This window comes from Citrobacter sp. TBCP-5362, assembly GCF_005406305.1.
In the GTDB taxonomy this organism is placed as follows: domain Bacteria; phylum Pseudomonadota; class Gammaproteobacteria; order Enterobacterales; family Enterobacteriaceae; genus Citrobacter_B; species Citrobacter_B koseri.
Genome location: NZ_CP040234.1, coordinates 747,677 through 805,133, shown reverse-complemented (window position 1 = coordinate 805,133; position 57,457 = coordinate 747,677). Strand labels below are relative to the sequence as shown.

Sequence of the window (57,457 nt, the reverse complement as noted above, 5' to 3'; positions counted from 1 at the left end):
TATTCCGCGTTCTCTTTCACTCGTTTGAAATTCACGTCCATCTGCGGATACGGGAAGCTGATGCCTGCGGCATCGAACTCACGTTTAATGCGTTCCAGCACATCCCAGTAAACATTTTGCAGATCGCCGCTTTTACTCCATGCGCGCACCACGAAATTAATGGAGGAGGAGCCCAGCTCATTCAGGCGCACCGTCATTTCACGGTCTTTCAGAATACGCTCGTCGGACTGGATAATATCGGTCAGGATTTTTTTCACCTGGTCGATATCAGAGTCATACGCCACGCCAATGATAAATTCGTTACGACGCACCGGTTCGCGGGAAAAGTTAATGATATTTCCGGCAATAATCTTGCCATTCGGGATCACCACAATTTTGCCGTCCACGGTACGCATGGTGGTCGAAAAAATTTGTACGTTCAGTACCGTACCCGCGACGCCGCCGAGATCGACATATTCTCCCGCGCGGAAAGGACGGAACATCACCAGCAGTACGCCTGCCGCGAGGTTAGACAAAGAGCCTTGTAAGGCCAGACCGACCGCTAAACCAGCGGCACCCAACACAGCGATAACGGAAGCCGTTTGTACGCCAACGCGCCCCAGCGCGGCAATCAGCGTAAAGGCAATAATGCCGTAACGCACCAGCGCAGACAGGAAGTCAGCCACGGTCGCATCAATATGGCGCGCCAGCATCAGGCGATTAACGGTATTGGAAACAATACGCGCCACGATCATCCCGATGATGATGATAGCGATAGCCGCAACGATGTTAACCGCATAACTTAGCAGCAGCTCCTGGTTGCGCACCAGCCAGGTGCCCGCACCATTTATGCTGTCGACAACATTCAAATCTTCCATTCAATATTCCTTGGTCATATCAAAAAAACGCAAATGAGATCATTCTCACGAAAACGACCTTTTAAAGGTAAACAAAAACAGTCGAATATGCCATTTTTCAACATGATCCCATCAAGGAAACGCGCAGCGTTAATACTCCGCAGGTCGATCGACCATTCTGATAAATCCGCTCACTAATGCACTCTTCTGCTTAAAGACGTCGGCGATTTCACTCACCACTTTTCCGCTGCCCGCATTCTTCCAGGCGATAGAAAGCGGCGAAGGCTGGCGTGGATTGACCACTGAGCGGGCAACCAGCGCCCCGGACTCGACATACGGACGGCACAATCGCTCCGGTAAAAAACCGACGCCGAGGCCGCTTAAATGGCAGGCCAGCTTGGTGCTGAGATCAGGAACCTTGATCTCCTTTTGTCCGCTCAGCAACCAGGCAACACGGCGCGTCAGCGTTCGCGAAGTATCTTCAATATTAATGGCGGGGTAACGGCGCAGCATATCGTCAGACAATACCGGCGCAGAATGGCTCGCCAAAGGATGACTCTGCGCCACCACAAACTGCCAGCTGATATCCCCCAGCGGCAGCAGAGAGATGTTATTGGAGAGCGACTCCGAGCCCGTTACGCCAATCGCTAACTGGAAGTCGTCATACAAAAGCGAATCCCACACGCCCATGTAGACCTGACGGGAAATTTGAAAACGGGTAAACGGAAACTGTTGATGTAACCACGTCAGTAAGTCCGCCGTGGTCTGCGGCTGATACAGCAGGTTATTGATAACGATATTCACCTGCCGCTCAACGCCTGCGTTGATCTGCTGAAGCTCGTCCGGCATTGCATCCAGCCAGTTAAGCCACTGGCGGCAATGCTCAAGCAGGTGCTGCCCGGCAAGAGTCAGGCTGACCGATCGGGTCGTACGTAAAAAAAGCTGCGTTCCCACCTGCTCCTCCAGCGTTTTTATGCGATAGCTGATCGCCGCTGGCGTTTTATGTAGCGAGCTGGCCGCGCGGGAAAAGCTCTCCGTCTCCGCAACCCGAATAAATGTGCGTATTGTTTCCTGATCGAGCATGCCTTCCCCTTGAGTCGACCATCTGTAACCACCGTTGCGCTATTGCTATCCCCAGTAATGTATCGGCGCCTGAAGTGTGTCCAACCGCGAGCAAACGCTGAATCGCGGGCTGCGGGTCGCGCTCTGACTGTAAACGACGCATCACCTTCAGCACCGGTATTGAAAACTCCCCCATTCTGGCGCTGTTCAGATAACTGCAACTTACCGATGTTGTAAGTTGCGCAAGCTGATCCGCCGGAGGTAAGAAATGCCCCAGCCGCGCAGAAAACCCGGCGGCATACAGCACGGCAAGCATACCCGTCAGCATATCATCGCCGCTGGGCGTCAGCCCTGGCCCGCACCCGATAAGCCAGCGCCAGTCCGGCATCATGCCATGATGCCAGCATGCAAGCTGCTTAATTATTTCAGGATAGTGCGGCATAGCCGTCAGCGGTTGATTTAACGCCCCGGAGAAGCCGCTGCGTTGCGTACAGAATGAGAGATCGACAGGAGCGACAGCAGCAGAACTCAGCGACACACGAAGTATGCGACGAGGGTCAAGCATTATGCCCTGCCCCCACAGGGTGTTCCCCTGTTTGATAAGTCGTTCAACATGGGACACGCGGGAAAACTGCGCAGTGCTCAGTAACACGCCCGTCGGCCCCATTCCTTTCCCATAGCGAAACAGCGTCAACAGCTCGCCACCGGAATGGCAAAAGTTAATCGCCTGCGAGAAGCGGCTGTGTAACGACCACTCACCATCGGGAAGTCGATAAAGTCCGGCACAGGCCAGGGGATTGATAATGCTCATCGGTACACTCCAGTATGCCGGATGGCGGCGTAAACGCCTTTACAGCATTGCCAGACCGTAGGCCCGGTAAGCGTAGCGCCACCGGGCAAAGCGATTACGCCGTGATGTGATGCAACTCCGCCAGCGCTTCCAGCGCTTTTTCAAAGCAAAGCAGCGGAGCGCGTACGGTTCCCGCCCCCACCTGCCCAATTCCCGCTTCCCGATGGGCAATACCGGTATTAATCAGCGGCGTGATCCCCGTTTCAACAACGCGGCGAATATCCAGCCCCAGGCAGGCACCCCTGAAATCCCAGGACGGAATCTGGAACAGCGGATTGCTGGACAGATAGATTTCAGCCATCTCTTCCGACGTTTCCAGCGCCGCCCCCATACCACCTGCGCCGACAAAACGCGTTACGCCAGGCGCGGCAATCATTGCCGCGCCGCCGATCCCCAACGTTTCCGTGATGGCGCTGTCGCCAATATCCGGGTTCGCATCGGCCTGGCTGTAACCGGTAAAAAACAGCCCCTGCGGCGTATTCACCGGCGCGGTAAACCAACGGTCGCCGGTGCCGCTTACGCGAATACCAAAGTCGCGACCGTTACGCGTCATGGCCGTAACGACCGATCCGGCTTTAATTTCCGCCGCCGCATCCATCACCGCTTTACTGTAAGCCATCGCCAGGTTGAGGAAGAACTGGTCGGTGACACTGAGGAATTGCAGCACGTCAATGATTTCAGCCTTCGGACGATCCAGTCCGGCGATCACTGGCGACAACGTGCGCAGCAGCAAAGAAGAGGCGGCAATATTACGCTGGTGGAACTCATCCCCCATAGTGATCGCCTGCGCCATCAGCGCCGTCAGATCGACGCCGTTTTCCATCCGCGAGAGCGCTTCCTGCAACACCGGCGCCAGCACATCACGCATCCAGCGCAGGCGTTTCTGGACGTCATCGCCGTAAGCGCCGAAACGCATCACTTTGCCGATCCCTTCATTAAGGTTGCAGCAGGACAAGTTGCCATGCACCACGTCACGTACCACCAGCACCGGCATACTGGCGGAGGTGATACCGCCCATCGGCCCCACCGCGCCCACATGATGACAAGGAATAAACGCCACCTCACCTTGTTCCAGCATGCGTACGGCCTCTTCCTCGCTGGCCGCCCAGCCTTCAAACAGCGACGCGCCGATACAGGCACCGCGCATCGGGCCGGTCATCTCTTCCCAGGCGATCGGCGGGCCGGCGTGCAGTAATTTACGTCCAGACGCTAATTCGGCCACCGCGTCTTTCGCCGGGCGTACCGCAACCCAATGTGGGCGCGCGGCTTTGATTCGTTCAATAATGGCTTCGTTGGCCTGTGCAATAGATGAATACATATCCATACCTCTGAACTTAATGTAACTGTTTGAGTAGACTGGCGAGACGGGCGTTGCCACCGGCAACGGGCGCCCACTGATAATGCACAACCGGCGTACCGCTGCTTTGCAGATCCAGCGCGAAGCTGCGCAACCCGGCGTTGATGACCTGCACGCCATCAAGAAGCGCGCTATGTGCTTGCGGTATGCCGCGCTCCTGATGGCGTGTAAGACTGATGGCGAGCAGGACGGCTTCTTCCAGCGTTTCCACCACCGCAATCCCGGCCTCGCGAAGTTTTTCCGCCTGCCCGCTGCGCCCCTGCGGGTCGACATCAGTACCGGTCAGGGTGGCAATCACCACCAGCGGCGCGGCGCGTTTGGCGCGCACTTGCTCTATCGCCTCGACGACCGCTCCCGCCGGGTCGGCACAAGCGCCATAGCCCAGCACCACATCCAGCAGCAGCACGCCCACTGCCGGCATTGCGGTCAGTTTTTCAATTTCAATACTGCGGGTAGTTGGATCAATCATCGGATGAGGTCTGCCCAGGGTGTAACTGTCATCACCAAGGTCGACAATGCGATGGCCGTCAGCCTCCAGCATCACGCCCTGGTCGTGGCTTTCGCTGACGGGGACGCCCAGCCCGGCGGAGAGCAGCATGGCGGCTTCGGCTGCCAGCGTGCCCCCGGCGTACAGGCCATAAATACCTTTCCCTGTCACTTCCGGCTGAATCCGTCGCTGTTGCGCCACGCGCATCAGCAGCACCGCCAGCTGGGCGGCATCCGACAAGGAGTTCGCCAGCCAGACGTTACCTTCACGGCGCTGTTCCGGTTGACGCCCGAGGAACAACGCGACCACCGGTTTCCCCACATTTTGCATGGCCGCAATGATGCGGGTTCGCACCTGCGGCGACGGCGGTTTGGAGACAAAAGCAATCACCCGCGTGGCGTCATCCGCGGCCAGCATGTCGAGCGCGGTCAGCGCGCTGATGCCGCCCACTTCCGCGCTCAGGTCGCGCCCGCCCAGACCTATCGCATGGCTGATTCCCTGCTGATGCAGCGCAATCTGCGACGTCACTTCCTGAATCCCCGTCCCCGATGCGCCAATTACGCCAATCCCGCCTTCAGGCAGTACGTTGGCAAACGCCAGCGGACTTCCGGCAATCATCGCCGTGCCGCAGTCAGGCCCCATCACAATCAGCCCCCGCTCGCGCGCCATTGTTTTCAGCTCGACCTCCTGTTCCAGCGGCACATTATCGGAAAACAGCATCACGTTTTTATTCGCCAGCAGCCCCTCTCTGGCAACCGATGCGGCATATTCCCCGGCAACGGAAACTAACAGCAGATTGGCCTGGGGTAATTTTTGACATGCGCTCTCCCAGCGGCGCGCTTTGATCAACTGGTGCGCGCTGCCCGAGGCATTCGTCATCGCATTCAGTTCTTTCTCCAGTTGCTCACGAATCAAATCCAGAATGCCGGGCTGTTCGCCTTCGGTTCGCACCGCCACGCAAATATCGTTTGGCGTGGCATCGGCAAAATCGTCATGCCAGAACCCGGTTGAATCCAGCATCGACTTATTCGCTGGCGTGCCCATCATCACCGAGACCTGATCAACTTCCGGGCGTTCACTGAGTTTTCGGGAAATAATCATCAGGCTGACGGAGTCCTGAAAACTTCCCTTTTTAATAAAGGCGTAAATCATTACCGCTACCTCTTTATGTGCGTTTTTCTTTTAAAAACAACATGGCGAATAAACCGACAGCCAGCAGCGCGGCTGAAACATAGAAACTGGAAGCCAGACTTCCGGTGATATCACGCGCTGCGCCTGCAATAATGGGTGCCAGAATGGATGAACTCATGCCGATAAAATTAAATAAGCCAAATGCCGTGCTGTAATTATTTTCATCGACGCTATCCGCCACCAGAGCGACCAGTACCGGGTCCAGCGCCAGTTTCCCGACAAGGCCATAAACGCACAGAGCGATAATGACGCCGGTCATATTTGGCATCCAGATAATTGACAGCATGCTGAGAATGGCAACGGGCACCAGGAACATAATTAATGGTTTACGCTTACCCAGTTTGTCAGACAAGCTGGAGAATAACAGCGCGCCAGGAATTGAAATCCATGCCACCAGCGAAGAAATAAATCCGGTTTCACTGCCCGCGATGCCACGTTCACTTTGCAGATAATAGGGAAGCCAGGTCAGAATAACGAAGAAACCAAACAGGCTACAGAACACCATAATATAGGTGATAATTAAATTACGGTTTTTCAGAAGGTCGCTGAAATTCCCTTTTTTTACCGGCTTGCCATCGGCTTCGGCCGTGCGCTTCTTCTCTTTCACAAACAACCAGATCGCAATCCCAACCAGCACGGAGGGGATCGCCATCGCGTAAAATGGCATACGCCATGAATACCCCTGGTCGTACACCAGCCAACTGGAGGTCATCAGGCCCAGCGCAATACCAAAGGCCATCCCGCTATTGATGATTGCGCTGCCCAGCGAGCGGTATTTTTTGGGGATCTGCTCGGAAGACAAGCCATACTGCGGGCCATAGTAAGTCCCTTCCCCCGCTCCCGTAACCACGCGGGCAAACAGCAGCGTATACCAGCTTTTCGCCCAACCGGTGACGGCGGTGAATACGCCAAAAAGAATAAACCCCGGCACCAGCACTTTCTTTTTGCCAATCTTATCGCCCAGAATGCCTGCAGGAACCTGAAGCAAAGCATAAGAAAAATAGAAAACTGAATTAAGAATACCTAATTGCGTACCACTTAAGCCAAATTCTTTTTCCAGCTCTCCCATTACCGGATTGAGTATCGTGCGGTCAGCGTACATAAAAATCCACCCTAACCAGAACAGGAAAACGGTGACCCACCAGGCCGGTATTCCTCTTTTATTCGTGACCTCAGTCACTTCATATGATCCAGACATAAGCAATCTCCCGGTAATATTTACCGCTGAACACCTCATGCTATCTGACATGATACGTGAGGTTTGATGTTTTAACTGAAGCTACCTTATCGGGGGAAAAATCCATTTCATTTGAACAAAATCACACAAAATCCATTGTTATAAATTCCTGGGAACTGACCGCTGCATTATTAAAAAAAGTCTAATAATCATTTTTAAAACAATTTAAATAAAAGAGATAAAAACGCTAAGGATTAGCGAGATATTTTTGTGGGTAAATGAGCTGTCGGTTACATCACATTATGAAAATAACAAAACGATATTTTTACCGCGAGATATTTCGCACAATGAGGTCATCATGAAAAAGAAAATCGTCATTGCCCTTGGCGGCAATGCGTTATTACAGCGCGGAGAAATTCTTAGCGCGGAAAATCAGCAGCGTAGCATTCAGGTATTCGCCAGAATGGCATCCGTACTGGCCCGGGATTATCAACTGGTGATTGTTCACGGCAACGGCCCGCAGGTGGGTCTGCTGGCGTTACAGAATGCGGCCTGTACAGACTCCCCCGCCTGGCCGCTGGATATTCTGGTCGCCGAAAGCCAGGGAATGATCGGTTTTGCTATCGCTCAGGAACTGGCGTCATGTACCGGCGGCGCGCCTGTCACAACGCTGATGACCCGCGTGGCGGTCGATCCGCGGGATGACGCCTTTGCAACGCCCGGCAAGTATATCGGCCCGGTATATCAACCAGCGCAGCAGGCGGAGCTGGAAGCGCGCTACGGCTGGCTGATGAAAGCCGATGGCAACTATATTCGTCGGGTTGTTCCCTCTCCGACGCCATTAAAAATTCTCGACAGTGACGCAATACAAACGTTGATAGATGCCGGACATACGGTAATTTGCTGCGGTGGCGGCGGCATTCCGGTTATCGCACAAGACGAGGGATACCAGGGAGTCGAAGCGGTCATTGATAAAGATTTAACGGCCTCGGTGCTGGCGCAGTCTCTCCACGCCGATCATCTGTTGATCCTGACGGATGCGGACGCTGTGTATGAGAACTGGGGAACGCCACAGGCGCGCGCGCTGCGCCATGCAACGGTAGAAGAACTGGCGCCGTTTGCCGCCCCCGATGGTGCGATGGGCCCCAAAGCCGCAGCGGTGATGCAGTTTGTTAAACAGACCGGGAACACTGCGTTTATCGGCGCGCTAAAAGATGCGCCACAGATTCTGGCGGGGGAAAAAGGCACCTGTGTGACGCGGTAAACCTCTTTTTGCCGGATGGCGACTACGATTGGCAACCATGCTTCCCGTAGGCCGGATAAGACGCTTTCGCGTCGCCATCCGGCAAAAAAAAATGGCTTCCCGAAGGAAGCCATTTTTACAATCAGCAGGCTGAATTACAGAACGTCAATCGCGTTCAGTTCTTTGAAAGCCTGTTCCAGACGCGCGATCATGGAAGTCTGGCCGGCACGCAGCCATACGCGCGGATCGTAGTATTTCTTGTTCGGCTGATCTTCGCCTTTCGGGTTGCCCAGCTGACCCTGAAGATACGCTTCGTTATCTTTGTAATACTTCAGAACACCTTCCCAGGTCGCCCATTGGGTATCGGTATCGATGTTCATTTTGATTACGCCGTAGCTTACGGAGTCTTTGATTTCCTGAGCGGTAGAACCGGAACCACCGTGGAATACGAAGTTCAGGCTATTGTGCGGCAGGTTGTGTTTCTTAGAAACATATTCCTGAGAGTCGCGCAGGATGGTCGGGGTCAGAACCACGTTACCCGGTTTGTAAACACCGTGTACGTTACCGAAGGAAGCCGCGATGGTGAAACGCGGGCTGATTTTGCTCAGCTCAGTGTACGCGTAATCAACGTCTTCCGGCTGGGTGTACAGTGCAGAAGCGTCCATGTGGCTGTTGTCCACGCCGTCTTCTTCACCACCGGTGCAACCCAGTTCGATTTCCAGAGTCATGCCCATTTTGGCCATGCGCGCCAGGTATTTGGAGCAGATTTCGATGTTCTCTTCCAGAGACTCTTCAGACAGGTCGATCATGTGAGAAGAGAACAGCGGCTTACCGGTCGCAGCGAAATGTTTTTCACCCGCGTCCAGCAGACCGTCGATCCACGGCAGCAGTTTCTTCGCGCAGTGGTCGGTGTGCAGAATTACCGGAACACCGTAGTGTTCAGCCATCTGGTGAACGTGATGCGCGCCAGAGATAGCGCCCAGGATTGCCGAGCCCTGAGGAACGTCGGTTTTCACGCCTTTACCCGCGATAAAGGAAGCGCCACCGTTGGAGAACTGGACGATGACCGGCGCTTTAACTTTCGCAGCGGTTTCCAGAACGGCGTTGATGGAATCGGTGCCCACGCAGTTAACTGCTGGCAGAGCAAAGTTGTTTTCTTTTGCTACCTGGAACACTTTCTGTACGTCATCACCAGTAATTACGCCTGGTTTTACGAAATCAAAAATTTTAGACATGTTTCGTTGTCCTGTATCGTCGGGCCTTAGAAAAAACACGGGCCGCCCTGAATGTCAGCACGGCAATAAATCAACGGGCAGGAATCCCTGCCCGTAACGATTACTTCTTAGCGCGCTCTTCGAGCATTGCTACTGCTGGCAGCACTTTGCCTTCCACGAATTCGAGGAATGCGCCACCGCCAGTGGAGATGTAGGAGATTTTGTCAGCAATGCCGAACAGGTCGATTGCCGCCAGAGTGTCGCCGCCGCCTGCGATAGAGAACGCTTCGCTGTCTGCGATCGCGTTGGCAACAATTTCGGTGCCTTTACGGAAGTTCGGGAATTCGAACACGCCAACCGGGCCGTTCCACAGAATGGTTTTCGCATTCTTCAGGATGTCAGCCAGTTTCTCAGCGGAAGTATCGCCCAGGTCCAGAATCTGCTCGTCGTCTTTGATGTCGTTAACAGATTTCAGGGTCGCGGTAGCGGTTTCGGAGAACTCGGTTGCTACGCGTACGTCAGTTGGAACCGGGATATCACAGGTGGTCAGCAGGCGTTTCGCTTCGTCAACCAGGTCAGCTTCGTACAGGGATTTGCCCACATTGTGGCCCTGAGCGGCAACGAAGGTGTTTGCGATGCCGCCGCCAACGATCAGCTGGTCAGCGATTTTGGACAGGGAGTCCAGAACGGTCAGTTTGGTAGACACTTTAGAACCGCCAACGATAGCCACCATCGGGCGAGCCGGTTCTTTCAGCGCTTTACCCAGCGCATCCAGTTCTGCCGCCAGCAGCGGACCTGCGCAAGCGACATCGGCGAATTTACCGATACCGTGGGTAGAAGCCTGAGCGCGGTGCGCGGTACCGAAAGCGTCCATCACGAATACGTCGCACAGCGCAGCGTATTTCTTAGACAGGGCTTCGTCGTCTTTCTTCTCGCCTTTGTTAAAGCGAACGTTTTCCAGAACCACCAGTTCACCAGCAGCCACTTCAACGCCGTCCAGGTAATCTTTTACCAGGCGAACCGGATTGGACAGTTTGTCTTTCAGGTAGTTAACAACCGGCAGCAGAGAGAATTCTTCGTTGTACTCGCCTTCGGTAGGACGACCCAGGTGGGAAGTAACCATCACTTTCGCACCCTGTTTCAGGGCCAGTTCGATGGTCGGCAGGGAAGCACGAATACGCGCGTCGCTGGTTACTTTCCCTTCTTTAACTGGAACGTTCAGATCCGCACGGATAAAAACACGTTTACCAGCAAGATCCAGATCGGTCATCTTAATTACAGACATGGTGAATCCTCTCATTGATTCATAAAGTTTTGCAGACGTCATGCGCTTCATCCTTTTGAAGGATTTTGCGCATGGAATGTCCTACTTGAAACCAACTGCGGCCATCGCTAACGTCGTGTCGAGCATTCGGTTAGCAAAGCCCCATTCATTATCGCACCAGACCAATGTCTTGATCAGGTGGGCGCCACTGACCCGGGTCTGGGTGCCATCAACGATGGCGCTATGCGGGTCGTGGTTGAAATCTATCGAGACCAACGGCAATTCCGTATAGTCAACTATACCATGAAATGCCCCATGTGCTGCTTTTTGCAGCAACTGGTTGACTTCATTGGCTTTTACCGGCTTTTTCACCGTCACGCTTAAGTCGATCGCCGTCACATTTATGGTCGGTACGCGTACCGCAATCGCCTCAAAACGGTCGTTGAACTGCGGGAAAATTCGCGTAATGCCCGCCGCCAGTTTGGTATCAACCGGAATAATCGACTGGCTGGCGGCGCGGGTGCGTCGCAGATCGGAATGGTACGCGTCGATCACCTGCTGATCGTGCATGGCGGAGTGGATCGTCGTGACGGTTCCCGACTCAATGCCGTATGCATCATCTAACAATTTAATGACGGGGATGATGCAATTCGTGGTACAGGACGCATTCGATACGATGCGGTGTTCCGCACGCAATTGCTCCTGGTTCACGCCAAACACGACGGTGGCGTCAAGATCGTGGCTGCCGGGATGTGAAAAGAGCACTTTTTTCGCGCCAGCGGCAAGATGCGCCTCGCCGTGTTCACGATTACCGTACACGCCCGTGCAATCCAGCACGACATCAATACTCAGTTCGCGCCAGGGCAGCGCATCCAGCGTTCGCTCGTGCAAAATGCGAATCGTGTCGTCACCGACGATGAGCTGCTCGCGCTCCTGGCGAACATCCCATGCAAAACGTCCATGGCTGGTGTCATATTTCAACAAATGCGCCATGCCCGCAGCATCCGCAAGTTCGTTGATTGCCACCACGCTGATTTCCGCCCGGCGTCCTGATTCATACAAAGCACGAACCACGTTACGCCCGATGCGACCAAAGCCATTAATCGCTACGCGTACGGTCATAGGTCTCCTGCAAGGCTATCCCGATTCAGATGAGGCTGACAGAGTAATCCAGCAAATCGTCGAGGAAAACCTTACCTGTCGCAAACTGCGACTGATTGATTATTTGTCGAACATTTAATCGACTGAAACGCTTCAGCTAGAATAAGCGAAACGAGGAATAAAAGGAATGATTGTCCAGTCAAAGAAGCCAGTTATCTGACCTGCATCACACTTTCATCCCCTCTAGCGCCCAATTTATTCCATATTCCAGAATGGCGAATAAGCGTAGCAATATCTTTTCGTTGCCGCGTCACAAATCCTGATTTATATCAGGAAGTACGTGAGCCAGCGTCTATATTATCAGCGCTACGTCCGAGTCTCGGAGTCCCCAAACCATGACAATGCCGCCAGTTCCCTCATCTGCCGCACGCTTTTATGCGCTGCGCCTGCTTCCCGGCCAGGAAGTTTTTTCACAACTACACGCGTTCGTCCAACAGCACCAACTGCGCGCCGCGTGGATAGCCGGGTGTACCGGCAGCCTGACTGACGTCGCGCTGCGATTCGCCGGGCAAGAGGAAACCACCCTGCTCACCGGAACGTATGAGGTCATCTCCCTGAACGGCACGCTGGAACTCACTGGCGAACACCTTCATCTCTCTGTTTCCGACCCAAAAGGCGCAATGCTGGGCGGCCATATGATGGCAGGCTGTACCGTTCGCACCACGCTTGAGCTGGTCATCGGAGAGCTTAACGCGCTGGCGTTTAGCCGCCAGCCCTGCGCTGTTTCCGGTTATGAAGAACTGGTTATCTCACCCCGTTAACGTTTCACTCAGTAAGAGGTTTTCTATGGCGCGTCGCCAGTTTTCCAGCCAGTCCCTGGCTTTGATCGTGATTGCTATCGCCATCAATATGATCGGCGGACAGCTCATCAGCATGTTGAAGTTACCGGTTTTCCTCGACTCCATCGGGACGTTGATCAGCGCCGTCCTGCTCGGCCCGATAGTCGGCATGTTAACCGGGTTGCTCACCAATGTACTCTGGGGATTATTAACCGATCCCATCGCCGCCGCCTTTGCGCCGGTCGCGATGGTGATTGGCCTGGTCGCCGGTTGGCTGGCGCGTGCCGGATGGTTTCGCACCCTGCCAAAAGTGGTGGCCAGCGGCGTGGTGATTACGCTGGCGGTCACAGTTGTCGCCGTGCCGCTGCGAACCACGCTGTTTGGCGGTGTGACCGGAAGCGGCGCCGACCTGTTTGTCGCCTGGATGCACTCTGTCGGTCAGAACCTGGTGGAGTCCGTTGCGATTACCGTCCTGGGGGCGAATCTGGTCGATAAAATCCTGACCGCGATTATCGTCTGGGTGCTGTTGCGCCAGTTGCCATTACGCACCACGCGCCATTTCCCAACGATGTCGCCCGTGCGCTAATGCACCCTTTTACCTCGTTAACGCTCTGGGCGCTGGCCGCCTGCACCACGCTGCTGCTTCCTGCCGGCATGGCGCTCACGCTGTACAGCGCGGCGACGTTTCTCTGTTTACTGGGGATAAGCGCCACGCGCCCGCGGGCGAAATATGTCGCGTGGCTGATGTTTTCTCTGGGGTTCGGCCTATGGCTGGTACACGGAGGCTGGCTGACCGAGTGGATCAGCGGCCAGCCGCGCGATCCGCAACGCTGGCAACACGCCGTCACGCTCTGGCTACGGATTCTGGCGATAGTCTCCACCTCACAGTTGTGGATGCAGTACGTGCCGGTTCGCCAGTTTATTCGCGCCCTGTTCGCCTCACGCCTGCCGCCGGGCATCGCCTACCTGTTTGCCGGCCCACTACTGGTTGTCGAACAGCTAAAACGCCAGCTGTCGATCATTCATGAAGCCCAGCGCGCCCGCGGCGTGCCGCTGGACGAACGTTGGTATCAGCGACTTCGCGCCATGCCTGCGCTTATCGTTCCGTTAACGCACAATGCGCTCAACGATCTGGCGGTTCGCGGCGCGGCATTGGATATGCGGGCGTTTCGTTTACATCGCCGTCGCACCACATTGTGGGCGCCGGAGGACAGCGCCCGGCAACGGGTCGCACGCTACAGCATGATACTGGCGATGCTGGTCGAAACCGGAGTGTGGATATGGTTACGCTAGAGCAGTTCCGTTATCACCCGACACATGCGACGCGCGCCCCGCTGTGCTTCGATTTTCATTATGACACGCCCGGTATCGTGGCGATTTTTGGCAATAACGGCAGCGGAAAAAGTACGCTGGCGCAGTTAATGGCGGGCTGGTTTCCCGATTTTCTTCCCGGCACGATCGACGGAAAAGGCGAACTGTTATGCACGCCCATAGGGCAGCGCTCCCTGGCGGAACACGCGCAAACCATCCAGCTTGTCCAGCAGTCGCCCTGGCTGCAACTTTCCGGCTGTACCTTCAGCGTGGAGGAAGAGATCGCGTTCGGCCCGGAAAACCTTGCGCTCAGAGAAGCGGAGATCCTGCGTCGCGTTGATGCCGCGCTCTCGCTGACGGAATGCCAGCCATTGCGCCATCGCCACCCGGGTACGCTTTCCGGCGGGGAAACCCAGCGCGTGGTGATTGCCAGCGCACTCGCTATGCAGCCGAAACTGTTGATTCTTGATGAAGCGTTCAGCCGTTTAACGGCTCAGGCCACGGCGCTGCTGCTGGCGCGTTTACAGGACTGGGCGCATACGCAACAGGCGTTAATCATTCTTTTTGAGCGTGACCCCGCCCCCTTTCTCGCCTATTGCGATCGCACATGGCAGTTGCACAACGAAGGATTATCTTTACGATGCTGACGCTAGAACAGGTGACTTTTCGCTGGCCGGGCGCCGCTACTCCCTGCCTTCACGATATCTCACTGACGCTGAACGCAGGGGAATGGCTGGCGCTGACCGGTGATAACGGCGCGGGGAAATCGACGCTTCTGCGCATCATGGCTGGCTTACTCACTCCGTCATCCGGCGACGTGCTGCTTCAGGGAACGCCGATTGCGCAACGCAAAAACCGCGAACGCGCGCAGATTCTCGGCGTGCTGTTTCAGGAAGCGGAAAACCAGCTTTTTCACAGTAATGTCGCCGAAGAGGTCGCTTTTGGCTTGCGGCTACAAAAGTTGCCGCCGACCGAAATTGCGCAACGCACCGCTACGGCGCTGAAATTATGCGCTCTGGAAGAGGTCGCGGATATGCATCCGTTAGATCTTCATACGGCGCAACGCCGTATGGTCGCCGTTGCCAGTCTTGACGTCATGAGACCAGCAATTCTGATGCTTGATGAACCCAGCCGGGATTTTGACGCCCACTGGCTGGCAATCTTTGAAAACTGGCTCGCGGTTTGCCGACAACGGGGAACCAGCGTGGTGGCGATCAGTCATGACGCCGCCTTTACGCAGCGCCATTTTTCCAGGGTGGTTCGTCTGCATAACGGGGCCATTACTGAGGCTCGTCAGGCAACGCCTGCGCAAGACGATACTCACCCTTTGCCGTCATCTCTAACGTAAGACTCGCAGGTAAGCTGTTTTCCAGCACCCGACAAACGTTAGGCCCGTCGGTACGGTCAAAAAATATCTGCGCCTGCTCTTCGCTCAGCCCTCCTGCCTGTTTACGTGCGATTAAACGGCCGCGCAGCACATCGGCAGGCGCGCGGATAAACAGTGAATAATCGCAATACTGCCGTAGCTCGCGCCAGGACGGCGCGTTATACAACAGCCAGTTTCCTTCAATAATAACGACAGGCGCCGTCACCTGAATGGCATTTTCGACAGGGTCATGCAGCTGGCGATCATATTGAGGCCAGGTTGCATTCTGCTCATGGAGCTGACGTAAATTACTCGCCAGTTTTTCAACGTTAAAGGTTTCAGGCGCACCTTTAGCGGCGCGCAGTTCATGCTCATCCAGCCAGCGATTATAATGATGGAAGCCATCCATCGGCAGCGTCTGGATCGTCGGTAATTCTGGATCGTTACGCGACAGATATTCCCAGAAGGTGGTGAGCGTTGACTTTCCTGTTCCTGGCGGAGCACTCAGAAAAATAACGGTGCGGCGCTCAGGTGTTTTCGCGTTTAATGTTGCCAGATGCCGTAACAGCGGTTTATGGACATTTTCTACTTCATCGTCATCATACCAGGCGTCGGTCATCAGCCCATTAATCTGGAGCGATATTTTCACGGTGTTAGTTCCCTTAATATCGTCGTTACCGCTAAAGCCAGCCCGGTTTTGATCATGGTGACAAAACGTATTTCTGAATAGATAGCGAAATCTGCAAACTTCATTGATTTCAACGAATTGTAGAGTGTGGCATTCGTCGTTATGCTATTGACGTTACTCATAAAATCCCAGGTGATATCATCAGAAAAACGGGGGATTTCACGCTGTTCACGTAAATACTGATAAAACTGAGAGAAGTGAATCACATCGGCATACAGCCATTTATCCATTTTTCCCAACGCATAAATCAAACGTATTGCCACATCAATGTCATCAAGCGGGCCGCTTTGAGCCAGTAACGGCTTCACTGCATATTCGACGATTTCTTCATCGTTATTGACGAATAATGACGGCAGAAAATTTTTGATGGCCTGCAACAGGATGTCATTTGCGGTTGCCATAAACGAAAGTAAATTATCCTGAGCGTCCAGTTGCTCAAGTACATCATCTTCTGTCAACGTCGTCATGCGTTTCTCGATAAATCACCAGCAATGCAGAGAGTCTATTATATTACACGTTCGATCGATGCCGCCGATCAGTAATGTTTGCGTACTGACGCCATTTTCCGTTTTCTGCACGCCATGTAACAGATCGCCTCCCGTTACGCCCGTTGCTGAAAACAGAATATCCTGGCTTCCCACGAGTTCATCCAGCGTATAAACCCGGTTCACCGCGACACCCATTTGCTTACAGCGACGTAACTCATCGTTCGCGATCAATCGGTGTTCCGCCGTTTCACCTTTCGCCTGACAAAAGTCAATCAACTCAGCCTGCATATCACCATCAAGCGCCTTCACGGCGCAGGCTGATATCACCCCTTCCGGCGCGCCGCCAATAGCGTACATCACATCGAACGGATGATGTTGCTGGCAGGTTAATACGCTGGCGGCGACATCACCATCCGGCAAAGCAAACACCTTAACGCCAAGCTGCGCGGCCTGCTGAATAACCGCCTGATGGCGCGGTTTATCCAGCGTCGCCATACGCAACGACGTGAGCGGCTTATTCAGCGCAGCGGCAATATTACGCAGGTTCTCTTCCAGCGATAACGCGAGGTTAATCGCCCCCTTCGCCTGACGGTTAACCACCAGTTTGCGCATATACATGTCAGGCGCATGCAGCAGGCTCCCCTGCGGCGCCAGCGCCATCACGGACAACGCATTATTCTGCCCCATCGCCACCATGCGCGTTCCCTCAATCGGGTCGACGGCGATATCCACGCTCGGCCCTGTCCCGGTTCCGACCTCCTCACCGATATACAACATCGGCGCATGGTCGATTTCGCCTTCGCCGATAACAATTTTGCCCCGCATGGCGACTTCATTTAATGACTGACGCATGGCTGTCACCGCCAGTCCATCGATTTTGTTTTTATCGCCGCATCCGGTTTGCGGCCAGGCAGCAAGCGCTGCCTGTTCCGTAATCCGAAAAAGCGGCCACGCCAGAGACATCATGCCGCCGCCTCCCCAATATCTACGCCAAACTGCGCCAGCAAATATCTCTCCGCGTTTTCATTCCAGATGCCGTGCGTCTCTTCAACCAGACGCGCCAGCGCTTTGAATAACGGGTCGGTTTTTCCTTTTTCGGCAAAATCGGCGATAGCGGTCAGCGGCATGGTCACGCCGTTATAAATGAGTTTTTTCCCGCCCGGAATATTGGGCAGGTTAAGCACCGTTTCCGGGACGGCATCCAGCCCGCCAATGTGCGTTACCATAAATGAAGGCTGTAGTTGCCCTGTGGCGCTCAACGCAATGGCCTCTTTCATGTCATCGGTCGAACCACCGGACGTTCCCACAACATGGGTACTGTTGTAATGCACGTTGTAGAAGTTAAACGGAACCTTAAAATCTTTATCCGTTGGGCCCGCGAAAAAGTTCAGACAACCGTCTTCAGCCAGCAGTGTATCGGCCATTTCCACCACCGCCGGGACGGCGGCGTAAACGAAAACGTCATCGAAACCCGCATCTTCCGTTAGCGCACGCAGTTTTGCCGTCGGGTTTTCCATGCCGCAGGTATTCACATAAACAAGCTCAATCCCCTTCGCCGCCGCCAGCTCGACCGGCAGCAGTTTTTTCGCTTGTGACAGACGGGCTTCATCAATATCGACCACCACCACTCGCGAAGGCTGGATACCACCGTTGATGGCATAATCAATGGCGCCGATCCCCATCGGCCCGGCACACGCCAGAAGCGCAATATTACCGCCGGGTTTCACCCCCATACGGTGCTCATAAACATAAGGCGTCGTGTGGTAGTTCGCATTGTATGCGCCGATAATACAGCACATGGGTTCTGCCAGTGACGCCGCCGCGAAATAGGAGCCGTGATACGGTAAAACACAGCCGAGGTTAATTGCCAGCTCAGGAATAATCATATACGTCGCATTGCCGCCAAAATATTCATAGCTATATCCCGCTGAATATCCGCTGGGCAACCCCATCGCCGGTTGCAACACAAAGCGTTGTCCCTTTTTATATTTATCGGTCAGGTTTTTCCCCACTTCAACAATAATACCTGCGCACTCATGACCAGTAATAACCGGGTGATTCTCTAAGTCATCAGGCACACGTTTATGCCCGCTACCTAACGTGGCGGCTTTCCATGTCGATAAACACACGCTGTCTGATATTACACTCACTAACAGTTCATTATCTGTAATTTCAGGCAATTCAAACTCGCGGATGCGAACATCCTGCTTACCATAAATAGCAGCTACTTTGGTCTTCATAGTTACTCCGAAAAATTGATGATGCTAATCCGCGATGAGTTTTTTAAATAATTCATCCAGCAGTGGGTCACCGATGTAATTTTTAATTAACACCGTGGGCTTATTACTCACACGCTTAACGCGGCCCTCAAGGCTGGCATGCGTCACGATAATATCGGCGTCATCAGGAACATTTTCGATAGCATGATGAGCCACCGCAATCACCAGACCGGCTTTCTCCAGACGCTTACGGAATGTCGTTGCCCCCATCGCGCTGGAACCCATTCCGGCATCGCAGACAAAAGCGATACGTTTAATATTCTTATAAGAAAATGCGCCTTCCTGTTTCATTGCTTTCACGGCTTTCGCAGACTCTGCGAAATGGTCTTCTTCATTCTCCGTTTCAACGCTCTTTTCCATTTTCAGGATGATCGAAGTCACGATGAAGGTCACCAGCGTTCCCGCCGTTACACCCGCGATCGTAGCCAGGAAAGATCCTTTCGGCGTCAGCGCAAGGTACGCGAAAATCGAACCCGGACTTGGGCCTGCAACCAGTCCGCCGCCTAACAGATTAAATACCCAGGTTCCCGTCATCCCGCCAGCGATCATCGCAATCAGCGTTAACGGTTTCATCAATACATACGGGAAGTACAGCTCGTGAATCCCCCCCAGGAAGTGGATGATCATCGCTCCCGGCGCGGACTTTTTGCTCATACCACGGCCAAAGAAGGTAAAGCCCAGCAGCAGCCCTAATCCCGGGCCAGGGTTAGAGGCCACCATGAAGAAAATCGATTTCCCCGTCTCCGACGCCTGTTGCATCCCCAACGGGTAATAGACGCCCTGATCAATCGCGTTATTCAGAAAGAGAATTTTCGCGGGTTCGTTAATAAGCGACAGCAGCGGCAGATAACCGGCATGCACCAGCGATTCAATACACTCTTTCACAAAATTATTCGCGATGAGCACTGCCGGGCCAATCACCTCAAACCCCAGCAGGCACAGGAGCATCCCGGCAATCCCCAGAGAGAAGTTATTAATCACCATCTCAAAGCCAGCGGGAATACGCTTGTCCAGCAGTCGGTCGATATGTTTAATCACCAGCCCACCAAGTGGCCCCATGATCATTGAGCCGAGGAACATAGGAATATCCGCGCCGATAATGACGCCAATCGTACCAATTCCCCCCATCACCGCGCCTCGTTTCCCGCCCACCAGATGGCCGCCAGTAGAACCGATCATTACTGGCAGCAAATAGGTGATCATAGGGCCAACTATTTTGGCGAAATGTTCATTCGGTAGCCAACCGGTTGGAATAAATAAGGCAGTAATAAACCCCCAGGCAATAAATGCGCCGATATTGGGAATGACCATTGCAGTCAAAAAGCCCCCAAAAGCCTGGACCTTTGCACGAGCAGACTTGTGTTCCATAATAATATCCTGTAGAGGAGAAATTAATTATGCGCGAGCAATAATATCCGCTAGCTGTTTTTCAGATGTCGCTGTTAACAACTCAGTAAGAATTTCATCTTCACATAATAATTCACTTAACGCCTGAATAGCGCCAATGTGAGAGTCCGCATCTGCGGCGGATAGACCGATTAATAGTTTGATCGAATCATCTTCTGTAAACTTCACTTCTTGCCGGAGGAGTGTTAACGACATCCCCGTTTTTAAAGCACCACATTCAGGACGCGCATGCGGCATTGCGACGCCTGGCGCCAGAATATAATAAGGTCCATTGGTTAATGTGGACTCTTTAATGGCCTGAATATACCGTGAGTTAACATAGTCATGAGAAAGCAGAGAGGACATGGAAAAATCAATTGCTTCGCGCCAGTCAGTCGCTGCATTTTTTATTGCTATTGACGATTCAGGGAAATAATCAATCAGCCGCATAAATTATCCTTATTTATATAGGGTACTGCTTATCGTTAAAAACAAAATACTCGCGCGGCAAAGCGAAATCAATCGAGGGGAAAAATGCGAAGAAGGAGAAAGTGTTTTTTTAGAACTCAATAAAAACAGACAGTTAAAAACATAAAAATAAAAAGCAACTGTATTTATGTGCCATTTATCACAATTACATAAAATCACTAAATATCAAATATGTGAATTAGATCATATATAGCCACTTGTCTGAACGAAATTATTTATAATCCATTTATAAAAAACGGGCCGCCTGAGCGACCCGTTCGGAGTTGTATCGTGATTACAGCAGTTCTTTTGCTTTCGCGACAACGTTATCAACGGTAAAGCCGAACTCTTCGAACAGCAGCTCAGCAGGCGCAGACTCACCGAAGGTGGTCATGCCGACGATAGCGCCATTCAGGCCCACGTATTTGAACCAGTAGTCAGCGATACCCGCTTCCACTGCCACGCGAGCGGAAACCGCTTTCGGCAGTACGGCTTCACGGTAAGCGGCATCCTGCTTGTCGAACGCGTCGGTAGACGGCATGGAGACCACGCGCGCTTTCACGCCTTCGGCAGACAGTTTGTCCCATGCGGCAACGGCCAGCTCAACCTCAGAACCGGTTGCGATGAAGATCAGTTCCGGCTGACCGGCGCAATCTTTCAGCACATAACCACCGCGCGCGATGTTCGCCAGCTGCTCTTCGGTACGTTCCTGCTGCGCCAGATTCTGACGGGAGAGGATCAGCGCGGTCGGGCCGTCCTGACGCTCAACGCCGTATTTCCACGCCACTGCGGATTCAACCTGGTCACACGGACGCCAGGTGCTCATGTTCGGCGTTACGCGCAGAGAAGCCACCTGCTCTACCGGCTGGTGAGTCGGGCCATCTTCGCCCAGACCGATGGAGTCGTGGGTGTAGACCATCACCTGACGCTGTTTCATCAGCGCAGCCATACGCACCGCGTTACGGGCATATTCCACGAACATCAGGAAGGTAGAGGTGTACGGCAGGAAACCACCGTGCAGGGAGATACCGTTAGCGATGGCGGTCATACCGAACTCGCGCACGCCGTAATGGATGTAGTTACCCGCAGCATCTTCGTTGATGGCTTTAGAACCCGACCACAGGGTCAGGTTGCTTGGCGCCAGGTCAGCGGAACCGCCGAGGAACTCAGGCAGCAGCGGCCCAAACGCTTCAATCGCATTCTGAGACGCTTTACGGCTGGCGATTTTCGCCGGATTAGCCTGCAACTTAGCGATAAATTCATTCGCTTTCGCATCGAAGTCAGACGGCATTTCGCCTTTCATACGACGGGTAAATTCAGCGGCTTCCTGCGGGAAGGCTTTTGCATAGGCGGCGAATTTCTCATTCCAGGCCGCTTCTTTTGCCTGACCGGCTTCTTTCGCATCCCACTGCGCATAGATTTCAGACGGGATTTCGAACGGCGCGTATTTCCAGCCCAGCTGTTCGCGGGTCAGTGCGATTTCAGCATCGCCCAGCGGCGCGCCGTGAGAATCGTGCGTACCCGCTTTGTTCGGGGAACCGAAACCGATGATGGTTTTGCACATCAGCAGGGACGGTTTGTCAATAACGGCGCGCGCTTCTTCAACCGCGCGTTTAATCGCTTCAGCATCGTGACCGTCGATACCGCGCACAACGTGCCAGCCGTAGGCTTCGAAACGTTTAGCGGTGTCATCAGTGAACCAGCCTTCAACGTGGCCATCGATAGAGATACCGTTGTCATCGTAGAACGCGATCAGTTTGCCCAGCTTCAGCGTTCCTGCCAGAGAGCAGACTTCATGGGAAATACCTTCCATCATGCAGCCATCGCCCATGAAGGCATAGGTGAAGTGATCCACGATATCGTGGCCTGGACGGTTGAACTGCGCCGCCAGTGTTTTTTCCGCAATCGCCATACCGACCGCGTTCGCAATCCCCTGGCCCAGCGGGCCGGTGGTGGTTTCAACACCTGCGGTGTAACCCACTTCCGGGTGGCCCGGCGTTTTGGAGTGCAGCTGACGGAAGTTTTGCAGCTCAGACATCGGCAGGTCATAGCCGGTGAGGTGCAGCAGGCTGTAGATCAGCATGGAGCCGTGGCCGTTAGACAGCACGAAGCGGTCACGGTCAGCCCAGGAAGGGTTCTGCGGGTTGTGGTTCAGGAAATCACGCCACAGGACTTCGGCAATGTCAGCCATACCCATAGGGGCACCCGGGTGACCGGATTTGGCTTTCTGTACTGCGTCCATGCTCAGCGCACGAATAGCATTGGCAAGCTCTTTACGTGAGGACATTTTGACTCCAGATCGGATGATGAAGGCCATGCCCTTAACGACTTGACGACAGCGCGTTTTGGGCTACGCCGGAAAAAAGTGCCAACAATGTAACCCAAGCCGCGAGCCATGTACATGGAGCATCCTTTCGCCGCTTCAGAAATCTCCGGATCGTGTTCGCATGTTGCGCAATCTGCTCACCCCCTTGTCGTTCTTTTCTTTATACTTAGCGTGGCGCTGGTTCATCGACACAAGGCGCACTTTTAGAACAATCCTGATTTCGTGCGGAAGAGAAAACATGAAAATTCGCGCTTTACTGCTTGCTATGAGCATGGCGACGGTTCTGACCGGTTGCCAGAATATGGACTCCAATGGACTGCTCGCTTCAGGTGCAGGCGCTTTTCAGGCTTACAGCCTCAGTGATGAGCAAGTAAAAGCGCTCAGCGACCAGGCATGTACGGAAATGGACAGCAAGGCGACGATCGCCCCGGCCAGCAGCGAATACGCGAAGCGACTGACCAAAATCGCCTCTGCGCTCGGCGACAATATCAACGGCCAGCCGGTGAATTACAAAGTCTATGTGGCGAAAGACGTTAACGCGTTTGCAATGGCGAACGGCTGTATCCGCGTCTATAGCGGCCTGATGGACATCATGACCGATAACGAAGTGGAGGCGGTCATCGGCCACGAAATGGGACACGTTGCGCTCGGCCATGTGAAGAAAGGGATGCAGGTTGCGCTGGGGACTAACGCGGTTCGCGCCGCAGCCGCTTCCGCTGGCGGTATTGTCGGCAGTCTGTCGCAGTCACAGTTGGGCGATCTTGGCGAGAAACTGGTGAACTCACAGTTCTCCCAGCGCCAGGAGTCCGAAGCGGATGATTACTCCTATGACTTGTTGCGCAAACGCGGCATCAGTCCGGCCGGTCTGGCAACCAGCTTTGAGAAACTGGCGAAGCTGGAAGCGGGACGTCAAAGCTCCATGTTTGACGATCACCCGGCCTCCGCCGAACGCGCCCAGCATATTCGCGACCGAATGGCGGCAGACGGTATTAAATAAAAACGAGAGCAACATGTAGCTCTTGTTAGCTGTTCCGTTCGCCTTATGTTCGTTACCTGTCTGAAACCATAGCATTTGCGAACGTGTTAAGGAGGCTCGTCGCCGCCTCCCTTGCACGTTCACGAGTACTGAGTTTTCAGAGGAATGTTGAACATCAGGTGAACGGAAACAATCTTCCTGGCTAAATATTCTCCCGGCAGACAGAATAGCGCTCAAATGGTAATTACCCCATTCTTATAGCGCATAAATTGATAACTTAAGCGCACAGAACGTTAAATATCAGAATATAAACAGTAGCGATATATTCGACGTTTTATTCTCTGATAGAGGATTATTTTAGTATTTATATTCCCCGGCATGTTTTATCACTTCTTTTAACGCCACAGACAAAATATAAAATAGTCCAGTCCCGATATGACCGGCACGCCAACGGCTGTAAGCCTTTGTCACAAAATGTTTGCAATCAATAATTATTCAGGTAACTATCCGTAACGCAGCAATTCAATTTGATATTATCCATAAAGAGAAGTTCCCTCAGTGAAAAAAGAAATATCGTTAATCGCATTAAGTTTATTCGCCGCATTGCCTGCCATTGCCAGCCAACAATCCGACAGCCAGGGTTTTGTTAATGACAGCCATTTAAATCTCTTTTTACGTAACGCCTGGATTAACCGCGACTATCAGGGCGGCGTACAGGACAAAGCCGAATGGGGCCAGGGCATTGTCGCCACCTTTGAATCTGGCTATACCGAAGGTTTGATCGGCTTTGGCGTTGACGGTATTGCGCAGTATGGCGTGCGTCTGGACGGCGGCCGTGGCCGCAGTGGCGCAGGCGGTATCGACTTCTTCAAACAAGACAGCGACGGCCGCGCGAAATCCGATCTGGCAAAATTTGGCGCAACCGCCAAAATGCGCATCTCCAACACCGTCCTGAGCTACGGCAACCAGCGTCCGCAGCTCCCGATCGTCTACGCCGACGATTCCCGTCTGCTGTTTGAAAGCTTCACCGGCACCATGTTGACCTCCAGAGAGATCGACGGTCTGGAAATTAATGCCGGTTATTTCACCGACGAGCAGCGCAAAAGCGACGACCGCCACAACAGCGGCCTGAAAAGCCTCTCTTTCGGCGGCGCGAGCTACCAGTTTAACGATCAGTTCAGCGGCGCCCTGTATGCCTCGCACGTCGAAGATGTGCTGAACAAACAGTATCTGGGACTGAACTTCAAACAGCCTTTCAGCACCGGACAGCAGCTGGTGCTGGACTTTAACGGCTACAACTCACGTCTGGATTCCGGTTACGCCGATAGCCTGAATACTGGCCGCAGCAACAGCATCTGGAGCCTGGCGGCAAGTTATATCTGGGATATTCATACCTTTAAAGTGGCGTATCAGCAAAGCAGCGGCAGCACCGGTTATCACTACGGCAGCTATCGCGATCAGGGCGGCGTCGGCGATGGCGGCAACACCATCTGGCTGGCGAACTCTTACTGGTCTGATTTTAACGGTGAAAACGAACGTTCCTGGCAGGCGTCATATGGACTGGATTTTGCCGGTCTCGGTTTACCGGGGCTGAGCTGGACAACCGCTTATGTTCGCGGCGATAACATCAAAACATCGGCAACCAGCAACGGCAAAGAGCACGAGTGGTTCAACCAGGTGCAATACCAGGTTCAGGACGGCATGGCAAAAGACCTGAAACTGAAGCTGCGCTATTCCGTATTACGCGTGTCCAGCAACGCCAGCGACTATAACGTTAGCGGCAACGAGATTCGCGCTTACGTGGAATATCCGTTTAACATCTTTTAAGTTAAACCCCCTCTCCTGATGACGGAGAGGGGGAAGCACTTATTCGCCTTTTTTCGCCGCCTGAATGTAGAGCATTTCCAGCGCCAGGGTCGCCGCAGCCAGCGCGGTGATTTCGGACTGGTCATAAGCCGGAGCCACTTCCACCACGTCCATCCCAACAATGTTCAGATCTTTCAGACCGCGCACCAGTTTAATGGCGCGATCGGAAGTCAGGCCGCCGATCACCGGTGTCCCTGTGCCCGGTGCGAACGCCGGGTCCAGACAGTCGATATCAAAGGTCAGGTAGACCGGCATATCGCCAACGATCTGATTAACCTGCGCGATGATATCATCCACGCCGCGATCGTTCACCTGGCAGGCATCCAGCACGGTGAAACCGTTGTCTTTATCAAATTCAGTACGAATACCAATCTGCACGGAGTGGTTCGGGTCAATCAACCCCTCTTTCGGCGCAGTGTAGAACATGGTGCCGTGGTCAAACTCGCAGCCGTTCGCGTAGGTGTCGGTATGCGCGTCAAAATGCACCAGCGCCATTTTGCCAAAGTGCTTTGCATGAGCGCGCAGCAGCGGCAGGGTCACGAAGTGGTCGCCGCCGAAGGAGAGCATACGTTTACCGGCTGACAACAGTTTCTCCGCATGCGCCTGCAATTTTTCACTCATCTCGCGCGCGTCGCCAAACGCATAGACCAGGTCACCGCAGTCCACAACGTTCAGACGCTCGCGCATGTCGAAGTTCCACGGGAAGCGGTTGTGCTCCCAGGCCAGGTTAGTGGAAACCTGACGGATTGCCGCCGGGCCGTGGCGGCCGCCCGCACGACCGGAAGTCGCCATATCAAACGGTACGCCGGTGATAACCCAGTCGGCGTCGCTGTCATAAGGCTGGAAATTCAGCGGCAGACGCAGAAAGCCGAAGGCGTTGGAAACCAGGGAGTTATCGTACTGATGACCTAAAGTGCTCATGTCCTGACCTCTTTTAAAGTCGATACATTAAAAACAGATGAAAAAAAATCCCCTCCGCGTCGTTAAACCCGACGAGGAAGGGATTGATTCGTAAATCGCTTATTGGGGCGAATTATCGCCGTTAATTCATACGGGTTCAAGTGAGTATAGCATTCTGCCGGATGGCGGCTTCGCCGTATCCGGCCTACATTCGTAGGCCCGGTAAGCGCAGCGCCACCGGGCATCAGCGGCTACTCGTCTTCCAGGTAAGTGTACCCGTACAGCCCCGTCTCAAACTCTTCGAGGAACTGCTGTTGCAGCGCATCGTCCAGACCGGTCTGTTTCACCTGATCGCGGAAGTGGGTCAGCAGCGTGTTCGGATCGAGCTGTACGTATTGCAGCATATCCGCCACGGTGTCCCCTTCGTCAGACAGCTCAACTTCCACGCTGCCATCCGGGAAGACAAACACGTCAACCGCTTCGGTGTCGCCAAACAGGTTGTGCATATTGCCAAGGATCTCCTGATAGGCGCCGACCATAAAGAAACCGAGCATCGGCGGGTTCTCTGGATCGTACTCCGGCATCGGCATAGTGGTGGCGATGCCGTCACCGTCGATGTAGTGATCGATCGCGCCATCGGAATCACAGGTGATGTCCAGCAGCACCGCGCGGCGCTCAGGCACCTGATCCAGCCCTTCCAGCGGCAGCACCGGGAACAGTTGATCGATACCCCACGCATCCGGCATTGACTGGAACAGCGAGAAGTTGACGTACATTTTGTCCGCCATACGCTCCTGCAACTCATCGATGATCGGACGATGCGCACGGTTCTGCGGGTCCAGCTGTTTCTGTACTTCGTGGCACATGCTCAGGTAAAGCTGTTCCGCCCAGGCGCGTTCCTGCAAACTGAACGTCCCGGAAGAGTAGCCAATGTGAATGTCGTGCAGATCCATCTGGCTGTCGTGCAGCCATTCACGCAGCGAGCGACGGGTGCCCGGCTCGTGCATCTCCTGCCAGGTTTCCCACATGCTCTGCAACGCGCGCGGCGCGTCGTCGGCAGGCGCGGTAGGCACGGTATATTCGTTACGCTCCACGCCGATAATGTTCGATACCAGCACGGTATGGTGCGCAGTTACCGCACGGCCAGACTCGGTGATCACCGTTGGGTGCGGCAGACCGTGTTCTTCACACGCATCGCCAATCGCCCAGATGATGTTGTTAGCGTATTCGTTCAGGCCGTAGTTAACGGAGCAATCAGACTGCGAGCGGGTTCCTTCGTAATCCACGCCCAGACCGCCGCCAACGTCGAAACACTGAATGTTGACGCCCAGCTTATGCAATTCAACGTAGAAACGGGCGGATTCGCGCACGCCGGTGGCAATGTCGCGGATATTCGCCATCTGCGAGCCGAGGTGGAAGTGCAGCAGTTGCAGGCTGTCCAGTCGCCCGGCTTCACGCAGGGTTTCAACCAGTTGCAGCACCTGCGTCGCCGCCAGGCCGAATTTGGATTTTTCGCCGCCGGAAGACTGCCATTTACCGGAACCCTGCGAGGCCAGACGCGCACGTACGCCCAGGCGCGGGATCACGTTCAGACGCTCGGCTTCATCCAGCACGATCGCGATTTCCGACATCTTCTCGATGACCAGGTAGACCTTGTGGCCCATCTTTTCGCCAATCAGCGCCAGACGGATGTATTCACGGTCTTTGTAGCCGTTACAGACGATCACGCTGCGGGTCATTCCGGCGTGCGCCAGAACCGCCATCAACTCCGCCTTCGAACCGGCTTCCAGCCCCAGCGGTTCGCCGGAGTGAATCAGCGATTCGATCACCCGACGGTGTTGGTTGACCTTGATCGGATAAACGAGGAAGTAGTCGCCGTTATAACCGTAGGATTCACGCGCGCGTTTAAACGCCGCGTTAATGGAGCGCAGACGGTGTTGCAGGATCTGCGGGAAGCAGAACAACGCAGGCAGACGCTGGCCTTGCGCTTCGCGAGCTTTCACCAGTTTGGCGAGATCGACGCGCGCCTGAGGTACGTCAGGGTCCGGGCACACGCTGATGTGTCCCAGTTCGTTGACGTCGTAGTAGTTATTGCCCCACCAGGCAATATTGTAAGTACGCAGCATCTTGCTGGCTTCCTGGGAGCTCATTGCAACCTCCTGCATGGAGCGTAGTACACCCTGTTCGCCTGCTGACGAAGGCGAACCCATAGACATGTCGTCAGACATAGCGAACCTCAAATTTTATTAACAAGTGTAAAACAGTTGACTACTATCGCAATCCGTAGACGCGATAACAACCCATAAACAGACGTATTTTCCAGCAGATAGTGCTGACGCTCCGCCTGCGCGACCGGTTTCTTTTTCATATCATTGTAAAACACGTAACCGAACTTAAGTATGACGGTTCGGCGAAACCACGAGAAAACTCTTGTTTCAACAAGAGCGCCCTTGTTCAGTCTTCCGTTACCGACCGGCTCTGGAGTCCTGAGAAGCGCCGAGATGGGTATAACATCGGCAGGTATGCAAAGCAGAGATGCAGATTGCGGGGGACATGCGCGCACCAGAACGGTGCGACAGATTCAGCAGAATACAACGGTTCATTATCTCGTATCACCTCCACGGCCGCCCCGTAAGACAAGCCTCTAAGCCAAAGCAACGTTTTAGCCCGGCTGGAAGTGGCGACACGAGGAATCCGTCGTGTGCTTTTTAGTATGAGCCGCGCGCCGCGTTTTATACCGACAAGAGGGGAAAAATGCAAAGCATAAATGCGCACATTGCCAGCAGTGTCCTGAAAAATTTCCAGTCGTGTTTTCAACGCAACGGGAGTTGATTCAAAAAAAACTGGAAATCGGGTGAAGAAGTGACCTAAAATAGCCATCCAGATGTTAATCCATCCATACTGATTAACACTCAGACTGCCAGTGTCATCAACCTGCAAGCCTTGGTAGAATCCTCTGCTTTGGCTATTCCACACAACAGTTTGAGCTAACCAAATTCTCCTTAGGTGAAATAAAACATGGCAAAACACCTTTTTACGTCCGAGTCCGTATCAGAAGGGCATCCTGACAAAATTGCTGACCAAATCTCTGATGCCGTGCTGGATGCGATCCTGGAACAGGATCCGAAAGCGCGCGTCGCATGCGAAACCTACGTTAAAACCGGTATGGTTTTAGTTGGCGGTGAGATCACGACCAGCGCATGGGTTGATATCGAAGAGATCACCCGTAACACGGTCCGTGAGATTGGCTATGTGCATTCCGACATGGGCTTTGACGCCAACTCTTGCGCCGTGCTGAGCGCTATCGGCAAACAGTCCCCGGATATCAACCAGGGCGTTGACCGTGCCGATCCGCTGGAACAGGGCGCGGGCGACCAGGGCCTGATGTTCGGTTACGCGACCAATGAAACTGACGTGCTGATGCCAGCGCCGATCACCTACGCGCACCGTCTGGTGCAGCGTCAGGCTGAAGTGCGTAAAAACGGCACGCTGCCGTGGCTGCGCCCGGATGCGAAAAGCCAGGTCACTTTCCAGTATGACGACGGCAAAATTGTCGGCATCGACGCGGTAGTGCTGTCTACTCAGCACGCTGAAGAAATTGACCAGAAATCGCTTCAGGAAGCGGTGATGGAAGAGATCATCAAGCCGATCCTGCCGTCAGAATGGCTGAACGCGTCGACGAAATTCTTCATCAACCCAACCGGTCGTTTTGTTATCGGCGGCCCGATGGGCGACTGTGGTCTGACCGGTCGTAAGATTATCGTGGATACCTACGGCGGTATGGCGCGTCACGGCGGCGGCGCATTCTCCGGTAAGGACCCGTCTAAGGTTGACCGTTCCGCAGCCTACGCCGCGCGTTATGTTGCGAAAAACATCGTTGCCGCAGGTCTGGCTGACCGTTGTGAGATTCAGGTTTCTTACGCTATCGGCGTGGCTGAACCGACCTCTATCATGGTTGAAACCTTCGGTACTGAAAAAGTGCCTTCTGAACAGCTGACCCTGCTGGTACGCGAGTTCTTCGACCTGCGTCCGTACGGCCTGATTCAGATGTTGGATCTGCTGCACCCGATCTACAAAGAAACCGCTGCATACGGTCACTTTGGCCGCGAACATTTCCCGTGGGAAAAAACCGACAAGGCGCAGCTGCTGCGTGATGCCGCAGGTCTGAAGTAATTTACTGACGTTGTTTTTTTAAGGCCAGCCTCGTGCTGGCCTTTTGTATTTGTGCGCGCATCTTTTGCCCGGCGGCGCTTCGCTTGCACGGGCCTACGGGTTCTGTCGTTTTGGCGTAGCCGTCACCCGGCGATTAATGAAACCGCTTACCCTCCATTCCATAAGCAATGCGTTGAAAATAATCCTTTTGCATGATCGTTTTTCTTCTGACGTTACATTTTTTTCAGTTAAGTCTTAAATGTGCGTATTCGCGATACAAACCGCCTAACTTACTTCTATGTTTTCAAAGCATTAATTACTTTCACCATCAAATGTTAGTGTAAACGATTACACTAACGTGATTCTAATCACATATTTTTGCGGGCCACTCACCTACCCTTAGCATCAACAAAACTGGCAACCCAACCGGAGGCATCATGCCTGACAATAAAAAACAGGGGCGTTCAAACAAGGCCATGACATTTTTTGTCTGCTTTCTTGCAGCCCTGGCAGGATTACTTTTTGGCCTGGATATCGGCGTTATCGCCGGTGCTTTACCCTTCATCACTGACGAATTCCAGATTACCGCGCACACTCAGGAGTGGGTGGTCAGTTCGATGATGTTCGGCGCCGCCGTCGGTGCCGTCGGCAGCGGCTGGCTCTCCTTCAAATTAGGTCGTAAGAAAAGCCTGATGATCGGCGCGATCCTGTTTGTGGCCGGTTCGCTGTTTTCCGCCGCCGCGCCTAACGTTGAGGTGCTGATCGTTTCCCGCGTTCTGCTAGGCCTGGCCGTTGGCGTCGCGTCCTACACCGCCCCGCTGTACCTGTCTGAGATCGCGCCGGAGAAAATTCGCGGCAGTATGATCTCCATGTACCAGTTGATGATCACCATCGGTATTCTTGGCGCCTATCTGTCTGATACCGCGTTCAGCTACAGCGGCGCATGGCGCTGGATGCTGGGCGTGATCATCATTCCGGCCATTCTGCTGCTGATCGGCGTGTTCTTTCTGCCGGACAGCCCGCGCTGGTTCGCGGCGAAACGTCGCTTTATTGATGCCGAACGCGTACTGCTGCGCCTGCGTGATACCAGCGCAGAAGCCAAACGCGAGCTGGATGAGATCCGTGAAAGTCTGCAAGTAAAACAGAGCGGCTGGGCGCTGTTTAAAGAGAACAGCAACTTCCGTCGCGCGGTGTTCCTCGGGGTGCTTTTGCAGGTGATGCAACAGTTCACCGGGATGAACGTCATCATGTACTACGCGCCGAAAATCTTTGAACTGGCAGGTTATACCAATACCACCGAGCAGATGTGGGGCACCGTTATCGTTGGTCTGACGAACGTGCTGGCTACCTTTATCGCCATCGGCCTGGTAGACCGCTGGGGGCGTAAACCAACGCTGACGCTGGGCTTCCTGGTCATGGCTATCGGCATGGGCACTCTCGGCACCATGATGCATATCGGCATTCACTCGCCGTCAGCGCAATACTTCGCTATCGCCATGCTGCTGATGTTTATCATCGGGTTCGCGATGAGCGCCGGCCCACTGATTTGGGTACTGTGCTCTGAAATTCAGCCGCTGAAAGGCCGCGATTTCGGTATCACCTGCTCTACCGCCACCAACTGGATCGCCAATATGATCGTCGGCGCAACGTTCCTGACCATGCTCAACACGCTGGGCAACGCAAACACCTTCTGGGTCTATGCCGGTCTGAACCTGTTCTTCATCATCCTGACCATCTGGCTGGTTCCTGAAACCAAACACGTCTCTCTGGAACACATTGAACGTAACCTGATGAAAGGCCGTAAGCTGCGCGAAATCGGCGCTCACAACTAACGCTGATAATTAGCGGTAAGTGCCCGATGGCGCAAGCTTATCGGGCCTACTGCCCTCAGTTGAACGCAGACCGGTTTGTCGGCCGCCATCCGGCAAAACTTAGCGGGGTGAAGCGTCCCTCTTGCAGTCTCCATCACCTCCCATTATCCTCTGTCGTTATGAAAACCTCCCGTCTCCCTATCGCTGTCCAGCAAGCCGTCATGCGTAGCCTGCGGGAAAAACTCGCCCAGGCCAATCTCAAACTGGAACGTCATTACCCGGAACCCAGGCTGGTTTATCAACAACGTGGAACTGCCGCGGGAACAGCATGGCTACAAACCTACGAAATCCGTCTCAATCCTGTGCTATTGATGGAAAACGTCGACGCGTTCGTTAATGAAGTGGTGCCCCATGAACTGGCGCATTTGCTGGTCTGGAAGCATTTTGGCCGGGTTGCGCCGCACGGCAAAGAGTGGAAATGGATGATGGAAAGCGTACTGGGCGTCCCTGCCAGACGCACGCATCAGTTTGAACTGCAATCCGTTCGCCGCAATACCTTTACCTACCGCTGTAAATGCCAGCAGCATCAGCTCACCGTGCGCCGCCATAATCGCATCATGCGCGGTGAAGCCACCTACCGCTGCGTTCACTGCGGCGAACCACTCATTGCTGAATAATCGCCAGAATAATCAGGAACTTTTCTGATCTGCCTGATTGCATACAAGAACAACTTTCGCTACGTTGCGGGCTCGTTTTGACACGGAGTTCGTGATGTACCGTAATTTCTCTTTTGCCGCAGCGTTGTTGGCGATGATGCTCTCAGGGCAGGTGCTGGCTACAGGCATCAACAGTTTTTCTCAGGCCAAAACCGCCGGGGTCAAAGTCAATGCCGATGTTCCCGGCGATTTCTACTGCGGGTGTAAAATTAACTGGCAGGGTAAAAAAGGCGTCGTGGATCTCGCCTCCTGCGGCTATAAAGTCCGAAAAAATGAAAACCGCGCCAGCCGCATTGAATGGGAACACGTCGTACCCGCCTGGCAGTTCGGCCACCAGCGTCAGTGCTGGCAGGACGGCGGGCGAAAAAACTGTGCGAAAGATCCTGTCTACCGCAAGATGGAGAGCGACATGCACAATCTGCAACCCGCCGTCGGCGAGGTGAATGGCGATCGCGGCAACTTCATGTACAGCCAGTGGAATGGCGGCGAAGGTCAGTACGGCCAGTGCGCCATGAAGGTCAATTTCAAGGAAAAAATCGCCGAACCGCCTGCTCGCGCCCGTGGTGCAATCGCCCGTACCTACTTTTATATGCGCGATCAGTACAATCTGACGCTCTCCCGTCAGCAAACGCAGCTTTTCAACGCCTGGAACAAGCTGTATCCGGTCACGGACTGGGAGTGCGAGCGCGACGAACGCATCGCCAGGGTACAAGGGAACCACAATCCATACGTGCAACGCGCTTGCCAGGCGCAAAAGAGCTAACCTACACTAGCGGGAATATTTTTAACCCAGCCCCACGCGATCAGATGGCGTGGGGAGATGACGCGGATTTTTCTATTATGCGCATTCCCCGCATTTATCACCCTGAACCCATCACATCCGGCAGCCAGTTCTCCCTGTGTGAAGACGCCGCCAACCATATCGGACGCGTGCTGCGTATGGGGCCAGGCCAGGCGCTCCAGCTGTTTGACGGCAGCAATCAGGTGTTTGACGCCGAGATAACCAACGCCAGCAAAAAAAGCGTCGATGTAAAAGTGCTCAGCGGCACCCTCGACGATCGTGAATCCCCGCTGCATATTCACCTCGGCCAGGTGATGTCGCGCGGCGAAAAAATGGAATTCACTATCCAGAAATCGATCGAACTGGGTGTAAGCCTCATTACGCCACTTTTTTCTGAGCGCTGCGGCGTTAAACTGGACAGCGAACGTCTGAACAAGAAGCGCCAGCAGTGGCAAAAAATCGCTATTGCCGCCTGCGAACAGTGCGGTCGTAACCGGGTGCCGGAAATTCGCCCGGCAATGGATCTGGAAGCCTGGTGCGCCGAGCAGGACGAGGGGCTGAAACTGAACCTTCACCCGCGCGCCAGCGCCAGTATCAACACCCTGCCGCTCCCCGTGGAGCGCGTACGCCTGTTGATTGGCCCGGAAGGCGGTTTGTCGGCAGATGAAATCGCCATGACCGCCCGCTACCAGTTTACTGATATCCTGTTAGGACCTCGCGTTCTGCGTACTGAGACAACTGCGCTCACCGCCATTACCGCGCTACAGGTGCGTTTTGGCGATCTGGGCTAACGGAGAAGAACAATGATCAAGCTCGGCATCGTGATGGACCCCATCGCAAGCATCAACATCAAGAAAGATTCCAGCTTCGCTATGCTGCTGGAAGCACAACGTCGTGGCTACGAACTTCATTACATGGAGATGGCCGATCTGTATTTGATCAACGGTGAGGCTCGCGCCCGCACGCGTACCCTGAGCGTAGAGCAGAACTATGACAACTGGTATACGTTCAACGACGAGCAGGATCTGCCGCTGGCCGATCTGGACGTCATCCTGATGCGTAAAGATCCGCCGTTCGATACCGAATTTATCTACGCCACTTATATTCTGGAGCGCGCGGAAGAGAAAGGCGCGCTGATCGTCAATAAGCCCCAGAGCCTGCGTGACTGCAACGAAAAACTGTTCACCGCCTGGTTCTCCGACCTGACGCCGGAAACACTGGTCACGCGCAACAAAGCGCAGCTGAAAGCCTTCTGGCAGAAGCACAGCGACATCATTCTCAAGCCGCTGGACGGCATGGGCGGCGCGTCTATCTTCCGTGTGAAGGAAGGCGACCCCAACCTCGGCGTGATCGCCGAAACGCTGACCGAGCATGGCACCCGCTATTGCATGGCGCAGAACTACCTGCCTGCCATTAAAGACGGCGACAAACGCGTGCTGGTTGTTGACGGCGAACCCGTTCCGTACTGCCTGGCGCGGATTCCGCAGGGCGGCGAGACCCGTGGCAACCTGGCGGCCGGTGGTCGCGGCGAACCGCGCCCGCTTACCGACAGCGACTGGGAAATCGCCCGCCGCATTGGCCCAACCCTGAAAGCGAAAGGGCTGATTTTTGTGGGTCTGGATATCATCGGCGATCGTCTTACCGAAATTAACGTCACCAGCCCAACCTGTATTCGTGAAATTGAAGCGGAGTTCCCGGTTTCGATTACCGGAATGCTGATGGATGCCATTGAGGCGCGTTTGCAGAAGTAAATTAGTTACCGGATGACGACGCCTTCGCGTCTTATCCGGCCTGGAATTTCACCCCACAGGCCGGATAAGACGAAACTGCCATCCGGCAAAGCTATTTTCAGAGGGTGACATCTTCGCGCTTTCCCCACATACTGGACGCTGTTGCTTTTTTGAACCCGGATACAGAACCTCTGACAATGAATTTACAGCATCACTTTCTTATTGCCATGCCTGCTCTCCAGGACCCAATTTTCCGCCGCTCCGTGGTGTACATTTGCGAACACAATGAAGATGGCGCAATGGGGATTATCATTAATAAGCCTCTGGAAAATCTACAGATTGAAGGGATTCTGGAAAAACTGAAGATTACGCCTGAACCGCGCGATCCGGCGATTCGTCTGGATAAAGCCGTAATGCTCGGCGGGCCGCTGGCGGAAGATCGGGGATTTATTTTACATACTCCGCCCTCCCGCTTTTCGTCCAGTATTCGTATTTCTGACAATACGGTGATCACCACGTCCCGCGACGTGCTGGAGACGTTAGGCACACCGGAGCAACCCTCTGAGGTACTGGTGGCGCTGGGTTATTCATCATGGGATAAAGGTCAACTGGAGCAAGAGCTGATGGATAATGCCTGGCTCACGGCCCCTGCCGATCTCAATATTCTGTTCAAAACGCCGATTGCCGACCGCTGGCGCGACGCAGCCAAATTAATCGGAATTGATATTCTGACCATGCCTGGCGTGGCGGGGCATGCCTGATGAGCGGAACCTTACTCGCATTTGATTTCGGCACCAAAAGTATCGGCGTAGCGATAGGACAGCGCATCACCGGCACCGCCCGCGCGCTGCCAGCGATAAAAGCGCAGGACGGAACGCCAGACTGGAACATTATCGAGCGTTTGCTGAAAGAGTGGCAGCCGGATGAAATTATTGTCGGGCTACCGCTCAATATGGATGGCACAGAGCAGCCCCTCACCGCTCGCGCCCGCAAGTTCGCCAACCGCATTCATGGCCGTTTTGGCGTATCGGTTACGCTGCATGACGAACGCCTCAGCACCGTAGAAGCGCGCTCTGGCCTGTTTGAACAAGGCGGTTATCGCGCACTCAACAAAGGCAAGGTGGATTCCGCCTCGGCCGTCATCATCCTCGAAAGCTATTTCGAGCAGGGTTACTGAAGCGAATTGCCTGATGGCGCTTCGCTTATCAGGCCTACGGGCTACGGGCACGCGTGTAGGCCGGATAAGGCCATCGGCCGCCATCCGGCACAACCGTTCGCTAAAGCCTGCCCTGCGCCTGCCGCTGTTGCAGACTCTGGGCAAACGTCTGCATCCCCGCCTGTTGGCTGGTCTGAATAACGCCGGGCAACTGGTGGATTTTCCCCTCCCGAATAAGATTGCCAACCGCTGGCGTGTTGATGAGCAGTTCGAATAACGCCACGCGTCCGTCCTGCCTGTCGGTTTCCAGCTTCTGCGACAACACGGCGCGCAGGCTGCCCGCAAGTTGACTGCGTACCGGATCTTTCTCCTGCGCCGGAAAGGAGTCGACCAGCCGCTCTACCGCCTGTGCCGCGCCGCGCGTATGTAGCGTCGCCAGTACCAGATGCCCCGTTTCCGCCGCCGTCAGCGCCAGGCGAATGGTCTCACTGTCGCGCAGTTCGCCTAATAAAATCACATCCGGGTCTTCACGCAGCGCAGCGCGTAACCCGGCGGCAAAGGAGCGGCAGTGTACGCCAACCTCCCGCTGCTGAATCAGGCAGCGCTGGCTGGTATGGCGGTACTCAATAGGATCTTCCAGCGTCAGAATATGACCATCGAGATGCTGGTTGAGGTATTCCACCATTGCCGCCAGCGTGGTGGATTTCCCGCTTCCCGTCGCCCCGGTCACCAGAATCAGTCCGTTCTCGCCGCCAAGGAGCGCGGGTAGCGCGGCAGGTGTCTGGAGCGCGTCCAGTTGCGGGCACGTAGTGGGCAGCAACCGCAGCGCCAGCGATGCGCCCTGCTCATGATGAAAAGCGCTGGCGCGTAACCGCAGTTCGCCCGGCAGCGACACCGCAAAGTCGAGCTGACCATCCGCCTGCCACGCCCGGCGCTGCGCGTCGTTAAGCCATTGTGACAGCAAAACCTCGACATTCGGGCTGCTAAACGGGGCTATTTCCACTTTTCCCCGTTTACGCCAGCGCGCAGGCCATGCGTTGCACAGGTGTAGATCCGAGACGTTATGCTTTACACTAAGGGCCACTATTTCTTCCATATCCATACGAACATCCTCGGAAAATGAACGATATCGCGCATAACCTGGCACATGTCCGGGACAAAATCTCAGCCGCCGCGACGCGTTGCGGGCGGTCTTCAGAAGAAGTTACGCTGCTTGCAGTGAGTAAAACCAAGCCTGCGAGCGCCATCGCAGAAGCCATCGCGGTCGGGCAGCGGGCGTTTGGCGAAAACTATGTTCAGGAAGGGGTAGAGAAAATTCGCCACTTCAAAGAAAGCGGCGTCGAAGGGCTGCAATGGCACTTTATTGGCCCCTTGCAGTCCAACAAAAGTCGTCTGGTGGCAGAGCATTTTGACTGGTGCCATACGATCGATCGTCTGCGTATCGCCGCCCGCCTGAGCGAACAGCGCCCGGCAGGTCTGCCGCCGCTGAACGTGCTGATTCAAATTAATATCAGCGATGAGAACAGCAAGTCCGGGATTCCGCTTACGGAACTGGACGCTCTGGCGGCAAGCGTGGTTGAGCTTCCCGGTATCAGGCTGCGCGGACTGATGGCGATCCCCGCCCCTGAGTCAGATTATGTAAGGCAGTTTGAAGTTGCACGCCAAATGGCTGTAGCATTTGCCGGGCTGAAAACGCGCTATCCTGGCGTTGATACCCTTTCTCTGGGTATGTCGGATGATATGGACGCCGCAATTGCGGCAGGTAGCACGATGGTGCGCATCGGCACCGCTATTTTTGGTGCGCGTGATTACACAAAAAATTAAGGAAAACTGAGGAACGCCATGAAGACGTTGACCTTCCTGCTCTCAACGGTAATTGAACTGTATACCATGGTGCTATTGTTGCGCGTATGGATGCAGTGGGCTCGCTGTGATTTTTACAACCCTTTCTCACAATTTGTGGTGAAAGCGACTCAACCCATTATCGGGCCGCTGCGTCGTATTATTCCACCAATGGGGCCGATTGATAGCGCCTCCATGCTGTTGGCATTTATTCTGAGCTTTATCAAAGCGATAGTGCTTTTCATGGTCGTGACGTTCCAGCCGATTATCTGGATCGCCGCCATACTTATCGTCCTGAAAACCATCGGCCTGCTGATTTTCTGGGTACTGCTGGTGATGGCGATCATGAGCTGGGTGAGCCAGGGCCGCAGCCCGATTGAATACGTTCTGCTTCAACTGGCGGACCCTTTGCTGCGCCCGATTCGCCGTCTGCTCCCTTCGATGGGCGGCATCGACTTCTCGCCGATGATCCTGGTTCTGCTGCTGTATGTTATCAACATGGGCATCGCTGAAGTCTTACAGGCGACAGGCAATATGCTGCTGCCGGGGCTGTGGATGGCGCTATGAGTGCCATTACACCCTGCGCTGACGGTCTGATTTTACGGCTCTATATTCAGCCGAAAGCCAGCCGTGACAGTATTGTGGGTTTACATGGCGACGAAGTGAAAGTCGCCATTACCGCCCCGCCGGTTGATGGCCAGGCCAACAGCCATCTGGTGAAGTTTCTTGGCAAACAATTCCGCGTGGCGAAAAGCCAGGTCGTCATTGAAAAGGGCGAACTGGGCCGCCACAAACAGGTTAAAATCATTCATCCGCAACAGATCCCGCCAGAAATCGCGGCGTTAACTGATTAGGTATCCTATGCAAAAAGTTGTCCTCGCTACCGGCAATGCCGGTAAAGTGCGTGAGCTTGCCTCACTGTTGAGCGATTTTGGGCTTGATGTCATCGCGCAAACCGAACTGGGCGTTGACTCAGCCGAAGAGACCGGTCTGACGTTCATCGAAAATGCGATCCTGAAAGCGCGTCATGCCGCAAAAGCTACCGGTCTGCCCGCCATTGCCGACGACTCCGGCCTGGCCGTTGATGCGCTGGGCGGCGCGCCGGGTATTTACTCCGCCCGTTATTCCGGCGAAGACGCCACCGACCAGCGTAACCTGGAAAAACTGCTGCATACCCTGCGGGAGGTGCCGGATGAGAAGCGCCAGGCGCGCTTCCACTGCGTGCTGGTCTACATGCGCCATGCAGAAGACCCGACGCCGCTGGTGTGCCACGGAAGCTGGCCAGGAATGATTACCCGCGAAGCGGCGGGCAATGGCGGTTTCGGCTATGACCCTATTTTCTTTGTTCCGTCGGAAGGGAAAACGGCAGCTGAGTTAACCCGTGAAGAAAAAAGCGCGATCTCCCACCGTGGGCAGGCGCTGAAGCTGCTGCTGGACGCCTTACGCAATGGTTAAGCTGCCGCCGCTGAGTCTTTATATTCACATCCCGTGGTGCGTGCAGAAATGCCCGTACTGCGATTTCAACTCGCATGCGCTGAAAGGCGAAGTGCCGCACGATGATTATGTTCAGCACCTGCTGAGCGATCTCGATACCAACGTGGCATATGCGCAGGGACGCGAAGTAAAGACCATTTTTATTGGCGGCGGTACGCCGAGCCTGCTCTCAGGCCCGGCAATGCAAACGCTGCTGGACGGCGTGCGGGCGCGCCTGCCGCTGGCGGCGGATGCAGAAATCACGATGGAGGCGAATCCGGGGACGGTAGAGGCCGACCGTTTCGTTGATTACCAACGCGCCGGGATAAACCGTATCTCCATCGGCGTGCAGAGTTTTAGTGAACCGAAGCTAAAACGCCTCGGGCGCATTCACGGCCCGGAAGAGGCGAAGCGGGCAGCGAATCTGGCGAGCAGTCTGGGGCTGCGCAGCTTCAACCTGGACCTGATGCACGGCCTGCCGGATCAAACGCTGGAAGAGGCGCTGGGCGACCTGTGCCAGGCCATCGCACTCAATCCGCCGCATCTGTCGTGGTATCAGTTGACTATCGAACCTAACACGCTGTTCGGCTCACGCCCGCCGGTATTGCCAGACGATGACGCACTGTGGGATATCTTCGAGCAAGGCCACCAGTTGCTGACGGCAGCAGGTTATCAGCAGTACGAAACCTCCGCGTATGCCAGGCCGGGTTATCAGTGTCAGCACAATCTGAACTACTGGCGCTTTGGCGATTATCTCGGAATTGGCTGCGGCGCGCACGGTAAAGTGACCTTCCCGGACGGGCGCATCCTGCGTACCACTAAAACGCGTCACCCGCGCGGTTATATGCAGGGGCGCTATCTGGAAAGCCAGCGTGATGTCGAACAGGCCGACAAGCCGTTTGAGTTCTTTATGAACCGTTTTCGGTTACTGGAAGCGGCTCCCCGGGCAGAGTTTACGCAGTATACCGGGCTTGCCGAAGCGGTAATTCGTGAGCAGCTCGACGAGGCCATCGCCCAGGGGTATCTCACCGAACGCGAGCAGCACTGGCAGATTACCCAACACGGCAAGCTGTTTTTAAACTCCCTGCTGGAGCTGTTTCTGGCAGAGTGATGGCGGGTGAAGATGTAGGCCGGATAAGGCCTTGAGCCGCCATCCGGCAAATTGCCTGATGGCGCTGCGCTTATCAGACCTACAGGGTTAGGGCGATAAGCGCAGCCACCTTCACCGATTAATACTGATTAAACATCGTCTGGATCTGTTGCGGATCTTTGGTTTGCGTCAGCGCCAGTTGCAACAGCACGCGCGCTTTTTGCGGGTTCAACGAACCGGAAGCGACAAACCCGTATTTCGCGTCATCGACTTCAGCATCCTGCGTGGTGGCGCCAGTCGGTACACGAGAAGAACGCACGACAACCGTGCCTTTATGCGCAGCAGTCGCCAGCGTATCGAAAACCGTTTTGTACAGGTTGCCGTTACCCACGCCCGCGCTCACTATCCCTTCGTAACCCGCATCCACCAGCGCTTTCGCCGGCAGATCGGACGCATTCGCGTAATTATAAATAATCCCGACTTTCGGCAGCTCAGTCAGCTTAGAAACGTCAAACGGCGTGGAAGTGGTGTGCTTGCGCGCTGGCGTACGCTGATAATCAATTTTACCGTTGTGAATGTAGCCCAGCGGCCCGTAATTCACAGACTTGAAGGTGGCGACATCGGTGGTATTGGTCTTGGTGACGTCACGGCCGTCCAGCACAGTGTCGTTCATCACCACCAGTACGCCGCGATTCGCGGACGCTTTATCCGCCGCAGTAACCACGGCGTTATAGAGGTTGAACGGGCCATCGGCGCTCATTGACGTGGACGGACGCATCGCCCCGACCAGCACTACCGGTTTATTACACTTGACGGTCAGGTCGAGGAAATAAGCTGTCTCTTCCATCGTATCAGTACCGTGGGTGATCACGAAGCCGTCGGTGTTATCGCAGTCGGTGTTGATTTTCTTCGCCAGCGTTAACCAGACTTCATCGTTCATATCCTGCGAACCGATATTGACGACCTGCTCACCTTTTACAACTGCAATATCCTTTAACTGAGGCACCGCGTCCACCAGGCTTTCGACGCCAACTTTACCCGCCGTATAATTTGATTTTGTCGCGGAGTCACCGCCACCGGCAATGGTTCCCCCGGTCGCCAGAATAGTGACATTCGGCAAAGCCAGCGCCGCGCCGCTGCAACCCATTACCAGAGCGGCGAGTACCGTTTTCCTGAAAAACTCCATGTTATTTCTCCAGTTACGTGAATTTGACGCATTATCCCAATGTCGAAGATGAATAATGTGACGTCTTCCAATTAACCAGATAAATATCTTTTTACGTTTGTGGTTTTTAGAGATGGATATCAAAACGGCGGGGTATGACAACATAAAACGGCACAGCAGGCGCTGTGCCATAGACAAGAGTTTTATTTCAGGCTGCTCACCAGCGCTTTGCGGCTGTCTTCCAGCGTCACAACGCGACTGCACACATCTTTGCCGAACTGCTGGAAGTCTTTTTCCTGATTCTTCCATTCGTTCTGAATCGACGTTTGTAGACCGCCGAGGCTACCCAGCACGCCCTGCAACGGATTACCGCCGCCTTTAAGCACCGCTTTCGCGCCCATTTCGTTAATGCTGTCCTGCAAAATGCCGCCCATCGCCTGATTCACCAGTTGCTGGCCGTCGGCGCGCACCTGATCAATCGCCTTGTAGTGGAAGGTCAGGCCGTCAGTACGATGCTCAATGATGCGGTTCATCTGCTCTTTCAGTTGTGCATCGAGTTTGGTTAATCGACCACGCATATTGCTGCTTTCGCCCACTTCCTGCGCGATGATTTTATCCAGCGCCACGCGGCCTTTCTCGACACGACTTCTGGCGCCCTCATCGATCCACGGCAGCGCGCTGCGCAATTCCGCCTGGTAATCTTTCGCCTGTTCGCGCTGCGCGGCGCTAAGGGTGTACTGTTTGCCGTTAAACATCACATTGCCGTCCGGCGCGATCACCAGGTTGCCGTTTTCGCCTTTTACCTGAACCGTTTGCGGGCTGAGAATCACATCGTCACGCGGAGTGACGCTGCATTGATAATCTGCGTGTGCGGCCATCGCCGTCAACGAAAGAACTGCCGCCAGCAGCGTTTTGCGCATCATAACTTTCCCTCAAGACAAATCGGGCCAGCAAATGCTGGCCCCGTATGCTTTATTAGTCCCACCAAACGTCGAAAAGTTCGCTGGTGCGCACGTCTTCAAGTTTGTGTTCTTCCAGCCACTTACGCACAATCGCCTGATGTTCTTCGGTGCATTTGCCGATTTCCTGCATGCAGATCAGCCCTTCCCAGGACAGATAACCGCTGCCGTCAAACGCCAGTTTATTTGGCTCAATAACGTCATTGATAAAGTCATCGACAATTTTATCAACCTGCTCTTCAGAAGTGCCTTCCGGGAAACGCCATGCAACCGAAAACCCTAATTCCTGGAATTCGTCGATATGCATTTTTTTACGCAGACGACGACTACGGTTCTTTGCCATTATTTCACCCTCTCGAACATTAAGTCCCATACGCCGTGGCCAAGACGATGACCACGTTGTTCAAATTTGGTTACCGGGCGCGATTCCGGGCGCGGTACATAATCGTTACTCTCTGACAGGTTTTTATACCCGTCGATGGAGGACATCACTTCCAGCATATGCTCCGCATAGGCTTCCCAGTCGGTCGCCATATGGAACACACCGCCCAGCTTCAGTTTGCTTTTCACCAGTTCGGCAAACGGAACCTGAACGATACGGCGTTTATTATGACGCGCTTTATGCCACGGGTCAGGGAAAAAGAGCTGAACCATCGATAAAGAATTGTCAGGAATCATTTTATGCAGCACTTCAACCGCGTCATGACACATCACACGCAGGTTCCCGACGCCTTCTTCGTGCGCAGACGCCAGACATGCGCCAACGCCAGGCGAATGCACTTCAATACCGAGGAAATTTTGTTCCGGGCGGGCTTTCGCCATCGCCACCAGCGAGGCGCCCATACCAAAACCAATCTCAAGCGTAACCGGCGCGTCGCGGCCAAACAGCGTGGCGAAATCCACCGGTTCTTCGCTGAATTCAACGCCCATCACCGGCCAGTAGTTTTCCAGCGCGTGTTCCTGCCCTTTCGTCAGTCGCCCCTGGCGACGAACAAAGCTACGAATTCGGCGCAACGGGCGGCCGTTTTCATCAAATTCCGGTGAAATGACGTCGTTCTTCATAAAAGTTAAGTCTGCTTGTGATTGAGTTCCGAAAACGGGCATTATCCAAAGTTAGTTGCCGGATGCAAGTAAAGGAAGAGAGTGATCACAGGAAAGTTCCGGTTTACACCTCGTTGCCTCTGTGCTGCAATCTTGCCCCCAGCAATTTTAAAGCGGTGACCATGCAAGCGTCTCAATTTTCGGCTCAGGTTTTGGGCTGGTACGATAAATACGGGCGGAAAACCCTGCCCTGGCAAATTGACAAGACGCCCTACAAAGTATGGCTCTCGGAAGTGATGTTGCAACAGACGCAGGTTGCGACAGTTATCCCCTATTTCGAACGTTTTATGTCGCACTTTCCAACGGTGACGGATTTAGCCAACGCGCCGCTGGATGAGGTTCTGCATTTGTGGACGGGCCTCGGCTACTACGCCCGCGCGCGCAATCTGCATAAGGCGGCGCAACAGGTGGCGACGCTGCACGGCGGCCGGTTCCCGGAAACGTTCGACGAGGTCGCCGCCCTGCCCGGCGTAGGCCGCTCCACCGCCGGCGCGGTTCTCTCGCTCTCTTTGGATAAACATTTTCCGATTCTCGACGGCAATGTTAAACGCGTGCTGGCACGCTGCTATGCTGTCAGCGGCTGGCCGGGGAAGAAAGAGGTTGAGAAACGGCTGTGGGATCTGAGCGAACAGGTTACGCCTGCCAACGGCGTGGCGCGTTTTAACCAGGCGATGATGGATTTAGGCGCTATGGTGTGTACGCGCTCCAGGCCGAAATGTTCGCTGTGCCCGCTCCAGAATGGCTGCGTTGCCGCCGCGAACGAGAGCTGGTCGCTGTACCCCGGCAAGAAGCCAAAACAGACGCTGCCGGAGCGTACAGGCTATTTTTTGCTGTTGCAGCATAATGACGACGTGTTTCTGGCGCAGCGTCCACCGAGCGGCTTATGGGGCGGATTATACTGTTTTCCTCAGTTTGAGGATGAAGATGGCTTGCGTCAGTGGCTGGCGCAACGGCATGTTCAGGCCGATAATCTCAGTCAACTTAATGCTTTTCGCCACACGTTTAGCCATTTCCACTTAGATATTGTGCCTATGTGGCTTCCCGTGTCTTCATTCACCGTGTGCATGGATGAAGGCAACGCGCTCTGGTATAACTTAGCGCAACCGCCGTCGGTCGGACTGGCGGCCCCCGTGGAGCGTTTGTTACAGCAGTTACGTACCGGCGCGCCGGTTTGAGCACCCCGGTCGATAAAGAGGATTTTTTATGAGCAGAACCATTTTTTGTACTTTCCTGCAACGTGAAGCGGAAGGCCAGGATTTTCAGCTGTACCCGGGCGAACTGGGGAAACGTATCTACAACGAGATCTCTAAAGAAGCGTGGGCGCAGTGGCAGCATAAGCAAACCATGCTGATCAACGAAAAGAAACTCAACATGATGAACGTCGAGCACCGCAAACTGCTGGAGCAGGAGATGATCAACTTCCTGTTTGAAGGGAAAGACGTGCATATTGAAGGCTATACGCCGGAAGAGAAAAAATAAGCATCTCTTGCTGGCAATCTCGTAGGCCGGATAAGGTGCTTGCACCGCCATCCGGCAAAACGATACAACAACAAACACAACACGCACTCCCGGAATGATGAAAAAATTTTTCGCGCTTGCTCTTGTTGCGCCGTTGCTCATCTCCTGCTCCAGTTCGACCAAAAAAGGCGATACCTATAACGAAGCCTGGGTCAAGGATACCAACGGTTTTGATATTCTGATGGGGCAGTTTGCCCATAACATTGAGAATCTGTGGGGGTTCAAGGAAGTGTTGATCGCGGGTCCGAAGGACTACGTGAAGTACACTGACCAGTATCAGACCCGCAGCCACATCAACTTTGACGACGGTACGATCACCGTCGAAACCATTGCCGGAACAGAGCCTGCCGCGCACCTGCGTCGCGCGATCATCAAGACGCTGTTAATGGGCGACGATCCCGGTTCGGTAGACCTCTACTCGGACGTCGATGATATTCAGATCTCCAGAGAGCCGTTCCTGTATGGTCAGGTGGTCGATAATACCGGGCAACCCATTCGCTGGGAGGGACGCGCAACCAACTTCGCTGACTATCTGCTGAAAACGCGTCTTAAGAGTCGCAGTAATGGTCTGCGCATCATCTACAGCGTGACGATCAATCTGGTGCCGAACCACCTGGATAAACGTGCGCATAAATATGTTGGCATGGTTCGCCAGGCCTCACGCAAATACGGCGTCGATGAGTCGCTGATTCTGGCGATTATGCAAACCGAGTCCTCTTTCAACCCGTATGCGGTCAGCCGTTCCGACGCGCTGGGGCTGATGCAGGTAGTACAGCACACCGCCGGGAAGGACGTATTCCGTTCACAGGGGAAATCGGGCACGCCAGGCCGCAGTTTCCTGTTCGATCCTGCCAGCAACATTGATACCGGCACCGCTTATCTGGCGATGCTCAACAATGTCTATTTAGGCGGCATTGATAATCCAACATCGCGTCGTTACGCGGTGATCACCGCCTATAACGGCGGTGCAGGCAGCGTGCTGCGCGTTTTCTCTAACGATAAGGTTCAGGCGGCAAACATTATCAACAGTATGTCCCCGGGCGATGTGTACCAGACATTAACCACGCGGCATCCTTCTGCGGAATCGCGTCGCTATCTGTATAAGGTCAATGCCACCCAGAAATCCTATCGTCGGAAGTAATCTCGCCGTTCCCGCCCCCGATCGCACAGGGGCGGGAAGGCCGAAAAGTGTTAACTCCATCACTCTTTTGCTTTGCAATTAGAAATTGTTTGCAAATATTTGTCACAGGTAACAAAAAATACCCTTTCCTCATTGATAGAATCACATCATATTGCAACGGCAAATGTGCCTTTTAAAACATCCATCCGCTATATGGTGTGAGGAAATTAACATGAATCTTAAGCTGCAGCTGAAAGTCCTCTCCTTTCTGCAGTTCTGCCTGTGGGGAAGCTGGCTTACCACCCTCGGCTCATATATGTTTGTCACCCTTAAATTCGACGGTGCATCCATCGGTGCTGTGTATAGCTCGCTGGGGATTGCCGCCGTCTTTATGCCCACGCTGTTAGGGATTGTGGCCGACAAATGGTTGAGTGCGAAATGGGTATACGCCATTTGCCACGTCGTTGGCGCTGCAACATTGTTCATGGCTGCCGAAGTGACCACGCCAGGCGCCATGTTCTTTGTGATCTTGCTTAACTCGCTGGCCTATATGCCAACGTTAGGGTTGATCAACACCATCTCCTACTACCGCCTGCAATCCGCAGGGATGGACATCGTCACCGACTTCCCGCCTATTCGTATCTGGGGCACCATCGGCTTTATTATGGCGATGTGGGGCGTAAGCTTCTCTGGCTTTGAACTGAGCCATATGCAGCTGTACATCGGCGCGGCGCTTTCCGTCATTCTGGTACTGTTTACGCTTACGCTGCCGCACATTCCGGTTGCCAGACAGCAGAAGAACCAGAGCTGGACTTCAATGCTGGGGCTGGATGCTTTCGCGCTGTTCAAAAACAAACGCATGGCGATTTTCTTTATCTTCTCCATGATGCTGGGCGCCGAGCTGCAAATTACCAATATGTTCGGTAACACCTTCCTGCACAGCTTTGATAAAGATCCGCTGTTCGCCAGCAGCTTTATCGTGCAGCATGCCTCGGTCATGATGTCGATTTCGCAAATTTCCGAGACGCTGTTCATCCTGACCATTCCGTTCTTCTTAAGCCGTTACGGTATTAAGAACGTCATGCTGATCAGTATTGTGGCCTGGATGCTGCGCTTTGGCCTGTTCGCTTATGGCGACCCAACGCCGTTCGGTACCGTGCTGCTGGTTCTGTCGATGATTGTTTACGGCTGCGCCTTCGACTTCTTCAACATCTCCGGTTCGGTGTTTGTGGAAAAAGAGGTACGCCCTGAAATCCGCGCCAGTGCGCAGGGCATGTTCCTGATGATGACTAACGGCTTCGGTTGTATCCTTGGCGGCGTCGTGAGCGGTAAAGTGGTTGAGCATTACACGCTGAACGGGATTACCGACTGGCAGACCGTGTGGCTGATTTTCGCAGGCTACTCTCTGGTTCTGGCCTTTGCATTCGTGGCGCTGTTTAAATACAAACACGTTCGCGTTCCGACAGGCTCTCAACCCGTCGCGCATTAATCTTTACGCCGGATGGCGCTAATGCTTATCCGGCCTACAAGGGAGTCGCCCCGTAGGCCGGATAACGCGAACTTATTTCAGCACATAGCCATACAGCCGTTTAATCCCATCGGCATCAGTCTCGCTGTAAACTCCCTGCAACTCAGGCGAGAAACCGGGCAGCAAATTGACGCCCTCTTCCAGCGCCAGGAAGTAGCGCTGCACCGCCCCGCCCCACACTTCGCCCGGCACGACGCACAGCACGCCCGGTGGATATGGCAGCGCACCTTCTGCCGCGATACGCCCTTCAGCGTCACGAATACGCACTAACTCAACATCGCCGCGAATAAAAGCGCTATTGGCATCCTGCGGATTCATCGCCACCGCAGGCAGGCTCTCTTTGCGGAACATCGCTTTTTGCAGATCTTTCACGTCAAAACTGACGTACAGATCGTGCATCTCCTGGCATAACTGGCGCAGGGTGTAGTCGCGGTAACGTACCGGATATTTGTTAAAGATGGTCGGCAGCACATCCGCCAGCGGCGTGTCGTTTTCAATATGTTGTTCGAACTGGGCCAGCATCGCCACCAGTTGCGCCATTTTTGCTTCGCTTTCGGCAGGCGTCAGCAGGAACAAAATCGAGTTGAGATCGCATTTTTCCGGCACGATGCCGTTCTCACGCAGATAGTGCGCCAGAATAGTGGCCGGGATACCAAAGTCGGTATAGCGCCCGGTTTCAGCATCAATGCCCGGCGTGGTCAGCAGCAGTTTGCACGGATCGACAAAATACTGATCCTCCGCATAGCCTGCAAAGCCATGCCATTTCGCCCCGGGTTCAAAGCTGAAGAAGCGTCGATCGCTGGCAATCAGTACCGTTGGATGATCCTGCCACGGTTTACCGTCCACAAGCGGCGGAATGAATGGCTGAAGCAGTTTGCAGCGGGCGAGTATCGCCTTGCGCGCCTCAATGCCCAGCGCCACGCACTCTGCCCACAGGCGGCGACCGCTCTCCCCTTCATGGATTTTGGCATTGACATCCAGCGCGGCAAACAGCGGGTAGAACGGACTGGTGGAAGCATGCAGCATAAAGGCGTTATTCAGGCGCTTGTGCGGGCAAAAACGCGCCTGACCGCGAATGTGATTGTCCTTTTTGTGAATCTGCGAGGTTTGCGAGAAACCAGCCTGCTGCTTGTGTACCGACTGCGTAACAAAAATCCCCGGATCGTTTTCGTTCAGCGCCAGCAGCAGCGGCGAACCGTCCGCCATCATCGGAATAAATTGCTCATACCCGACCCAGGCGGAGTCAAACAGGATGTAATCACACAGACTGCCGATTTTGTCGATGACCTGACGGGCATTGTAGATCGTGCCGTCATACGTCCCCAGTTGAATGACGGCCAGACGAAACGGGCGCGGCCGATCGGCTTTCTGCGGGGCGACCTCACGGATCTGCTCACGCAGGTATGCCTCGTCAAAACAGTGCTCATCAATGCCGCCGATAAAACCAAACGGGTTGCGCGCGGCTTCGAGATAGACCGGCGTGGCGCCCGCCTGAATCAACGCCCCGTGGTGGTTTGATTTATGGTTGTTACGATCGAACAGCACCAGATCACCGCGCGTCAGCAGCGCGTTGGTCACAACCTTATTCGCCGCCGAGGTGCCATTCAGCACGAAATACGTTTTATCCGCATGAAAGACTTTCGCCGCAAACTTCTGCGCATGCTTGGCCGATCCCTCATGAATGAGCAGATCCCCCAGCTTTACGTCGGCGTTGCACATATCCGCCCGAAAGAGGTTTTCGCCGAAGAAGTCATAAAAATGCCGACCGGCCGGGTGTTTTCTGAAAAATTCACCGTGCTGATGGCCCGGGCAGGCAAAGGTGCTATTACCCATATCGACATACTGGGTCAGCGTGTCATAAAACGGCGGCAGCAGATTCTCTTCATAACGACAGGCGGCCGACTCCAGTTCCAGCCAGTCCTGCGCGTTGCCGCTTATCACCGCCTCAACACCGGCAGGCGCATCAACATGATCGTCAGAGAGAATAAACACCGGCAAATGAAAACCGGTGCGTTTAAGCAATGCCAGGATGCCGCTGCGACTGTCCGCAACGGTAATGACGACTGCCGCAACATCAGTAAAGTCAGTGCCGTCCAGCGCCACCACATGGCGGTGAGTAGACAAGCGAGAGACCAGTTCCCCACTGGCGGCAATATTCATTGATTTCATAAGCGCAAAAACCCGTTTCGGGAGAATAGAAGTCCCGGGCAAAGTAACATTACCCTGCCCCACGAAATGTTGGGTCAAACTGGTCACCAGCTCCGACCGCCAGACATCAGTAAAAGCAGACAGCCTCTGATCTTACTGTTGTCCCGCAGTGAGCGTGCGCTGCCCTCACCGCATGGTGAGAGAATGAAGGGAGATCAAAGAAAGGGGCAATCGTCGCGCAGAAAGGCGAAGTTGAAGGCGATGTAAGGGTAATATGGTCATCCCAGGCAGCCCCGTACAAACAGGAGAAAATTCGCGCAATCATGGCACCTTTCCCCTAGGGGCGCAAGATCAAATCCCGGACATACGCGCCATCGACAAACGCGCATAATGCGTGATATTCGGGGCATAATAATGCAATCAGATAAAACAAATAGCAGGAGCGACTGTGGTAATCGGGCCTTTTATTAACGCCAGCGCCGTTTTAGCTGGAGGCGTGCTTGGCGCGCTTCTCAGCCAGCGTTTACCGGAACGGATTCGTGTCTCAATGACCTCTATTTTCGGGCTGGCATCGCTGGGGATCGGTATTTTACTGGTCATAAAATGCGCCAACCTTCCGGTGATGGTTCTGGCGACAATCATCGGCGCGCTTATCGGCGAGTTTTGTTACCTGGAAAAAGGCATCAACACGGCGGTGACGAAAGCGCAGCAACTGATTAAGAAACCGGGGAAGAAAGCCGTCCACGACACCTTTATTCAGAACTATGTCGCCATTATTGTTCTTTTTTGCGCCAGCGGAACCGGCATTTTCGGCGCGATGCATGAAGGCATGACCGGCGACCCGAGCATTCTCATCGCAAAATCGTTTCTCGATTTCTTCACGGCCATGATCTTCGCCTGCTCGCTGGGAGTCGCCGTCGCCGTTATTTCCGCCCCTATGTTGTTTATCCAGCTATTGCTCGCCACCTGCGCGGCCTTAATTTTACCGCTCACCACCCCGGCGATGATGGCAGATTTTAGTGCCGTAGGCGGATTACTGCTGCTGGCGACCGGTCTACGTATTTGCGGAATCAAGATGTTTGCGGTGGTCAATATGCTCCCCGCCCTGCTCCTGGCGATGCCGCTTTCCGCCGCGTGGACCGCGTTTTTTGCCTGAAAATGCGTGCAATACCAACAATCTGGTGATAGATTGTGCAGCCTGCATGGATTTGAAGAAATTTCGTTGACGAAACGAAGCGAATCGGTTTTAATGCGCCCCGTTGCCCGGATAGCTCAGTCGGTAGAGCAGGGGATTGAAAATCCCCGTGTCCTTGGTTCGATTCCGAGTCCGGGCACCAAATTCATATCAACGGACCTCCACGGAGGTCCGTTTTTGCTATTCCTCTTCCTTTGGCTCATAACTGTCTTCCCCATGTTCACATGAACACCGCCGTTGCCTCTGACAGCGACAACAGCGTTTGCATTGGTCGATTCAAATTGTTAGCGACCCGGAGACAGCTTTGCACCATGCCAGAAACTGGCTCCTTGTTTTGAAACCTGCCTTTTTTCTAATATTCGATTGATGGGTATATACCGTTTTTCTGCTTATTCTTGTCATTAGACGAACTCCTGGCATGCTGTCAGAATATTTCATCAACCGAATGATACCGAGTTCCCTTAATGTTAATTCACTGATGAGCTGGCAGTATCGACATGTTTCATCAGATTTTCTTTGTAGCGTACATTTTAACGCCTCACGAATATCTGAAGTATTATCCTGCAACGATATAGTTCCGCAGGAAGATATTCCCCACGAACTAAGTGGTATAATCACAACATCATCAGATAACTGTCGGCAGTAACATGCAGTGATCAAATCAATATCTTGCACAAATAACATTCTTCTTTGTTCTGTTGCAGGAATAATGGATTTAACCAGTTCATTTAAGCCTGACAGCGCGAATTGATCTAATGGCGTTGTTATCATATTGAAAAAACCTATAGGCTGAAGGCCCCCTATGGGGCCTTTACTGATACGGCACACGAAAGTTAAAACTCATAGCGCACGCTAATACCGCCACCCGTGTCACGGTAATTATCGCTGCCGAAGCGGGAACTCACGCCAACCTGTACGCTCAGCTTCTCTATCAGGCTAGCTTCAACACCCAGCTTAGCTTCTCCAATGTCCTTACGGCCCTCGTCGTACAGCGTCACGTCGTCCATTCTGACCCCGCTTTTCTCACTGTTATGCAGCCAGTTCGCTGCCAGGTAAGGTTTCCAGACGCTCTCCTTACCGGAGCGATGTTCCATAAAGGCCTTCACGCCCAACCGGGACTGCGTATTATTTTCACCCTTACCAGCTACTCGAGTTCCGTTAGTTTCACGGTGCTCATCCATCGTCACCCCGCTCCACACCACCTGTGCCTGTGGCTGGATGAAGACATCATTATGTTTATCTCCCCACAGATGGAATGTATATCCGCCCTCAACTGAGGCCAGCAGGCCATCCGAGTCATATTTCTCTTTCGCAAGTCCTTTTCCCTGCACTTCGTTGTCATACCACGCATATTGCAGCCATGTGTCGATATACGCGCCAGTACGCTGATCCGCATTCCTGAACCAGGTTCCGTATAGCCCAACGCTGTAGCCGCTGACGTTTCCTTCTGAGCGATAACCCGTCAGGGAGGAGTCCGTGGTACTGTGGCTGCTGCCGTAGCCGGCCATCAAACCAGTCCGCCAGATGTCCGTGCCGGTGTAGGTGCCGCTGGCAATATCACCGCCCATCTGGATGACATAGCGATTCTCGTCCGTATTGAGTTGACCGCTGCTGTCCCGGCTGTCAAGGTGTCGCCCTTCCGTACGTATCCACATACTGGTCAGCTTCTTTTCACCAGTGAACGGATCGGTGTACATGCGGTCACCGCTACGGTCCTCAAGCCTGGTCATGAACATCTCATTTGCCGCTGCGAGGTTGGTCATGTAACTACCGGCCTCCGGGCGGGAGATGCTGGTATTCGGGAATACAGGTGGTGACGGTGGTTCTGTCGGGTCAACCGGCCCTATTGGGTCAACAGGTTCTGTGCTGCTGGTCAGGTACCAGTTATTACTGTTACCTCCATTGCCGCCCTGCACAAGGTTATAATCATAAGCGCCGGCAACAATACGACCGCGCTGGACAAATTGACCATCTGAATTACCATCAACGCGAATAATCTCAATGCCTTCGACAGTTTGAGCGCCTTGCCCACCCAGATTATTTACTGTTACGTAGCTGCTACCGTCTGTATCACCTGTGATATGCATACTATCTGTAATAGAAGCATCGCCTGCCAGCTGAGAATTAAAGACCAGAGTTCCTCCCTGACCATGATAATCACCATCGACAGTCAACGTAGTGCCAGCAGATGAAGCGGCTTCATTCATGTAAATGGTACCATCGTGATAGACAGTACCCACCGTTTGAGCATAACCATTTAGATCGAGAACACCATCTTTACCGATGTTAAAATCAGAACCAGCACTAAATGCGTTATCGCTACCAGCGCGTAAATACCCACCATGAAGATTAGTGTTTCCTGTGTAGTCATTACCACCCTGTAAAGTCGTCGAACCACTCCAGATATTTACCGTCCCGTCACCTGTAATCTGGGAAAGAAATTTATAATCATCGCTGGTATGTGAGAAATTGATCATACCAGCTCCATTGCCAAACTTAATAACTCTGGAGTTAACGTAACCTGGGGCGCTGTTGTTACCTATATTCAACACACCGTTACTGCCTTGCTGATCCGCAATCAAAAACTCACTGGTAGTATTTATCTCACCACCATCTGAAACAGTCATTATTGCCGATCCAGATTGAGCAAGAGTCAGGGAGTTAGTACTCAGGGAAGAGTTTTGACCAGAAACATTTATTTCACCATGCCCCCCTAAGACGCCTGACAAAAGACGAAAAGATGTAACAATACCACCATTAGTAATATTAAGTACCCCATCACCTCCTGCCCGCTCACCGACTATCGCTATTGTCCCCGGCCCAAAAATATTGACTCTCGAGTTGTCAACATTAACAACCCCTTGCCCCATCGTGTAACCAATATATAAATAAGTGGTACTGACCTCAGAATTGCGGATATCCAACTTCCCGGTCCCCCGATTAGTACCCACAAGGATCGCCTCAGTCGACAGACTGGACTCACTAAGAGTGCCATGACCGTTACCATACAGATAACCAATTAACAGATTTTTTGTATTAATTTCTGAAGATACTGCGTTAAGAAATCCAGTATATTCCGTACTCCCGCCGCCAACTGTAATTTCAGAGGCATCGACTGTTGCATTTAAAAGGGAGAGTCTTCCTGTCAAGCTCTCCCCTCCAAGGTCTGGTTCGGCAATGCCTACGCGAAGCGTGTTGGCGACGACGAGCTTCGCGTCATTAACGGCAAGGTGATAGTTATTATCAATACTACTGACTGAGATATCATCAGTAATTATTGGAAAGTGTCCATTAGGACCATCTATATATACCTCATCATTTTCGCCAGGCAATATTCCGATATCCCAGTTTTGGCTATCTGACCAGTCACTGGTATTTCCTGTCCAATAGACAGGAGCAGCTTCTGCTCCTACAGACAACACAAAAGAGACAGCACAACTCAGATACTTCTTTTTCACAATTACTCTCACTCCAGACAAAAGAGACGACTATTGCTTGATAGTCATCAATCCGAAAAAAAATCACAGATAATTACTGCAACAACAGCTAAATCATAAATGAAAACATGTCTCATATAATCTGTAGTAATAATATTATAATCCCACTCAACTGTTGGATTTAATTGCAGCAACATTTGACATTTTCACTTCTTAGTTATTAAGAACAGTTATAACTCCATTAGCTAACATGCTGTTTATTAAAACAGTAAAGCCCTTGATATCTCTGGGTCGCAACAAAGATTGCGGAGATGCTGGACATGACTGTTAGATTTCCACCCTATTACTCCTGTGATATTTCGTAAAGTAGTCTATTTATGTGTAAAGCTGGCATGAACCAGATGCAAAGCACTGTGGTAAAGTATCAAGCCAGTTTATTAACATCAGGATACAGGAATAATATAGCGATATTCAGTAAATCTGTTATGAGTTAAAAAACATTCCAGATCCCAATTACAGTTCCATCCGGTGAATAATTCCGACATACTTTGCATGTTAGCTGACAACGCTATATAGAAAGGGTTAACAAATATTCCCTCTGCATAAAAACAGGCTATTTTATTTGAGTGTAAGCAAAATTCAGCATTCTCCAGTCCAGCAATACCATCAGGTTGTTCTGCTAATCCAACAAAATATTTTATATCTATTTCTCTCTCGCTTCGCCATGAGGGTGAATATTGGGAAGTGGCATAATAATGCTCTGGTGTATATCCCAGATGTTGAAAGAATTTTTTCCTAAAACGCTTCCGCTGATTGAAGTGCGGTTTATCAAAATCAATAGCATCTACACTATAGTTAAAATATTGACCGTATAATCTGATACTGGCATTATCAATCATACTGATAGTTTTAATTTCACATGGAATCTTAAACACTTCGGCCTTTGCAATCGTGTTGCTGACATTTAAAACTCCTTTTCTCCTGAAATCCTGGGGAGAAACCCCAAAAGTATTTTTAAAAGAACGTGAAAAGGCACTTATTGAATTAAACCTTAAAACCTCAGAAATATATCCAACACTGGCTCTGGTAAAACACAGAAATACGCCAGCCTTAAACATTCGTCGACCACGAACATATTTTGATAATGAATCACCGGTAGTATCTTTAAATATTTTTTGTAAGTAACTACTGCTATACCCGGATTTTTGACTAAGCAGTTCTATCGTTAACTCTTCGGAAAGGTGATCTTCGATCCACTGCAACAATGCATGCACATGTATTAAATAATTTACATTCATAATACCTCCCATCAGGCAATGAGGTGGCGTAATTATTAGTATAGCTCACTAATCTCCATTTTGATTTTCATTATATTGGTTCCCGATAACAGAGTTCATTAGCCCAGAAACAGATCTCTCAAGTTAGAAAGCAAGGATGGCAATGCAACCAAACATAGTAATTACATCCGGTTGCGTTCGCTGATTAATATTAATGATCAAGATAAATATAATGCATCCAGCTTGTCATACGCAAAAGCACCTTACGCAATACGGAAACATGCGAGAAATGTTCCGAATATGCAGCTACCTGCGCAGAAACACCATCGGGTAACACATCAATATATTCATTATGTTCAAGTTCAATAGTTACCATCACCCCATCCATTGCCGGTGTAACGGTTAGTGCCTGTAGTGTGCCCTCGGCCTGGTAAGCCCCTCCCGGCACAACAGGAAGAATACTCATTAATTTCCCTTCAAACACTTTTCCTGGCAGGGCGTTAAACACGACTTCAGCTTCGTCACCAGGTTTCAGACGCAACAATGAGTTCTGACGAAACTGCGCTACAACCTGTCGTTTCTG

At 53.4% G+C, this 57,457-nt stretch carries 56 protein-coding genes and 1 tRNA gene (2 of these 57 cut by a window edge); 27 read left to right on the top strand and 30 right to left on the bottom strand.

Annotated features, from left to right (window positions below):
• From FD428_RS03880 to FD428_RS03855, 6 genes are all read right to left on the bottom strand, one after another.
• On the bottom strand, positions 1–857 hold the 5' portion of the coding sequence (locus FD428_RS03880) for a small-conductance mechanosensitive channel MscS (protein ID WP_114848310.1). It extends 1 nt beyond the left edge of the window; only the first 857 of its 858 coding nucleotides appear in the window; the start codon lies at positions 855–857; the stop codon is cut by the window's left edge — 2 of its three bases fall inside, at positions 1–2.
• Between the two features lie 129 nt (positions 858–986).
• Complete coding sequence (gene allS, locus FD428_RS03875) at positions 987–1,919, bottom strand: HTH-type transcriptional activator AllS (protein WP_114848311.1); 933 nt, start codon at positions 1,917–1,919, stop codon at positions 987–989.
• Positions 1,837–2,709, bottom strand: coding sequence for a DUF2877 domain-containing protein (locus tag FD428_RS03870; protein ID WP_114848312.1), 873 nt, complete (start codon positions 2,707–2,709; stop codon positions 1,837–1,839). The genes allS and FD428_RS03870 overlap by 83 nt, the downstream gene beginning before the upstream one ends.
• A gap of 94 nt (positions 2,710–2,803) precedes the next feature.
• Positions 2,804–4,066 carry a DUF1116 domain-containing protein gene (locus FD428_RS03865; protein WP_058668064.1) on the bottom strand — a complete coding sequence of 421 codons (1,263 nt, stop codon included), beginning with the start codon at positions 4,064–4,066 and terminating at the stop codon, positions 2,804–2,806.
• A gap of 16 nt (positions 4,067–4,082) precedes the next feature.
• Complete coding sequence (locus tag FD428_RS03860) at positions 4,083–5,744, bottom strand: acyl-CoA synthetase FdrA (protein WP_114848313.1); 1,662 nt, start codon at positions 5,742–5,744, stop codon at positions 4,083–4,085.
• Positions 5,745–5,757: 13 nt separating this feature from the next.
• Positions 5,758–6,981 carry an MFS transporter gene (locus FD428_RS03855; RefSeq protein WP_012135031.1) on the bottom strand — a complete coding sequence of 408 codons (1,224 nt, stop codon included), beginning with the start codon at positions 6,979–6,981 and terminating at the stop codon, positions 5,758–5,760.
• A gap of 337 nt (positions 6,982–7,318) precedes the next feature.
• Here FD428_RS03855 and FD428_RS03850 point away from each other — a divergent pair, with 337 nt between their 5' ends.
• Entirely contained in the window at positions 7,319–8,224 is a 906-nt protein-coding gene (locus FD428_RS03850; protein WP_012135033.1) for a carbamate kinase, read from the top strand.
• Positions 8,225–8,358: 134 nt separating this feature from the next.
• Here FD428_RS03850 and fbaA read toward each other — a convergent pair whose 3' ends face one another.
• From fbaA to epd, 3 genes are all read right to left on the bottom strand, one after another.
• Positions 8,359–9,438: a class II fructose-bisphosphate aldolase gene (fbaA, locus tag FD428_RS03845; protein WP_012135034.1), complete on the bottom strand. Its 1,080-nt coding sequence runs from the start codon at positions 9,436–9,438 to the stop codon at positions 8,359–8,361.
• 100 nt (positions 9,439–9,538) lie between these two features.
• Positions 9,539–10,702 carry a phosphoglycerate kinase gene (gene pgk / locus FD428_RS03840; protein WP_024130932.1) on the bottom strand — a complete coding sequence of 388 codons (1,164 nt, stop codon included), beginning with the start codon at positions 10,700–10,702 and terminating at the stop codon, positions 9,539–9,541.
• 81 nt (positions 10,703–10,783) lie between these two features.
• Positions 10,784–11,803: an erythrose-4-phosphate dehydrogenase gene (gene epd, locus FD428_RS03835; RefSeq protein ID WP_012135037.1), complete on the bottom strand. Its 1,020-nt coding sequence runs from the start codon at positions 11,801–11,803 to the stop codon at positions 10,784–10,786.
• 374 nt (positions 11,804–12,177) lie between these two features.
• On the opposite strand from epd, the gene FD428_RS03830 reads away from it, so the two are divergent.
• From FD428_RS03830 to FD428_RS03810, 5 genes are read left to right on the top strand one after another with little or no spacing between them, the layout of a single operon-like run.
• Complete coding sequence (locus FD428_RS03830; RefSeq protein ID WP_012135038.1) at positions 12,178–12,603, top strand: PPC domain-containing DNA-binding protein; 426 nt, start codon at positions 12,178–12,180, stop codon at positions 12,601–12,603.
• A 25-nt stretch (positions 12,604–12,628) separates the two neighbouring features.
• Entirely contained in the window at positions 12,629–13,207 is a 579-nt protein-coding gene (locus FD428_RS03825; protein ID WP_012135039.1) for an ECF transporter S component, read from the top strand.
• Positions 13,207–13,914: an energy-coupling factor transporter transmembrane component T gene (locus FD428_RS03820; RefSeq protein ID WP_012135040.1), complete on the top strand. Its 708-nt coding sequence runs from the start codon at positions 13,207–13,209 to the stop codon at positions 13,912–13,914. The genes FD428_RS03825 and FD428_RS03820 overlap by 1 nt, the downstream gene beginning before the upstream one ends.
• Positions 13,902–14,579 (top strand): energy-coupling factor ABC transporter ATP-binding protein, encoded by a 678-nt coding sequence (locus FD428_RS03815; protein WP_114848314.1) that lies wholly within the window; start codon positions 13,902–13,904, stop codon positions 14,577–14,579. The genes FD428_RS03820 and FD428_RS03815 overlap by 13 nt, the downstream gene beginning before the upstream one ends.
• Positions 14,573–15,280 carry an ABC transporter ATP-binding protein gene (locus FD428_RS03810; RefSeq protein ID WP_114848315.1) on the top strand — a complete coding sequence of 236 codons (708 nt, stop codon included), beginning with the start codon at positions 14,573–14,575 and terminating at the stop codon, positions 15,278–15,280. The genes FD428_RS03815 and FD428_RS03810 overlap by 7 nt, the downstream gene beginning before the upstream one ends.
• Here the strand turns inward: FD428_RS03810 and FD428_RS03805 are convergent.
• From FD428_RS03805 to tkt, 7 genes are all read right to left on the bottom strand, one after another.
• Positions 15,213–15,947 carry a nucleoside/nucleotide kinase family protein gene (locus tag FD428_RS03805; protein ID WP_047461376.1) on the bottom strand — a complete coding sequence of 245 codons (735 nt, stop codon included), beginning with the start codon at positions 15,945–15,947 and terminating at the stop codon, positions 15,213–15,215. The genes FD428_RS03810 and FD428_RS03805 overlap by 68 nt on opposite strands.
• Entirely contained in the window at positions 15,944–16,453 is a 510-nt protein-coding gene (locus FD428_RS03800; RefSeq protein ID WP_047461374.1) for an MltR family transcriptional regulator, read from the bottom strand. Before FD428_RS03800 ends, FD428_RS03805 begins: the two co-directional genes overlap by 4 nt.
• Positions 16,454–16,468: 15 nt before the next feature.
• Positions 16,469–17,440 (bottom strand): class II fructose-bisphosphatase, encoded by a 972-nt coding sequence (glpX, locus tag FD428_RS03795; protein WP_012135045.1) that lies wholly within the window; start codon positions 17,438–17,440, stop codon positions 16,469–16,471.
• On the bottom strand, positions 17,437–18,714 hold the full coding sequence (locus FD428_RS03790; protein ID WP_114848316.1) for a zinc-binding dehydrogenase: 1,278 nt from the start codon (positions 18,712–18,714) through the stop codon (positions 17,437–17,439). Before FD428_RS03790 ends, glpX begins: the two co-directional genes overlap by 4 nt.
• A 24-nt stretch (positions 18,715–18,738) precedes the next feature.
• Positions 18,739–20,121, bottom strand: a complete 1,383-nt coding sequence (locus tag FD428_RS03785; protein WP_012135047.1) for a PTS mannitol transporter subunit IICB — start codon at positions 20,119–20,121, stop codon at positions 18,739–18,741.
• Between the two features lie 27 nt (positions 20,122–20,148).
• Positions 20,149–20,589: a PTS mannitol transporter subunit IIA gene (gene cmtB, locus FD428_RS03780; protein ID WP_114848317.1), complete on the bottom strand. Its 441-nt coding sequence runs from the start codon at positions 20,587–20,589 to the stop codon at positions 20,149–20,151.
• Between the two features lie 313 nt (positions 20,590–20,902).
• Entirely contained in the window at positions 20,903–22,894 is a 1,992-nt protein-coding gene (gene tkt, locus FD428_RS03775; RefSeq protein WP_114848318.1) for a transketolase, read from the bottom strand.
• A 277-nt stretch (positions 22,895–23,171) separates the two neighbouring features.
• Between tkt and FD428_RS03770 the strand changes: the two genes are divergently transcribed.
• Together FD428_RS03770 and FD428_RS03765 are read left to right on the top strand one after the other, a co-directional pair.
• Positions 23,172–23,930, top strand: coding sequence for a M48 family metallopeptidase (locus tag FD428_RS03770; protein WP_047461362.1), 759 nt, complete (start codon positions 23,172–23,174; stop codon positions 23,928–23,930).
• 537 nt (positions 23,931–24,467) lie between these two features.
• Positions 24,468–25,736 (top strand): OprD family outer membrane porin, encoded by a 1,269-nt coding sequence (locus tag FD428_RS03765; RefSeq protein WP_114848319.1) that lies wholly within the window; start codon positions 24,468–24,470, stop codon positions 25,734–25,736.
• 39 nt (positions 25,737–25,775) lie between these two features.
• Here FD428_RS03765 and speB read toward each other — a convergent pair whose 3' ends face one another.
• The 4 genes from speB to FD428_RS21915 form a co-directional block, all read right to left on the bottom strand.
• A complete protein-coding gene (speB, locus tag FD428_RS03760; RefSeq protein ID WP_012135054.1) occupies positions 25,776–26,696 on the bottom strand; it encodes an agmatinase in 921 nt (306 codons plus the stop codon).
• A gap of 230 nt (positions 26,697–26,926) precedes the next feature.
• Positions 26,927–28,903 (bottom strand): biosynthetic arginine decarboxylase, encoded by a 1,977-nt coding sequence (gene speA / locus FD428_RS03755; protein WP_024130934.1) that lies wholly within the window; start codon positions 28,901–28,903, stop codon positions 26,927–26,929.
• Between the two features lie 8 nt (positions 28,904–28,911).
• Positions 28,912–29,043, bottom strand: coding sequence for an acid stress response protein YqgB (yqgB, locus tag FD428_RS03750; RefSeq protein ID WP_047463939.1), 132 nt, complete (start codon positions 29,041–29,043; stop codon positions 28,912–28,914).
• A 97-nt stretch (positions 29,044–29,140) separates the two neighbouring features.
• Entirely contained in the window at positions 29,141–29,278 is a 138-nt protein-coding gene (locus FD428_RS21915; protein ID WP_275895627.1) for a hypothetical protein, read from the bottom strand.
• A 415-nt stretch (positions 29,279–29,693) separates the two neighbouring features.
• Here FD428_RS21915 and metK point away from each other — a divergent pair, with 415 nt between their 5' ends.
• From metK to ruvX, 8 genes are all read left to right on the top strand, one after another.
• Positions 29,694–30,848, top strand: coding sequence for a methionine adenosyltransferase (metK, locus tag FD428_RS03740; RefSeq protein ID WP_012135057.1), 1,155 nt, complete (start codon positions 29,694–29,696; stop codon positions 30,846–30,848).
• Between the two features lie 416 nt (positions 30,849–31,264).
• Positions 31,265–32,659, top strand: a complete 1,395-nt coding sequence (gene galP, locus FD428_RS03735) for a galactose/proton symporter (protein ID WP_060815922.1) — start codon at positions 31,265–31,267, stop codon at positions 32,657–32,659.
• Positions 32,660–32,817: 158 nt separating this feature from the next.
• On the top strand, positions 32,818–33,315 hold the full coding sequence (locus FD428_RS03730; RefSeq protein WP_114848320.1) for a SprT family zinc-dependent metalloprotease: 498 nt from the start codon (positions 32,818–32,820) through the stop codon (positions 33,313–33,315).
• Positions 33,316–33,409: 94 nt separating this feature from the next.
• The gene (gene endA, locus FD428_RS03725; protein ID WP_012135060.1) at positions 33,410–34,117 is read left to right on the top strand and encodes a deoxyribonuclease I; all 708 of its coding nucleotides are present in this window, start codon (positions 33,410–33,412) and stop codon (positions 34,115–34,117) included.
• A gap of 77 nt (positions 34,118–34,194) precedes the next feature.
• Entirely contained in the window at positions 34,195–34,926 is a 732-nt protein-coding gene (gene rsmE, locus FD428_RS03720) for a 16S rRNA (uracil(1498)-N(3))-methyltransferase (RefSeq protein ID WP_049010798.1), read from the top strand.
• A 12-nt stretch (positions 34,927–34,938) separates the two neighbouring features.
• Positions 34,939–35,886, top strand: a complete 948-nt coding sequence (gshB, locus tag FD428_RS03715; RefSeq protein ID WP_012135062.1) for a glutathione synthase — start codon at positions 34,939–34,941, stop codon at positions 35,884–35,886.
• Between the two features lie 176 nt (positions 35,887–36,062).
• Positions 36,063–36,626, top strand: a complete 564-nt coding sequence (locus FD428_RS03710; protein ID WP_012135063.1) for a YqgE/AlgH family protein — start codon at positions 36,063–36,065, stop codon at positions 36,624–36,626.
• A complete protein-coding gene (ruvX, locus tag FD428_RS03705) occupies positions 36,626–37,042 on the top strand; it encodes a Holliday junction resolvase RuvX (protein ID WP_114848321.1) in 417 nt (138 codons plus the stop codon). The genes FD428_RS03710 and ruvX overlap by 1 nt, the downstream gene beginning before the upstream one ends.
• Before the next feature lie 100 nt (positions 37,043–37,142).
• Here ruvX and FD428_RS03700 read toward each other — a convergent pair whose 3' ends face one another.
• Positions 37,143–38,123: a type IV pilus twitching motility protein PilT gene (locus FD428_RS03700; protein WP_071257863.1), complete on the bottom strand. Its 981-nt coding sequence runs from the start codon at positions 38,121–38,123 to the stop codon at positions 37,143–37,145.
• A 17-nt stretch (positions 38,124–38,140) separates the two neighbouring features.
• Between FD428_RS03700 and FD428_RS03695 the strand changes: the two genes are divergently transcribed.
• Genes FD428_RS03695 through hemW form a run of 5 tightly spaced genes read left to right on the top strand, consistent with a single transcriptional unit; the run spans position 38,141 to position 41,447 of the window.
• Entirely contained in the window at positions 38,141–38,845 is a 705-nt protein-coding gene (locus FD428_RS03695) for a YggS family pyridoxal phosphate-dependent enzyme (protein WP_049010785.1), read from the top strand.
• Positions 38,846–38,863: 18 nt separating this feature from the next.
• The gene (locus tag FD428_RS03690; protein ID WP_012135068.1) at positions 38,864–39,430 is read left to right on the top strand and encodes a YggT family protein; all 567 of its coding nucleotides are present in this window, start codon (positions 38,864–38,866) and stop codon (positions 39,428–39,430) included.
• On the top strand, positions 39,427–39,717 hold the full coding sequence (yggU, locus tag FD428_RS03685; protein ID WP_112001563.1) for a DUF167 family protein YggU: 291 nt from the start codon (positions 39,427–39,429) through the stop codon (positions 39,715–39,717). The genes FD428_RS03690 and yggU overlap by 4 nt, the downstream gene beginning before the upstream one ends.
• 7 nt (positions 39,718–39,724) lie before the next feature.
• Positions 39,725–40,318, top strand: a complete 594-nt coding sequence (locus FD428_RS03680) for an XTP/dITP diphosphatase (protein ID WP_012135070.1) — start codon at positions 39,725–39,727, stop codon at positions 40,316–40,318.
• Positions 40,311–41,447, top strand: a complete 1,137-nt coding sequence (gene hemW / locus FD428_RS03675; RefSeq protein ID WP_114848322.1) for a radical SAM family heme chaperone HemW — start codon at positions 40,311–40,313, stop codon at positions 41,445–41,447. The genes FD428_RS03680 and hemW overlap by 8 nt, the downstream gene beginning before the upstream one ends.
• A 118-nt stretch (positions 41,448–41,565) precedes the next feature.
• Here the strand turns inward: hemW and ansB are convergent, their stop codons facing one another.
• The 4 genes from ansB to trmB all read right to left on the bottom strand — a co-directional run bounded on the left by ansB (position 41,566) and on the right by trmB (position 44,612).
• Positions 41,566–42,612 (bottom strand): L-asparaginase 2, encoded by a 1,047-nt coding sequence (gene ansB, locus FD428_RS03670; RefSeq protein ID WP_049010789.1) that lies wholly within the window; start codon positions 42,610–42,612, stop codon positions 41,566–41,568.
• Between the two features lie 182 nt (positions 42,613–42,794).
• The gene (locus FD428_RS03665; RefSeq protein ID WP_012135073.1) at positions 42,795–43,514 is read right to left on the bottom strand and encodes a DUF2884 domain-containing protein; all 720 of its coding nucleotides are present in this window, start codon (positions 43,512–43,514) and stop codon (positions 42,795–42,797) included.
• 52 nt (positions 43,515–43,566) lie between these two features.
• Positions 43,567–43,893, bottom strand: coding sequence for a YggL family protein (locus FD428_RS03660; protein WP_012135074.1), 327 nt, complete (start codon positions 43,891–43,893; stop codon positions 43,567–43,569).
• A complete protein-coding gene (trmB, locus tag FD428_RS03655; protein ID WP_024130937.1) occupies positions 43,893–44,612 on the bottom strand; it encodes a tRNA (guanosine(46)-N7)-methyltransferase TrmB in 720 nt (239 codons plus the stop codon). The genes FD428_RS03660 and trmB overlap by 1 nt, the downstream gene beginning before the upstream one ends.
• Before the next feature lie 161 nt (positions 44,613–44,773).
• Between trmB and mutY the strand changes: the two genes are divergently transcribed.
• The 4 genes from mutY to FD428_RS03635 all read left to right on the top strand — a co-directional run bounded on the left by mutY (position 44,774) and on the right by FD428_RS03635 (position 48,778).
• Positions 44,774–45,826, top strand: coding sequence for an A/G-specific adenine glycosylase (gene mutY / locus FD428_RS03650; RefSeq protein WP_114848383.1), 1,053 nt, complete (start codon positions 44,774–44,776; stop codon positions 45,824–45,826).
• 28 nt (positions 45,827–45,854) lie between these two features.
• Positions 45,855–46,130, top strand: a complete 276-nt coding sequence (locus FD428_RS03645) for an oxidative damage protection protein (RefSeq protein ID WP_012135077.1) — start codon at positions 45,855–45,857, stop codon at positions 46,128–46,130.
• 97 nt (positions 46,131–46,227) lie between these two features.
• Positions 46,228–47,310, top strand: a complete 1,083-nt coding sequence (gene mltC, locus FD428_RS03640) for a membrane-bound lytic murein transglycosylase MltC (RefSeq protein ID WP_065422798.1) — start codon at positions 46,228–46,230, stop codon at positions 47,308–47,310.
• 211 nt (positions 47,311–47,521) lie between these two features.
• Positions 47,522–48,778 (top strand): nucleoside permease, encoded by a 1,257-nt coding sequence (locus FD428_RS03635; RefSeq protein ID WP_114848323.1) that lies wholly within the window; start codon positions 47,522–47,524, stop codon positions 48,776–48,778.
• 72 nt (positions 48,779–48,850) lie between these two features.
• On the opposite strand, the gene FD428_RS03630 is transcribed toward FD428_RS03635, so the two are convergent.
• Positions 48,851–50,986 carry an ornithine decarboxylase gene (locus FD428_RS03630; RefSeq protein ID WP_114848324.1) on the bottom strand — a complete coding sequence of 712 codons (2,136 nt, stop codon included), beginning with the start codon at positions 50,984–50,986 and terminating at the stop codon, positions 48,851–48,853.
• A gap of 427 nt (positions 50,987–51,413) precedes the next feature.
• Here FD428_RS03630 and FD428_RS03620 point away from each other — a divergent pair, with 427 nt between their 5' ends.
• Together FD428_RS03620 and FD428_RS03615 are read left to right on the top strand one after the other, a co-directional pair.
• On the top strand, positions 51,414–52,121 hold the full coding sequence (locus tag FD428_RS03620; protein ID WP_114848325.1) for a DUF554 domain-containing protein: 708 nt from the start codon (positions 51,414–51,416) through the stop codon (positions 52,119–52,121).
• A gap of 105 nt (positions 52,122–52,226) precedes the next feature.
• Positions 52,227–52,302 (top strand) — tRNA-Phe (locus FD428_RS03615).
• A 134-nt stretch (positions 52,303–52,436) separates the two neighbouring features.
• On the opposite strand, the gene FD428_RS03610 is transcribed toward FD428_RS03615, so the two are convergent.
• The 4 genes from FD428_RS03610 to FD428_RS03595 all read right to left on the bottom strand — a co-directional run.
• Positions 52,437–52,931, bottom strand: coding sequence for a helix-turn-helix transcriptional regulator (locus FD428_RS03610; RefSeq protein ID WP_123907424.1), 495 nt, complete (start codon positions 52,929–52,931; stop codon positions 52,437–52,439).
• 62 nt (positions 52,932–52,993) lie between these two features.
• Positions 52,994–55,618, bottom strand: a complete 2,625-nt coding sequence (locus FD428_RS03605; RefSeq protein ID WP_114848326.1) for an autotransporter outer membrane beta-barrel domain-containing protein — start codon at positions 55,616–55,618, stop codon at positions 52,994–52,996.
• A 422-nt stretch (positions 55,619–56,040) separates the two neighbouring features.
• Complete coding sequence (locus FD428_RS03600; protein ID WP_160117714.1) at positions 56,041–56,895, bottom strand: AraC family transcriptional regulator; 855 nt, start codon at positions 56,893–56,895, stop codon at positions 56,041–56,043.
• 190 nt (positions 56,896–57,085) lie between these two features.
• Positions 57,086–57,457, bottom strand: the 3' end of a protein-coding gene (locus FD428_RS03595; protein ID WP_114848328.1) for an HlyD family secretion protein. It continues 765 nt past the right edge of the window; 372 of the gene's 1,137 nt are visible here — the last part of the coding sequence; its start codon lies beyond the right edge, outside the window; the stop codon is at positions 57,086–57,088.

What these genes read in the sequence shown, in the direction of transcription:
- FD428_RS03710 (WP_012135063.1), top strand. Translation starts at nt 36,063, where the DNA reads ATGAATTTACAGCATCACTTTCTTATTGCCATGCCTGCTCTCCAGGAC.
- FD428_RS03730 (WP_114848320.1), top strand. Translation starts at nt 32,818, where the DNA reads ATGAAAACCTCCCGTCTCCCTATCGCTGTCCAGCAAGCCGTCATGCGT.
- FD428_RS03850 (WP_012135033.1), top strand. Translation starts at nt 7,319, where the DNA reads ATGAAAAAGAAAATCGTCATTGCCCTTGGCGGCAATGCGTTATTACAG.
- FD428_RS03860 (WP_114848313.1), bottom strand. Translation starts at nt 5,744, where the DNA reads ATGATTTACGCCTTTATTAAAAAGGGAAGTTTTCAGGACTCCGTCAGC.
- FD428_RS03630 (WP_114848324.1), bottom strand. Translation starts at nt 50,986, where the DNA reads ATGAAATCAATGAATATTGCCGCCAGTGGGGAACTGGTCTCTCGCTTG.
- cmtB (WP_114848317.1), bottom strand. Translation starts at nt 20,589, where the DNA reads ATGCGGCTGATTGATTATTTCCCTGAATCGTCAATAGCAATAAAAAAT.
- FD428_RS03660 (WP_012135074.1), bottom strand. Translation starts at nt 43,893, where the DNA reads ATGGCAAAGAACCGTAGTCGTCGTCTGCGTAAAAAAATGCATATCGAC.
- FD428_RS03830 (WP_012135038.1), top strand. Translation starts at nt 12,178, where the DNA reads ATGACAATGCCGCCAGTTCCCTCATCTGCCGCACGCTTTTATGCGCTG.
- FD428_RS03855 (WP_012135031.1), bottom strand. Translation starts at nt 6,981, where the DNA reads ATGTCTGGATCATATGAAGTGACTGAGGTCACGAATAAAAGAGGAATA.
- FD428_RS03600 (WP_160117714.1), bottom strand. Translation starts at nt 56,895, where the DNA reads ATGAATGTAAATTATTTAATACATGTGCATGCATTGTTGCAGTGGATC.
- FD428_RS03785 (WP_012135047.1), bottom strand. Translation starts at nt 20,121, where the DNA reads ATGGAACACAAGTCTGCTCGTGCAAAGGTCCAGGCTTTTGGGGGCTTT.
- FD428_RS03610 (WP_123907424.1), bottom strand. Translation starts at nt 52,931, where the DNA reads ATGATAACAACGCCATTAGATCAATTCGCGCTGTCAGGCTTAAATGAA.
- FD428_RS03790 (WP_114848316.1), bottom strand. Translation starts at nt 18,714, where the DNA reads ATGAAGACCAAAGTAGCTGCTATTTATGGTAAGCAGGATGTTCGCATC.
- speB (WP_012135054.1), bottom strand. Translation starts at nt 26,696, where the DNA reads ATGAGCACTTTAGGTCATCAGTACGATAACTCCCTGGTTTCCAACGCC.
- FD428_RS03645 (WP_012135077.1), top strand. Translation starts at nt 45,855, where the DNA reads ATGAGCAGAACCATTTTTTGTACTTTCCTGCAACGTGAAGCGGAAGGC.
- ansB (WP_049010789.1), bottom strand. Translation starts at nt 42,612, where the DNA reads ATGGAGTTTTTCAGGAAAACGGTACTCGCCGCTCTGGTAATGGGTTGC.
- FD428_RS03870 (WP_114848312.1), bottom strand. Translation starts at nt 2,709, where the DNA reads ATGAGCATTATCAATCCCCTGGCCTGTGCCGGACTTTATCGACTTCCC.
- yggU (WP_112001563.1), top strand. Translation starts at nt 39,427, where the DNA reads ATGAGTGCCATTACACCCTGCGCTGACGGTCTGATTTTACGGCTCTAT.
- FD428_RS03635 (WP_114848323.1), top strand. Translation starts at nt 47,522, where the DNA reads ATGAATCTTAAGCTGCAGCTGAAAGTCCTCTCCTTTCTGCAGTTCTGC.
- FD428_RS03825 (WP_012135039.1), top strand. Translation starts at nt 12,629, where the DNA reads ATGGCGCGTCGCCAGTTTTCCAGCCAGTCCCTGGCTTTGATCGTGATT.
- mltC (WP_065422798.1), top strand. Translation starts at nt 46,228, where the DNA reads ATGAAAAAATTTTTCGCGCTTGCTCTTGTTGCGCCGTTGCTCATCTCC.
- endA (WP_012135060.1), top strand. Translation starts at nt 33,410, where the DNA reads ATGTACCGTAATTTCTCTTTTGCCGCAGCGTTGTTGGCGATGATGCTC.
- rsmE (WP_049010798.1), top strand. Translation starts at nt 34,195, where the DNA reads ATGCGCATTCCCCGCATTTATCACCCTGAACCCATCACATCCGGCAGC.
- mutY (WP_114848383.1), top strand. Translation starts at nt 44,774, where the DNA reads ATGCAAGCGTCTCAATTTTCGGCTCAGGTTTTGGGCTGGTACGATAAA.
- metK (WP_012135057.1), top strand. Translation starts at nt 29,694, where the DNA reads ATGGCAAAACACCTTTTTACGTCCGAGTCCGTATCAGAAGGGCATCCT.
- FD428_RS03770 (WP_047461362.1), top strand. Translation starts at nt 23,172, where the DNA reads ATGAAAATTCGCGCTTTACTGCTTGCTATGAGCATGGCGACGGTTCTG.
- FD428_RS03700 (WP_071257863.1), bottom strand. Translation starts at nt 38,123, where the DNA reads ATGGATATGGAAGAAATAGTGGCCCTTAGTGTAAAGCATAACGTCTCG.
- pgk (WP_024130932.1), bottom strand. Translation starts at nt 10,702, where the DNA reads ATGTCTGTAATTAAGATGACCGATCTGGATCTTGCTGGTAAACGTGTT.
- FD428_RS03690 (WP_012135068.1), top strand. Translation starts at nt 38,864, where the DNA reads ATGAAGACGTTGACCTTCCTGCTCTCAACGGTAATTGAACTGTATACC.
- FD428_RS03815 (WP_114848314.1), top strand. Translation starts at nt 13,902, where the DNA reads ATGGTTACGCTAGAGCAGTTCCGTTATCACCCGACACATGCGACGCGC.
- yqgB (WP_047463939.1), bottom strand. Translation starts at nt 29,043, where the DNA reads ATGAAAAAGAAACCGGTCGCGCAGGCGGAGCGTCAGCACTATCTGCTG.
- speA (WP_024130934.1), bottom strand. Translation starts at nt 28,903, where the DNA reads ATGTCTGACGACATGTCTATGGGTTCGCCTTCGTCAGCAGGCGAACAG.
- FD428_RS03695 (WP_049010785.1), top strand. Translation starts at nt 38,141, where the DNA reads ATGAACGATATCGCGCATAACCTGGCACATGTCCGGGACAAAATCTCA.
- galP (WP_060815922.1), top strand. Translation starts at nt 31,265, where the DNA reads ATGCCTGACAATAAAAAACAGGGGCGTTCAAACAAGGCCATGACATTT.
- FD428_RS03820 (WP_012135040.1), top strand. Translation starts at nt 13,207, where the DNA reads ATGCACCCTTTTACCTCGTTAACGCTCTGGGCGCTGGCCGCCTGCACC.
- glpX (WP_012135045.1), bottom strand. Translation starts at nt 17,440, where the DNA reads ATGATGTCTCTGGCGTGGCCGCTTTTTCGGATTACGGAACAGGCAGCG.
- trmB (WP_024130937.1), bottom strand. Translation starts at nt 44,612, where the DNA reads ATGAAGAACGACGTCATTTCACCGGAATTTGATGAAAACGGCCGCCCG.
- FD428_RS03665 (WP_012135073.1), bottom strand. Translation starts at nt 43,514, where the DNA reads ATGATGCGCAAAACGCTGCTGGCGGCAGTTCTTTCGTTGACGGCGATG.
- FD428_RS03810 (WP_114848315.1), top strand. Translation starts at nt 14,573, where the DNA reads ATGCTGACGCTAGAACAGGTGACTTTTCGCTGGCCGGGCGCCGCTACT.
- hemW (WP_114848322.1), top strand. Translation starts at nt 40,311, where the DNA reads ATGGTTAAGCTGCCGCCGCTGAGTCTTTATATTCACATCCCGTGGTGC.
- tkt (WP_114848318.1), bottom strand. Translation starts at nt 22,894, where the DNA reads ATGTCCTCACGTAAAGAGCTTGCCAATGCTATTCGTGCGCTGAGCATG.
- FD428_RS03680 (WP_012135070.1), top strand. Translation starts at nt 39,725, where the DNA reads ATGCAAAAAGTTGTCCTCGCTACCGGCAATGCCGGTAAAGTGCGTGAG.
- epd (WP_012135037.1), bottom strand. Translation starts at nt 11,803, where the DNA reads ATGACCGTACGCGTAGCGATTAATGGCTTTGGTCGCATCGGGCGTAAC.
- allS (WP_114848311.1), bottom strand. Translation starts at nt 1,919, where the DNA reads ATGCTCGATCAGGAAACAATACGCACATTTATTCGGGTTGCGGAGACG.
- ruvX (WP_114848321.1), top strand. Translation starts at nt 36,626, where the DNA reads ATGAGCGGAACCTTACTCGCATTTGATTTCGGCACCAAAAGTATCGGC.
- FD428_RS03800 (WP_047461374.1), bottom strand. Translation starts at nt 16,453, where the DNA reads ATGACGACGTTGACAGAAGATGATGTACTTGAGCAACTGGACGCTCAG.
- FD428_RS21915 (WP_275895627.1), bottom strand. Translation starts at nt 29,278, where the DNA reads ATGAACCGTTGTATTCTGCTGAATCTGTCGCACCGTTCTGGTGCGCGC.
- FD428_RS03865 (WP_058668064.1), bottom strand. Translation starts at nt 4,066, where the DNA reads ATGTATTCATCTATTGCACAGGCCAACGAAGCCATTATTGAACGAATC.
- fbaA (WP_012135034.1), bottom strand. Translation starts at nt 9,438, where the DNA reads ATGTCTAAAATTTTTGATTTCGTAAAACCAGGCGTAATTACTGGTGAT.
- gshB (WP_012135062.1), top strand. Translation starts at nt 34,939, where the DNA reads ATGATCAAGCTCGGCATCGTGATGGACCCCATCGCAAGCATCAACATC.